A 57671-nucleotide genomic window follows, 5' to 3' on the forward strand; every position below is an offset into this window, starting at 1 on the left:
TCGTACGGGACGAGCACTTCTCTCTGTCCGACTTCTGGGAGGAGCGGGCCGCCCAGTTCGCCCGGTCGATCCTGCGCACCGAGGTGGTGGTGCGCCTGACGGACGCCGGCGCCCGGCGGCTGCCGTACGTGACGGATCAGGCGGCGGCGCGCGAGGCGCTGGCGGCGGCAGGGCCGCCGGATGGGGAGGGCCGGGTCACGGTCACGCTCCCCGTCGAGTCGGCGGAGGTGGCTTTCAGCCAGCTCCTGGCGCTGGGGCCGGAGCTGGAGGTGCTGGAGCCGGTAGACCTGCGCGCGAGGTTCGCCGATGCGGCCGACCGTATGCGCGGGCTCTATCGCTGACTCAGCCGCTGTCGGCCGTCAGCGGTAGTCGGCGGCGGCGGGGCCGGCCGTCAGCGGTAGTCGCTCGCCGGGGCGTCCTTGCCGCCGAGCGTGACCTCCGTGATGTACGCCCAGGCGTCCGGGCGGCTGCCGTCGGCGTCCGTGAAGCCGTACTCCCGCGCGAGCTGTCCGCTGGAGAGCGACTGGCCGTTCCAGCGGGCCCGGTCGGGGTCGGAGGCGACGGCCGCCACGGCCCGGCCGACATAGACCGGCGACTCGGCGATCACGAATTCGGGGACCTTGGCGATGGCGTCGCGCCAGTTCTCCTCCGTGACGCCGAAGTTGTCGAGCATCTCCTCGGAGCGCAGGAAGCCGGGGGTGACGCAGACCGCCGTGCAGCCCACGTCCTTGAGGTCCTCGGACAGGGCGAAGGCCATCCGGATCGGCGCGTTCTTCGCGAGGTCGTAGTAGAAGTTCTCGCGGAACCTGCGGTTGTACTCGGCTGTCCCGTCCGTCATTTCGACGACAAGACCGCCCCTGTTCCGGATCAGCAGCGGCAGCGCGTAGCTGCTGGTGATGACGTGGGTCTTCACCCCGAGCTCCAGCATCCGCAGTCCGTGCTTCAGCTCCGTGTCCCACATTTTCTTGCCGAATTCGAGCAGATGGTCACCGCCCCAGATGTCGTTGACCAGAATGTCCAGCCGCCCCCGCTCCCGGTCGATCCGCTCGATGAGCGCCTTGACCTGGTCTTCTTCCAGATGGTCGGTCGGTACGGCGATGCCCTCGCCGCCCGCGGCCTTGACCAGTTCGGCCGTCTCCTCGATGGTCTCGGTCGTCCGCCCGACCTCGCTGACCTTCTCGCGGGTGGTGCGCCCGGTCACGTACACCGTCGCGCCCGCCGCCCCCAGCTGCACGGCAATCGCCCGCCCCGCACCCCGGGTCGCCCCGGCGACCAGTGCGATCCGGCCCTGCAGTGGTGCGTTCTGCTCGGTCATGCGTTCTCCTCCGGTTGCCGCTGGTCATGTCGTACGTTCGACACTGACACCCAATCCAGACACCTGCTGTCGTGAATTGCCGACGGTCTGCCGTGAGCCGTGGGTAACGAGACAGCCGCATCCGGTGCGCTCCGCGTGCGCGGGCCTGCGCAAACCACGATGCTTGACCCGTGATGGACGAGACGGAGTTCTGGGAGATCATCGACAGCACCCGCGAGGCCGCCGAGGGCGACCCCGAGGAGCATGCCGACCTGCTGGTGGAGGCGCTGGTCCGGCGCGATCCCGATTCCGTGCTCGACTTCGCCAGGCACTTCGAGGCCCGCTACAACCGGGCGTATCGCTGGGACCTTTGGGGCGCGGCGGCCGTACTGCTCGACGGTGCCAGCGACGACGTCTTCGACTACTTCCGCTGCTGGCTGATCGGCCAGGGCCGGGAGGTTTTCGAGGGCGCGCTGCACGACCCGGACAACCTGGCCGACCTCCTCGACGAGTTCGACGAGGAGGTCGACGGGGACGGCGAGGAGCTGGGGTACGCGGCGGACGAGGCGTACGAGCAGCTCACCGGCGCGGTCGCACCGGACCTGGGTGTCCCGGCGCAGACGCCGGAGCCGGAGGGCACGCCGTTCGACTTCGAGGACGACGGGGCGCTGGCGGACCGTTTCCCCCGGCTGTGGGAGCGCTTCGGGCAGGGGTGACCCGAGCGGCGCCCGGAAGAGCTCATCGGCGCGACACGGCTGCCGGCTCCGGGTCGCCGACCCGGCCGGGTTCGAGCGCGAGCAGAGCCACGTCGTCGTGCACATCGCCCGCCTTGCCCGCGAAGCGGACCAGGTCCGCCCGCACGGCCTCGTTGAGGGCCATCAGGTCTTCGGACGGTACGGACGCGGCCAGTTCCGGCAGCCGCAGGGCGAGCGGGTAGAAGGCGCCCGAGCTGTCGCGCGCCTCGGTCACTCCGTCCGTATGCGCCAGGATCCGGTCCCCCGGCTCCAGCGGTACGGTGACCACTTGGACCAGGCCGGGCCCGGTCAGGCCGAGTCCCAGCGGCGGCGCGGGCGCCACCGGAATCTCGCGTGCGCTTCCGTCGCGCAGCAGCAGCGGCGCGGGATGGCCGCAGCTGACCACCCGTACGACATCCTCGTCCGCCGGGAACTCCAGCACGACGGCGGTGGCGAAGAGCTCCGCGTGCTCCACAGGGGCCGAGTCGACGACCAGCCGTCTGTCCATCCGCGCCACCACGGCCGCCAGGTCCGCCTTGTCCAGTACGGCTTCGCGGAAGGCACCGAGGAGCGCGGCGACCGTGGAGACCGCAGCCAGGCCGTGCCCCTGCACGTCGGCGGTCAGCGCCCGTACGCCGTGAGGCCCTTCGCGTACGTCGTACAGGTCCCCGCCCACCAGCGTCCCGGCCTGCGCGGACCGGTAGAGCCCCGCGCAGCGCACCCGGCCCACGGCGGTGGGCAGCGGCGGGAGTACGGCGAACTGGGCGGCCTCCGCCACCGTGCGGACGGTCACCAGCTGTTTCTCCCGGCGGGTGCGGACCCACGAGATGATCACGCTGAGCGTTACCACGACGAAGACAGCGAGGAGGTCGGTGGCCTCTACGTCCCAGATCCGGCGGCCGTACGGGACGGACAGCGCGACCATGATGAGCCCGCCGAGCAGCGCGACGCTCACCGGGCCGTACGCGAGGGCCGAGACGGGGGTGAGGGCGACCACGAAGAAGCCCAGCTGGATGGTCTCGGGCGTGATGATCTGGGCCAGGGTGAGCAGCGCGAGGATCAACGCGGGCAGGAATTTGAGCCAGCGCGGCTGCGGCGTCCCGCGCAGCCGGCCGGCGGCTACCTCGGCGCCCCTGGCCCGGACGGAGCTCATCGGTCCGCGGGCCCGCGGCGGCCGGAGTGGGTCGCTGACATGGGCGGCATCCGTGCTCCTTCTTACCTGCCCACTATGGCTCAGGGAGCCAGCGACCGCCCCATGAACACATCGTCGACGTACTCCCCCTGGAGGAAGAACTCTCCGGGCAGTACGCCCTCGACGACGAAGCCCTCGGCTGCGTAGAGCGCGCGGGCGGGCGCGTTGTGGCCGAGCACCCGCAGGGTGATGCGCAAAGCGCCCAGCCGCCGCGCCCGGTCGCACGCCGCGCGCAGCAGCGCACGGGCGACGCCGTGCCCGCGCGCCTGCTCCGCCACGGCCAGGCCCTGGATCTGCTGGACGTGTGCGTTGGAGACGAGCGGGGTGGGCGCGACCAGCCGGATGTAGCCGACGACGCGGCCGTCGAACTCGGCCACCAGGATGTCCTCGGGCCCGTGATTGTCGTCGAAGAACGGGCTGTACGGCGGCTCGGGCTTCGACTGCACGGCGTGCAGCGGCGACCAGGTCTCCCGGTCGAGCTCGGCGAGGTCCTTCTCGTCCTCCGTGGTGGCGGGACGTATGACGGGACGTACGACAGAGGGCATGTGGGGCTCCGGCATGACTGTCACTCTGCCACGGGGCGCTCCCGGTACCGGATGAGGGGCAGGATGGTCCCCATGCGGATTGCCGTCACCGGCTCGACCGGTCTCATCGGTTCAGCGCTCGTGCGCTCCCTGCGCGCGGACGGACACGAGGTGGTGTGCCTGGTCAGGCGCCCCGCGCGGACGGCGGAGGAGGTGACGTGGGATCCGAAGCGGCAGTACGTCGACGCCGACGGGCTCGCGGGGTGCGAGGCCGTCGTCCACCTTGCCGGGGCGGGCGTCGGTGACCACCGCTGGACCGAGACGTACAAGAAGGAGATCCGGGACAGCAGGGTCCTGGGGACCGCCGCGATCGCCGAGGCCGTCGCCTCGCTGGACGTACCGCCGAGGGTCTTCGTGAGCGCTTCCGCGATCGGTCTGTACGGGGACACCGGGGAGCGGGCGGTGGACGAGGACGCGCCGCCCGGCGAGGGTTTCCTGCCCTCTGTATGTGTGGAGTGGGAGGAGGCCGCCGCTCCCGCGGAAGAGGCGGGCGTACGGACGGTTCTGGCCCGTACAGGACTGGTGATCGCGCGCGAGGGAGGGGCCTGGGGGAAGCTCTTCCCCGTCTTCAGGGCGGGGCTCGGCGGACGGCTGGGGTCGGGCCGCCAGTACTGGAGCTTCATCGCGCTGCACGACCACATCGCGGCCCTGCGCCACCTGATCGACACGGAGCCGCTCTCGGGCCCGGTGAATCTCACGGCGCCGCAGCCGGTCACCAACAGGGAGGTGACCGAGGCGATGGGACGGGTGCTGAGGCGGCCCACCCTCTTCGCCGTCCCGGCGCCCGCGCTGCGGCTCGTGCTGGGCGAGTTCTCCTCGGACGTGCTGGGCAGCCAGCGGGTGGTGCCGCGGCGGCTGGAGGAGTCGGGGTTCTCGTTCGCCTTCCCAGGGATCGACGAGGCGTTGCGGGCTGCGGTACTGCGTTGAACAGCTGAGGATCCGCTGCGGTTGCTCCGCCGAGGTTGATCCACTGAGCCGGTTTTGACTGTTTCCGATCGCTTTCTGTCCGACGCCCGACCATTGCACTCCGTTTGTGCTCCGGTTGTGCTCCGATGCCCCGGTCGGTGCGCGACTGTGCTCGGCCGTTTCCGCTCCTACGCTGCAACTCGAACTCGGGTATTCCGTGGACCTGTTGAGGGCATGAGACCCCCAGCATCCGCGCCGACCTCGGGGAGGGGCCGTGCTCAGCACCGCACACCATGCGGACGTCGTCATTGTGGGGGCCGGGGTCGCGGGACTCTCGGCCGCCCATCAGCTGACCAGCGCCGGCGTAACAGTCAGCGTCCTGGAGGCAGCCCCTTACGTGGGCGGGCGGATGGCCACCGAGGAGGTCGACGGATTCCGTCTCGACCGCATCGGCCAGGTCCTCAGCACCTCGTATCCGGAACTGCTCCGTACGCCGGGTCTCGAAGGGATCGAGCTGCGCACGTTCTCGCCCGGCGTCCTCGTCCACAGCGAGGGCCGCCACTACCGGGCGGGAGGGGTGCGGGGCACCCGGTGGGGTTCCCCCCACGCCCTCCGGGGCGTAGGGGGAGCGCTCGGCGCCGCCCGCGCCCTGACGAGCACACCCCGCCCGCCGTTCGGCGGCGCGCTCGACCAGGCCCGCCTCGGTGCGGCGCTCGGACGGTTGGCGGCCACGCCGGTGGGCCGGCTGATGGCCCGGCCCGAACGGCCCGCACACGAAGCCCTGTCCGGGCGCGGGCTGCCGGCCCGTACGGTCAACGGCTTCCTGCGCCCGCTTCTCTCGGCACTGCTCTGCGACCCGGAGCTCACCACGTCGAGCCGGTGCGCCGATCTCGCGCTGCGCGGTTTCGCACGCGGCAGACTGTGCGTGCCTGCGGGCGGCGCGTCCGCGCTGCCCGAACTGCTGGCCGCCGCCCTGCCGCCGGGGACAGTACGTACGGGCGTACGCGTCACGGCCGCTTCGACCACATCGGTCACCACCGAGGAGCACGGTGAACTCACCTGCCGTTCCCTCTTACTGGCGACCGGTGCCCGCGCCGCGGCCACTCTGCTGCCGGGGCTGCGGGTGCCGTCCTTCCACCCCGTGACGGTCTTTCACCATGCCGCGTCGACGCCTCCGTTGACGGACCCTGCCCTGCTGCTCGACGCCGACCGCAGCGGCCCCGTCTCGCACACCGCCGTCCTCAGCGAGGTCGACCCCTCGCGGGCGCCGCGCGGCCGGGCCCTGATCTCGTCGACGGTACTGGGCACTCCCCCGCCGGATCCCGACCCTGCGGTACGTGCCCACCTGGCCAGGCTGTACGGCACCTCTACGGAGGGCTGGGAACTCCTCGCGGTCCACCACGACAGGGAGGCGGTCCCCGCGATGCCGGCCCCGCACGACCTGCGCCGACCAGTACGGCTCCTTTCGGGGCTGTACGTATGCGGCGACCACCGCGAAACAAGCACGGTCCAGGGCGCGCTGCACTCGGGCCGCCGAGCGGCGCAGGAGATCCTGCTGGACTTCGGCATCCGGCCGGGTTACGCGGCGGGGGAGCTACGGGAGGCGGCCTGAACCTGGCCGGGTTCTGCGGGGCCTTGTTTCCCCACCCCGCCCCTTCCCGAACTCCTCATTCGCCGGAGGGGCTGGAAAATCCAGCCCCTCCGGCGATTGAGGAGCGGGGTCTGGGGCGGGGTGGGGAAAGAAAAGCCCGTCACCCCAGCGCCGCAACCCGGTCCCGATACGTCCGCACCGCCGCCGCATCCCGATAAGGTTCGAGCCGCTTCTCGAAGTCCCGTACGTACTCCACCGCCCGAGCCGACCGCATCTCCGTAGCCTGCTGCGCCGCCTCCGCCCCCAGCGAGCACGCCTGGTCCAGCTCCCCCAGGCCGAGCCGCGCGGACGCCAGCACCACCCGGCAGAACAGCCGGCTCCGCGCATAGCCCGGCCCCCGCAGCTGCAGCGACCGTTCCGCGTGCTGCGCCGCCGCCCGGTACTGCTGGAGGTCCCGGTGGCAGTGGCCGAACTCGTCCGCCATCTGCGCCTCGTCGAAGAAGCGCGCCCAGTACGGCACTTCGTCCCCCGGCCGCGCCGTCTCCATCGCGCGCTCCGCCCGTACGAGCGAGGCCGTGCACGCCCGCACCTCTCCCAGCACCCCGTGCCCGCGCGCCTCGACCGAGTGCAGCATCGCCTGTACGACGGCCGGCGCCGAACTCCCCACGCCCTGCTGAGCGACCCGCGCCAGCTGCACCGCCTCACGCCCGTGCCCGAGGTAGACGGCCTGCCTGCTCATGGTGACCAGTACGTACGAGCCGTACGACCGGTCGCCCGCCGCCTGAGCCAGCCGCAGCGCCTGTACGAAGTACCGCTGGGCCAGGCCGTGCGCCGCGATGTCGTACGACGTCCAGCCCGCGAGGCGGGTCAGGTCGGCGGCGGCCGCGAACAGCCGGCGCCCCGTCGCCTCCCCGTACGTACCGCGCAGCATCGGCTCCGTCTCGTGCTCCAGATACCGCACGAGGGCCTGCCTCGCGTGCCCCCCGCCGTACGCCTGGTCCAGCGTCCTGAACAGCTCGCCGACCGAGCGCAGCGCCGCGATGTCCCCCATCGTGACGCGCTGCCCGGGCCCACGGTCGGTCTGCCGCTGGCGGGGCACAGCGAGGCGGCCCTGGGCGGGCACGCGCGCTCCGTTCACCGCCGGATCACCGCGCGCCACCCTGTCGTCGGCGCGGCCGATCAGCCAGTCGCGGCTCGGGACGACGAGCCCGGCCGGGGTGAAGGCGATCTTGCGCAGCTCGGCGTGGCTGCCGGAGTCCTTGCGCCAGAGACCGCTGACGATGTCGACGGCTTCCTCGGGGGTGGACGCGAACTCCAGGCCCGCGTAGACGGGCGCACAGGCGTCCAGTCCGAGGTCCTGGGCGGTCAGCCGCCGCCCGAGCCGCCGGGTGAAGACCTCGGCGATCAGGGCGGGCGTGGTACCGCGCGGTTGCTGTCCGCGCAGCCAGCGGGTCACCGAGGTCTTGTCGTAGCGAAGATCCAGGCCGTGCTCCAGGCCAAGCTGGTCCACCCGTCGGGCAAGGCCTGCGTTGGAGAATCCCGCTTCCGCGATGAGCGCGGCGAGCTGGCGGTTGGGCGTGCGCTGCGGAGGTCGATCCGTCATCAGCTGTGCGGTCTCCTGCCTTCTGGGCTCCGGGAGCAGCCCTCATGGAACGGCGCGAATTTAGCCGCCCGCCCCGCTCGCTCTGTCGCCTTCGCCCCGCATTCATCCGATCGTGTGAGGATCCGGGCGAACGCTGACGAAAATGACCTGCCCGGTGACCAGTGGCGCCCCGGTCGTACAGTGGCTGAGGCGCCCAAATGTGCAGGGTGCCGGTTCTAGGGAGGCGTTGCCGTGAGTGAGCTGCGGTTTGTCCGACTGGGGTTCGGCGAGGAAGCCGTCGAGTACCAGGAGGCATGGCAGAAGCAGCGCGATGTGCACGCGGCACGGTTCGTGGACGAGGTCCCGGACACCTGCCTGCTCCTCGAGCACCCGCCCGTCTATACGGCGGGGCGGCGCACCCAGGACAACGAGCGCCCGCTGGACGGCACGCCCGTGGTGGACGTGGACCGCGGTGGCAAGATCACCTGGCACGGCCCGGGTCAGCTCGTCGGCTACCCGATCATGAAGCTGCCGCGTCCGGTGGACGTCGTGGCGCACGTACGCCGCCTCGAAGACGCCCTGATCCGTACCTGCGCGGAATTCGGCGTGGAGACGACCCGGATCGAGGGCCGCAGCGGTGTCTGGGTGCTCGGCGATCCGGTGGATCAGCGTCCGCCGCTCGGCGGCCTGTCCCTCGACTTCGATCCGCGACTGCACGACGACGAGTTCGACGCGCGTCTGAACGGTCCCGAGTACGCTCCGTCCAACGCCGGCCAGCGCCGCGAGGACCGCAAGCTCGCCGCCATCGGCATCCGCGTCGCCAAGGGCGTCACGATGCACGGCTTCTCGCTGAACGTGAACCCGGACAACACCTGGTTCGACCGGATCGTGCCGTGCGGCATCCGCGACGCGGGCGTCGCCTCGCTCTCGGGCGAGCTGGGGCGCGAGGTGCCGGTCGCCGAGGTGCTGCCCGTCGTGGAGAAGCACTTGCGCGACGTACTGGAGAACGCGGCTCTGGCGCCTCGCGTCGTGGAGCAGGCGTCCGCCTAGGGGTATGCGCGGGAATGCGCCCCTCTGGCCAGAGGTTGTTGTCACAGCCAGCGCAAAGCGCTGTCCGCCAGGGGTGGTGGTCGGGCGACGGGCGGGCGTAACACCGTACAAATATCGGGCGTACCCTGGTGTTCGCCGAAGAATCGAAGTCGTAGGGAGCCGGACGTGTCCGCAGTCGCACCCGACGGACGCAAGATGCTGCGCCTGGAGGTCCGGAACAGCCAGACCCCCATCGAGCGCAAGCCCGAGTGGATCAAGACCCGGGCGAAGATGGGCCCCGAGTACACCAAGATGCAGGCCCTGGTGAAGGGCGAAGGATTGCATACGGTGTGCCAGGAGGCCGGCTGTCCGAACATCTACGAATGCTGGGAGGACCGCGAGGCCACCTTCCTCATCGGCGGTGACCAGTGCACCCGGCGTTGTGACTTCTGCCAGATCGACACCGGCAAGCCTGCCGCGCTCGACCTGGACGAGCCGCGCCGCGTGGGTGAGTCCGTCGTCACGATGGACCTGAACTACGCCACCATCACCGGCGTCGCGCGCGACGACCTGGAGGACGGCGGCGCCTGGCTGTACGCGGAGACCGTGCGCCAGATCCACGGCATGACGTCGGAGCGCGCGGACGGCCGTACCAAGGTCGAGCTGCTGATCCCCGACTTCAACGCGGTCCCCGAGCAGCTGGCCGAGGTCTTCTCGTCCCGCCCCGAGGTGCTCGCCCACAACGTCGAGACGGTGCCGCGCATCTTCAAGCGCATCCGCCCCGGCTTCCGGTACGAGCGCTCCCTCGAAGTGATCACGCGGGCCCGCGAGGCCGGTCTGGTGACCAAGTCGAACCTCATCCTGGGCATGGGCGAGGAGCGCGAAGAGGTCAGCCAGGCGCTGCAGGATCTGTACGACGCGGGTTGCGAGCTCATCACGATTACGCAGTACCTGCGCCCCTCCCCGCGCCACCACCCCGTCGAGCGCTGGGTGAAGCCGCACGAGTTCGTGGAGCTGAAGGAGGAGGCCGAGGAGATCGGCTACTCCGGTGTGATGTCCGGGCCGCTGGTCCGTTCCTCGTACCGCGCGGGCCGGCTCTTCGGTCAGGCGATGGAGCGACGCGCCGAGAAGGCCACCACCCAGGCCGTGTGAGCGCAGGCTGGGTGAGTGCAGGCTGTGTGAATCGGCGCACAAGCAACTACCCGCTAGTAATGGCAAGTTGATGCGGCCCGTAGGGTCCCCGCAGGTCAGGGGACCCTACGGGCCGCGTCAGTGTTTCGGCCGTACGCGTCAAGGATTCATGGGCGTTTGACCGCCCGGTCACGCACTGGTAACACCAGTCAGTGACCCTAGGTTTACGCAGAGCTCCACTCCGCTCCACCCTGAACCGCCCGCTCCACCCCCAGCACGGACCCAGCACGCGCTCGTTCCCGAGTCTTCCGCTCCGAGGAGGGACCTCCCCATGCAGGCCGCGACCGACGTACGCGCCACCGCCATCCCGTCCGTCACCGACGCGCTGCGCGCCGTCGAGTCTCTGCTGATGCGCGGCGGCCAGCGCACCGCCCGCCGGAACGCCTGGACGTCGGTCCTCGAAGACCGGCGCAGGGCGAAGGACCGGGTCGAGGCTCAGCACGTACTGGAGGCCGTGGCGAGCCGTACTTCCACGGCCACGTAAACTTCGGAACATGGCGAGGAAGGCAAAACAAGACAGCGCTGAGGCTGCTGCGAACCCCGGGCGACTCAAGCAGATCGCCCTGACCTACAAGATGACCCGCAAGGCTGACCCGAAGGTCGGTCTTGTCGTCGCGGGCGTGGGAATCGTCACCTTCGGTGTCCTCCTCGCGATCGGCTTCTTGATCGATCACCCGGTCTATCTGGGCATCCTGGGCTTCCTGCTGGCCTTCCTCGCGATGGCGATCGTCTTCGGACGCCGCGCCGAGCGAGCTGCCTTCGGGCAGATGGAAGGACAGCCGGGCGCTGCGGCCTCCGTGCTGCAGAACGTCGGCCGGGGCTGGACGACGACTCCGGCCGTGGCCATGAACCGCAACCAGGACGTCGTGCACCGGGCGGTCGGCAAGGCCGGCATCGTCCTGGTGGGCGAGGGCAACCCGAACCGGCTCAAGACTCTGCTAGCGGCGGAGAAGAAGAAGATGGCGCGCATCGTGGTGGACGTACCCGTCCACGACATCGTCATCGGCAACGAAGAGGGTCAGGTGCCGCTGAAGAGGCTGCGCACCACGATGCTCAAGCTGCCGCGCGTCCTCACGGGCCCGCAGGTCACGTCGGCCAACGACCGCCTGCGCGCGATGGGCGACCTCATGTCCAACATGCCGCTGCCGAAGGGTCCCATTCCCGGGCGTGGCACGCGGGGACCACGACAGCGGTAATACGCGCTTGATCTGTTGATCTGCACGGAAAAGCGGCCCGGACCACATGGTCCGGGCCGCTTTTCCGTTACGTAACCTCAGGTCCGCACCTGCACGGCGCGCGCCAGCCTGTCGTGCAGCCCGCGGCCGTCGCGGTCCCAGACCAGCGCCGGGATCGCGAGGCAGAGCAGCACGCTCCGCACGATGACCCGGAAGACGCCGAGGCGGGCACCGTCCTCGGCGACGACGCGGAGGCCGAAGAGCCGCTTGCCCGGGGTGAAGCCGACCGTTCCGACGGTGAGCACGCTCAGTACGAGCAGAACGCCGAGCGCCCAGTTGCCGGACGCCTGCCAGTCACGGCCGGCGAGGAGCCCGTATGCGATCAGCATGCACAGTGACCAGTCGATGAAAAGGGCGCCGAAGCGGCGGCCCAGCGGGGCGACGGCCCCGGGGCCCTCCTCGGGGAGACCGAGCCGCTCACCGCGGTAGCCGGTGACGGCACCCATCTGTTTGGCGGCCTCGCCCGGCCCGGACAGCCACGATCCGATTGCTTGCCTGTTGTCCACGCGACCACGGTACTGTGCCCGGTTTCGTACCCTGGAAGTCGGGGCCCTTCGGAGCCGCCCTGGTTAACTTGCGCGAAACAAATGGGTCACGCTTGAGAAATCCGGCCTGCCTATGGTCGGGTCCAGCGTGTGCCACCGCACTGGCCGCACGAAGAGCTGCAACCCCGCCCCTCCCGGGTGGGAGTAGGAGGAGTTGGATGTTCCAGAACGCCGACGACGCGAAGAAGTTCCTCGCCGACGAAGACGTCAAGTTCGTCGACGTCCGGTTCTGCGACCTGCCCGGAGTGATGCAGCACTTCACGATTCCGGCCGCGGCGTTCGACCCGAACGAGGAGCTGGCCTTCGACGGATCGTCGATCCGCGGCTTCCAGGCCATCCACGAGTCCGACATGGCACTCCGTGCGGACCTGTCGACGGCACGCGTAGACCCGTTCCGCAAGGACAAGACGGTCAACATCAACTTCTTCATCCACGACCCGATCACGGGCGAGCAGTACAGCCGTGACCCGCGGAACGTGGCGAAGAAGGCCGAGGCGTACCTCACGTCCACCGGCATCGCCGACACGGCGTACTTCGGCCCCGAGGCCGAGTTCTACGTGTTCGACAACGTCCGTTTCCAGACCTCCGCGAACGAGTCCTTCTACCACATCGACTCCGAGGCAGGCGCCTGGAACACCGGTGCGGTCGAGAACAACCGTGGCTACAAGGTCCGCTACAAGGGTGGCTACTTCCCGACCCCGCCGGTCGACCACTTCGCCGACCTGCGTGCCGAGATCTCCCTGGAGCTGGACAAGAACGGCCTCCAGGTCGAGCGCCAGCACCACGAGGTCGGCACGGCCGGCCAGGCCGAGATCAACTACAAGTTCAACACCCTCCTCGCCGCCGCCGACGACCTGATGCTCTTCAAGTACGTCGTGAAGAACGTCGCCTGGCGCAACGGCAAGACCGCGACCTTCATGCCGAAGCCGATCTTCGGTGACAACGGCTCGGGCATGCACGTCCACCAGTCGCTGTGGGCGAACGGCGACCCGCTGTTCTACGACGAGACCGGCTACGCGGGCCTCTCGGACACCGCGCGCTACTACATCGGCGGCATCCTCAAGCACGCCCCGTCGCTGCTCGCCTTCACCAACCCGACGGTGAACTCGTACCACCGCCTGGTGCCCGGCTTCGAGGCCCCGGTCAACATGGTCTACTCGCAGCGCAACCGCTCGGCTGCCATGCGTATCCCGATCACGGGCTCGAACCCGAAGGCCAAGCGCGTCGAGTTCCGCGCCCCGGACCCGTCCTCGAACCCGTACCTCGCGTTCTCGGCGCTGCTGATGGCGGGCCTCGACGGCGTGAAGAACAAGATCGAGCCGGCCGAGCCGATCGACAAGGACCTCTACGAGCTGGCTCCCGAGGAGCACGCGAACGTCCAGCAGGTCCCGACGTCGCTCCCGGCCGTCCTGGACGCACTCGAGGCGGACCACGACTACCTTCTGGCCGGCGGCGTCTTCACGCCCGACCTGATCGAGACGTGGATCGACTACAAGCGCACGAACGAGATCGCCCCGATCCAGCTGCGCCCGCACCCGCACGAGTTCGAGCTGTACTTCGACATCTAAAGATCACGGTCGGTCTGTAGTCACTGGTTGAGGGCCGTTGCCCCGCATCTTGCGGGGCAACGGCCCTCAGCTGTACCCGGTCGCAACCGTTCCGTCGGATGGCGCAGAGACGTTCGCCACCGCTCGCTGGCGTCCCCACATCGATCTAGCGTCAGGGAGACGGGCTGTCTTCGAACGTGGATCGAGGAACTGAGATGGCAATTCTGGTGGTCAACCAGGGCGCGGACTGGACCAAGGAGCTCTACCAGGCGACCTTCGACCGGGCGATCCCGGACCGTGCGTATCCGCCCAGCGGTCTCATCGCTCACTTCGCAGCGCCCGGCGAGGCGGGCGGTTGGCAGGTCATTGACGTATGGGAGTCGGAAGACGCGTTCCGGCGGTTTCTGGAGGGGACGGTCAAACCTGCCGCGCAGGCGCTCGGGGCGCCGCCTTTCGAGTCCAAGGTGGTTGAGGTTTACAACTCACTGATGCCGTAGGCAGGGGCGATGAGCGGGTCAGGCCAGAAGTTCTCGTAGTTCGCTCACCGCCTCCCGGAGCCGGTCGGCGAAGGTGTGCATCTGAGGGGCGACCGGCTGAGGGGTGCTCAGGTAGATGTTGAAGCGTTCGGGGAGCAGGACGTAGGCGACGCCGATGCAGCGGCTGCTTGTCGAGCCGAAGCCGAAGTACTGGATGTTGGCGGACGGGGCCGAGCTGGTGCTCAGGTAGTCGTCGCGCATCTTCAGCCAGCCCGGCGTCCGGTACAGGGGTGGTTGTTCGGTTACGCCCAGAGCCTGGCCCCGGCGTCGTTGGATCAGTTCCAGTTCCCAGAGGTGCTGTTCCGGGGCCTCGCCCAGCTGGCATTCCTTGGCGCGCTTCACGTGTGCCTCGGCGGCGGCCCGGAAGGCGGTTCGGCGGGTGTCGGGGTTCGTTGTCGGGTCGTTCATCGCTGATACGAACGCCTGCGCCTCGGGGGTGACCACGCGCATCGCCTCCGTCCGTCCGCGCCGCCACTGGCGCGTGGCGATCGACTCGTACGTGGCGCCCAGGTGGCCCTTGGCGCGCTGGTGGGCCAGTTGGTAGGCGAGTTGTACGAATGCGTCCGGTGAGACGCGCAGGGCTTTTGCGGTGTTGGCGCCGAAGTCGTCGAAGGAGACAGTCCTGGTCGCCGTGTTGTTTCCGTAGTCCGCAAACGCTTCGGCGGCGGAGCGGATCTTGGCTCGCAGGGCCTCGTCCAGTTCGAACGTGATCGGTTCCGGATTCGGGCCGCCCTGGGGGCGGGCGCCCGACTGCTCCGAGTGGTCCTCGGCTGAGGTGCCCAGCAGGGCGTCGACGAAGCTGAGGATGGTGGTTCCGTCGAGCTCGCAGTGTTCGACGTTGATTCCGGCGCGGCCGTCGGCGAAGACGATCAGGGACACGGCCTTGTCGAACCAGCGGTTGCCCCGGTCTCCGTACAGCAGCTCGTCGCACGTCTCCTGGGTGTCCGCGGGTGCGAAGTCTTCCAGGCAGACGCAGAACAGTGCGGTTTCGACGGCGTCCAGCGCCTCCGCGTTGCCGGGGTGGCAGGCGAGCAGGGAATGCCGGGCCGCCGCCCATTCGGCTCGGGCCATGGTGGTGAGGTGGCCGACCTGGTCCCCCGCTGTGTCCGCACCGGTCTTCATTACGGCGCGGAGCCCTGCCTCCAGGTCCTCCAGGCTGTGCGGGACCCCGTCCGGGCCGTATACATCCAGCCGGAACATGGCGCCCCGGAAGAAGACCACGATGTGCCGCGCTGTGGACGGGCCCGGCCAATCGTCCGAGTAAGGGCTGCGGACCGTGTCCTGTTCCTGGCCCGGAATGCGGGTGGTGGAGAAGAGGAACTTGTTCTGTTCCATCGACTGGGGGCGGCCGCGCTGCATCACCGGCGGGACGACTTCACGGTCGAGCTGCCCCTTGTAGTGGACGGCTCCGGCGATCAGGCCCGCCGCCCTCTCCACCTGCGGCTGCCCGGAGTCCTTGAACAGGAAGAAGAAGTTGGCGTTGAGCGCGATCCGGTCCCTGCGGCCCAGGTAGCGATACGGCCAGAAGGTGTCGAGCCAGCTGTGTACGCCGTCGGTGGCGTCGTACTCCCCCAGCGCCGCTTGCAGCGCGCGGCCGGGGCCGTCGGGGCTGAGGAAGGCGGCGGCCTCCGCCTCGGTCGCCGCCCGCTCGTCGGCCGTCAGCAGCGGCGCGCACCAGGCGAGGAACCTCTCGCAGCTCGCCTCCAGGGTGGGCAGCGGGACGCGCGGCAGGCTGTCCTCCAGGGCGAAGGTGGTGGGGGCCGCTGCCGTTCCCTGACTGGTGTTCACGTTCAATTCCGCTCTCGATTCGTGGCTCGGGGACCTGTCGTTTCCTCGTCGGCGGGCCGGGAGAGGTAGAGCTGTGCGTAGAGCCAGCCTTCCGCTTCCAGGCCCTGCGCATCCACCCCGGCGGCCGACATTCTGTCCAGTACGAGCGCCTGCTCGTCCGGTGAGGCGAACCGCCGCTGTTTGAAGACCTCGTCGACACGGACCGTGCGGTACCCAAGTCCGGTCAGGGCGCGCTCGACGGAGTCGAAGGGGAACATCCGCAGCACGAAGTGCGCCATCCAGGGCCGGCGGCCGCCCTGCGCCCGGACGACGCGGGTGAGTGTCCGCTCGGTGACGTAGCCGAGGCAGCCCGTCGAGATCACCAGGTCCGTCCCGGCGAACTGGGCGCGCTGGGCGGGGGTGGGCTCGTGCTCCTCCAGGTCGGCGTGCACCGCGTCGTCGAGGAATCCGGCGTCGAGGGCGTACGACAGCGCGCTGGAGGATGTGTCCAGGCCGACGAAGCGGATGCGGTGCGCGGGGCGGCGCGTCGTGGCCAGTTCGCGGTCGCGGGCCAGCAGTGCCTCGCGGCTCCCGGTGCCGGCGTAGCGCGCGTACAGCTCGTCCATGGTGGCGTCGTACTTCAGGAGGGCGGCGTTTATGCCGTACGAGCAGCCGATGTCGAGGACTTTCGGCTCGGCGACCTGCCGGGACTCGCGGTACTGCTTGATGAGCTTCTCGAAGTAGGGCTTGGCCTGCTGCGGTACGCAGTATTCGAGCGGGCGGAGCGCGTTGAAATAGGTGCGTGGATCGGGCTGAGTGTAGATGTGGTCGAGCGAGACTTTTCCGGTCGCGTCGAAACGCACAGGGCTTACTCCTCCGTGGATCGCGTGGCTCGCGGTGATCGCGGTGGTCTCGTGATCGTTGCGGTGGTCGCGGTTAATCCAGCAGTCGGTCGCTCCGGACGGCGCGGCCCTCGGCCGTCAGGTGCTCGGGCAGTACGCGGCCGAAGAGCTGCCGGGTCCGTGCCACGCTTCCGATGACGCCGGGGCGCTCGCTGTAGGCGAATATCGCGGAGTGGCGCGCGATCTCGCCGCGCACGGGGCTCACCCGGTGCAGGGAGTACCGGCCTTTGAACAACTGCAGGTCACCGGGTTGCAGCGGGAGGCGCCGGGTCAGCCGCTCGCCCCGGCCGTCCAGTACGTCGCGGACGTCGTCGAAGCGCTCGTCGTGCGCGGACCTGATGTTGGGGCAGTACTCGAAGTCGCCGCCGGACCGGGCCTGCTGGGTGAGCATGCTGACGGTGAACTCGTTGGTGTCGAAGTGCCAGGGATGCTCCATGCCCGGCGCGACGACGTTGAGGACGAGACCGGACAGCGGGTCCGCCAGCTCGTGCAGCTCGGGGAGTCCGAAGCAGCGGGCGACGAAACGCTGGAACACCTCGTGTGCGTACAGCCGGCTGATGAGGGAATCCGCGGGGATACGGTCGCGGGCCACAAATGCGTTGCCCCGCTGGAAGGTTCTCCGGCCGGGGTGGTTCTCCGGCAGAGCCGAGTCGACCGCGATGTTGTAGACGTTGACCGTTTCTACGTCAAAGTGCGCACGGGGGGCGATGGCGGAGCACTCCTGCCGCAGGGCGTCGCGGACCGACGGGCGGACGAAGTCCGGCAGTACGGTGCAGCCGAGGGTCGAGAGTTCGCGCCGGGCGCGGGAGACGACGGCCTGTCCTTCGGCGCTTTCGAGTTCCGACAGGGGGTACTGAGCCGTGTCGACCACCTGGTCGAGGGGAACGGCTTGCAGAGTGCTCATTCGATCCTTTCCACGTACGGGCAGACCGTGCCGAGCCGGGCCCTCACCGTCGGCTCTTCATCAACTCGACTGAGTAGTAACACAGTTGAAGCTCCCACAGCGGGCTACGGGTTGTCTGTGACCCGTCCCACTGAGCGGCGTCCGCGACGTGGTGGATGTGGGGGGCCGGGAGGCGTGAAAGCCCACGCCTCCCGGCCCCGAACGGCAGCGTCAGCGGCCGTAGCGGATCAGAGCGCGCACCATCCGGCAGGTCGTGTCCGACGGCTGGTGTGCGCCGATGAGCTCCGCGGTGCTGCGTATCTTGCGGTTGTTCGCCTGCTCGGGCAGGTACACCCCCGTGTCCAGCAGGGCGATGGCCAGACGCATGGCCTTGAGGCGGCGGTTGTGGGTCTCGTACCAGACGCGCGGCCGTCCGGCCGGGAGCGGACGCTTTGCCAGGGTTTGTGGAGCGATCGAGAACAGTGCGGCTGCGGCCATGGGCATCCTCCTGAGGCGGTCGGGAACCCTCTCTGACTGCCTCAATTTTACTGTCCACCACTGACAATCGGACCTGGCCAGGCGGTGTTTGCGGAGTGCCTGGCGGTACGGTTGGGGCCATGGAGATCTGGATCAATCCCGCGTGTTCCAAGTGCCGCGGTGCGCTGCACCTGCTCGACGAGGAGGGCGCCGAGTACACGGTGCGCCGCTACCTCGAGGACGTACCGACGGAGGACGAGATCCGTGCGGTGCTGGAGCGGCTCGGACTTGAGCCGTGGGACATCACGCGTACGCAGGAAGCGGTGGCGAAGGAGCTCGGGGTGAAGGAGTGGGCGCGGGACGCCGGTTCCCGTGACCGGTGGATCGCGGCGCTCTCCGCGCACCCGAAGCTGATCCAGCGGCCGATCATCACGGCGGAGGACGGTACGGCCGTGGTGGCGCGTACGGATGAGGCGGTACGGGACGCGATGTCCCGGTCTTGAACCGGTCGCCACATATGGGCTGTTGATCACCGGGCGTGCCGGGGGTGGGGGGACGCTGTTACCCTCCGCGCCCATGACTCTTGGTGATCATGGTGCACACGGTGGCATGTACCCGCCCTCTCCCCCGCCCCCGCCGGCCCCGAAGACGGGGCACCGTATATGGCTCATAGCCGGCGGCACCGCCGCCCTGACCGTCGCCGTGGTGGCGGGCGCGGCGCTGTACGCCGGGCAGGGATCGCCGCCCGGCTCCGGTGCGGATGCGGCGGCCGGTCCGGCGGCGTCGGCATCGGCGGCCGGGCCCGCGTCCGCGCCCGCCGCCGTACCTTCGGTCAGCGCCGCGCTGCCCAGCGACGCACCTTCATCGCTGCCGTCGCTGCTCGCCCGGCCCGTCGTCCGCCCCGCCCAGGCCTTCCCGGAGAAGACCGTCCGCCTCGCCGACGGCACCGTCTACCACCGGGTCGAGGTGCGCACCACGACCGAATGCGACCGGGCCATGTCCCAGCAGCTCGCCGGAGTCGTCGCGCAGGGCTCGGGCTGTCTCCAGCTGGCGTCGGCCCTGTTCACCGATGCCGAGCGACGCTCACAGGTGACGGTCGGCGTGCTCAGCCTCAAGCGGGCCGAGGACGCGGCATCGGTCTTCGGGATGGTCTCGATGGACCCGGTCACCTACCAGGTCGTCTCGCTCGATCCGCCGCCCGAGGCCGGTCTGCCGACCGTTCCGCCCGGCTCGGCCGGGGTGTTCAGGCGGCTGATGACGGTCCGGTCGGTGGTCTTCGCCAACGGCCAATGGTCGGACGGCTCGGAGTCCCGGGAGGCGGCAATCACCAAGCAGACGGAGCAGCTCCTCTCGTACGTCAACGAGAACGTCGCGACGTACGAGCAGGGGAAGGGGTAGGGGACCGGGACCGGGACCGGGAAGGCTGAGCCGGTCAGGAGACGCGCTCGTCCTCGCCCGCGACCTTGGCGGTGGCGAGCGCGATCCGGTTCCAGGTGTTGGTGACTCCTCCCCGTCCTGAAGGGCGGGGCTTCTCGCTATGCCTGGTTGGCGTCGCGACGGACCAGCCCGGCCCGTAGAACATTGAGTGCTCCGACGGTGTCAGCGTGTGCCCGGTGGCCGCACGAGACGCAGTGGAACTTCTCCTGTGTGGGCCGGTTCTCCCTCGCGGTGTGCCCACACTCGGGGCACCCGCGGGAAGTGTTGCGGGGGTCCACGGCCATCACTTCCCGCCCGGCGCTCTCAGCCTTTGCGTTCAGGATCGCGAGGAACACCCCCCCCCAACCGGCATCAGCGATCGAACGGTTAAGACCCGCCTTTGCCGCAGCCCCGTTGGGCAGAAACACACCCGGCGTCTCGGGGTCGGGCTTCGGCTTGGGGGCTTTGCTCATGTTGCGGATCTTGAGGTCTTCGTGCGCGATGAAGTCGTGCTCACGCACCAGGCCGAGCGCGGTCTTGTGTGCATGGTCGAGCCGTTGACGTCGCACCTTGCCGTGCAGGGCCGCGACCTTCTCCACGGCCCGCTGGTGGTTGCGGGTGCGATTCTTGGCCTTGCAGCGCGGGAATCGGCTCAGGGCCTGCTGTGCGGCCTCCAGTTTCGCGGCGGCCTTGCGGGCGTGGCGCGGGTTGGGGACGTGGACGCCGTTGGAGTCGGTGAGGAACGAGGCAATGCCGAGGTCGATGCCGACCACGGAGCCGGTCGCGGGCAACGGCTCGGGCCGGGGCTGCTCGACGGTGAGAACGACGAACCACTTACGGCCCTCGCGCTTGACGCTGACGGTCTTGACCTTGCCGACCACCGGCCGGTGCTGATTGACCTTCACATGCCCGACGCCCTGCAGGCGGACGCGGGTGACCGGGTCGTGCGGGGTGGAGTCCCAGCGGCAGCCGTCACCGTCCTTGGGAAAGTCCACCGTGTCGAACCAGTTCACGCCACGAAAGCGCGGATAACCGGGCGTGTCCCCAGCCTTGATCCGCCGGAAGAACCCGGCGAACGCCTTGTCCAACCGGCGCAGCGTCGCCTGCTGCGAGCTGAACGACCACCGGCCCTGACGCTCCGGATCGAAGGCCCGGATGTCCTTGAGCTGCCCGGACTGCTGCCCGTACTTGACGCTCGTCTTCGAGGGGTGCCGGTAGGCGTCGCGGCGTTCCTGCAACGCCCCGTTGTAGAGCGAGCAGTGATCGCGCAGCATCTCACCGAGCGCGATGGTCTGGCCCACGGTGGGCCGCATGAGGAACTTGTACGCACGTATCACCCAGCCCACCCCCTCCGGTCGAGTCCGCTGACCACACTAATCTTGGCAGATTTCACCACGCTGGGAACCAGATCCCGATATCCGCCGGGAAATCATGTCATCCACAACCTGCACGCCCACTTGGTGTTCGTCACCAAGTACCGGCGCGGTGTCTTCAACGACGACATGCTGACGCGCTGCGAGGAGATCATGCGGGACGTCTGCCAGTCCTTCGAAGCGGAGCTGCGCGAGTTCAACGGCGAAGAGGACCACGTCCACCTGCTCGTGCACTAGCCGCCGAAGGTCCAGCTCTCCAAGCTGGTCAACTCCCTCAAGGGCGTGTCCTACCGCTACCTCCGCCAGGAGTTCACCAGCCGCACCAACCGGGCGATCACGCACGACCGGTTATGGTCCCCGTCCTACTTCGCCGGGTCCTGCGCCGGAGCACCCCTGAGCATCGTCAGGGAGTACATCGAAAACCAGAAGCACCCAGCATGACCGTCACAACGGAGACGCGAACCCCGACGCTCACGCCTCCACCCCAAGTGCCGCATTCCCGCCCGGCCTACATGTGCAGGCAGTAGGCGTACTGGTTGAGGTGCGAGGAGCGGATCTGCACCAGGTCGACCAGCGTCGGGTCGAGGCCTTCGCGGTGCGGCGGCGCCGAGGCCGATCACGGCCTTGAACGCCTTGGGAGCGGCTTTGGCGAAGTTGACCGCGCTGTGCCGGGCCTTGCCGCCTGCCTGATACGGAAGTTGTTGGTTGGGCGGTTGAGTCGAAGCGGCTTGCTACTCGTACGTAACGGCACACGGAAACCCAGCCGGCCGTGGCGCACACGGCCGAGGACAGGAGTCACACGTGTCGCGCAAGAAGACCCTCAGCCGCAAGAAGAAGCTCGCCCTGCTGGTCACTGCCGTCGCACTGGCCGGAGGTACCGCCGTGGTGATGACCGGCACCAGCCAGGCCTCGGTGGCCTGCGACGGGCTGGACACCGCGCTGAGCAACAACGAGCAGTTCATCGCCGGGCAGCGGGCCAATCCGGATGCGCAGTCGGAGGCGCGGATCGCCAATCGGGAGGCCGTGATCGAGGAGATCAAGCGCAAGCAGGCGGCGTCGGGGTGCGAGGTCGGGGGCGGCGCGGGCGAGGCGGATGCGGGGGCCGGTGCGGAGGCCGGTGCGGGCGAGGACGGCGGCGCGGGCGAGGACGCGGGGTCCGGTGCGGGCGCGGATGCGGGGGTCGGTGGTGACGCCGGTGCGGAGGCCGGTGCGGGTGGTGAGGCCGGTGCGGGCGAGGAGGCAGGAGGAGAAGCCGCTCAGCCGCCGGCTCAGGAACCTGGGGACGCCGCCCCTGCCTCGCCACCCGCCGAGGGTGGGAACGGCGGCGAAGGCGAAGTCGTCTGCGCCGGGTCCACCGTGACGCTCTCGGGCGAAGGCGGGGCCCCCTCCGCGTCCAGCAACGAGTTCCCTGTGGGCACCAAGCTCAAGGTCACCAACCTCGACAACGCCAAGTCGACGACCGTCGAGGTCACCTCGGCTTCGGGCAGCTGCGCGCTGCTCAACAACGCGGCGTTCGAGCAGGTACGGGAGCCCGGCAAGTTCCTGATCCGCAAGGCGCGGATCGAGCGCGTGGGGTAGACGCATTACTGCGTCCAGGGGGACCCCCACGGGCTGAAGATGCCGCAGGAGGAGGCCTGGGGCAGAGCTCCCACCCTGGGCGCCCTCACCGGCCCAGCCGCAGTTCCGCCTCCGCGAGGATCTCCGTGACGCGCAGTCCGAACGTCGCGTCGCACGGATGCGGTTCTCCGGTTCGTACGGTGTCCAGCAACGCGTCGACAGCCGCCCTGAACGACCCGGTTCCGCCGCCCCACGAGGGGAGCCGGGTCTCGCCCTGAGTGCCCCAGAGTTCGACGGTGGCGCCCGCCGCCTCCGCCGGGGCACTCAGGCTCAGCGTCACCGTGCTGGACGCCCCCGAGGTGTGGCGCAGTGCGAGGTGGACGGTGTCGCCGGGGCCGTCCGCCGCGCTCACCGACGTAACGTCGCCGAGCACCGGCAGCAGTACGGACAGGGCGTGCGGACCCACGTCCCACAGGGCGCCCCCTTCTCGCCGCGCCACGGCGACGCCTGTGCCGAGAAGTCCGATGCGCGGGCGCGGCCTGTTCAGGGATGCGGTCATGGCCGCCAGTGTGCCGGGCGGGTCAGGGCGCGCGCAGGGCGTCGACGGCAAGGCGGGCGGCAGTGCCGATGACGGCGTCGGCCGCGGGGAGCGTGGCTGCGGTGCAGATTTTGGACTTGATGGGGCGCAGCCTGTTCTGATCACGGCATGGACTCACGTATCCGGGGCGCCGCCCTCGCACTCTTACTTGCGGCCACAGCCGCTCTCACCGGCTGTTCCTCCTCCCCCGCCGAGCCTCCGGGCCCCAGTGCCCCGGCTCCCTCCGCTCCGGCCCCCTCCGCCACAGCCGCTGACAGTCGCGCGTACCTGAAGGTGGACGGCACCAAGCGCGACTATCTGCTGCACCGCCCCGGCAAAAGCGCCGAGGCCGGTCACGCCCGCAAGCCGCTCGTGATCGCCTTCCACGGCCGTACCCACAGGGCCGAGGACATGCGAAAGCTCAGCGCTCTCAACAAGGCCGCCGACCGCCACGGCCTCCTCGTCGCCTACCCCCAGGGCCTCAACAACGGCTGGGGCGACGGCAAAGCACCCACAGCGCGCCGCCCCGACCCCGACACGGACGTGCGCTTCACCGAGGCCCTCGTCAAGAAGCTGATCCGGAGCGAGCACGCCGACCCGAAGCGCGTGTACGTCGTCGGATTCTCCAACGGTGGCTCCATGGCCCTGCGCATGGCCGCCCAGCGGCCCCGGCTCGTCACCGCCGTCGCCACCGTCGCGGGCCAGCTCCCCACCAAGGCCGCCGCGGTCCGGCCCACCGGTCCGGTGCGCGCCCTCCTCATCTACGGGGACAAGGACCCCGTACGCCCGATCACCGGGATGCCGAACCCCGCCCCGCCCACCGGAGGCAGCGAGCCGCCGACGCCGACGATGTCGGCCAGGGCGAGCGCCGAGGCCTTCGCCGCCGCCGGCGGGGCCGGTGCCCCGGCCACCGAGAAAGAGAAGGGTTACTCCCGCACCGTGTGGGCCGCCCCGCCGGCCGACGCCGAGGTGCAGCTGCTCGTCGTACACGGCGGTGGCCACAGCTGGCCGGGCTCCGCATGGAGCCCCAGCACCTCCTTCGGCCCCACGAGCAAGGCTCTGGACGCCACCGGCACCATGGTCGGCTTTCTGACCGGCACGCGCTCGTGATGCGCAGGAAACCTGAGTAACACGGGGTTCACATATGAGCAACGGACGGGAAATCACGCCTTGCAAGGCTGCCCCCACAAGCCCGCCGCGCCCGCAGAACCCCGCAAAGGATGGCGTCCGTGACCTTCAAGGCCGAGTACATCTGGATCGACGGCACCGAGCCGACCGCCAAGCTTCGTTCCAAGACGAAGATTCTGCCGGGCTCTGCCGCAGGCGTCGACGAGCTGCCCATCTGGGGCTTCGACGGATCCAGCACGAACCAGGCCGAGGGTCACGCGTCCGACCGCGTACTCCAGCCGGTCTTCTCCTGCCCGGACCCGATCCGCGGCGGTGACAGTACTGGTGACGTACTCGTCATGTGCGAGGTCCTCAACATCGACATGACGCCGCACGAGTCCAACACGCGTGCGCTGCTGCGTCCGGTCGCCGAGCAGTTCGCCGCCCAGGAGCCGATCTTCGGCATCGAGCAGGAGTACACCTTCTTCGACGGCACCCGTCCGCTCGGCTTCCCGGTCAACGGCTTCCCGGCCGCGCAGGGCGGCTACTACTGCGGCGTCGGCTCCGACGAGATCTTCGGCCGCGACATCGTCGAGAAGCACCTCGACCACTGCCTCACCGCCGGCCTGGGCATCTCCGGCATCAACGCCGAGGTCATGCCCGGTCAGTGGGAGTTCCAGGTCGGCCCGCTGGCGCCGCTGGAGGTCGCCGACCAGCTGTGGATCGCCCGCTGGCTGCTCTACCGCACCGCCGAGGACTTCAACGTCTCCGCGACCCTCGACCCCAAGCCGGTCAAGGGCGACTGGAACGGCGCGGGCGCGCACACCAACTTCTCGACGAAGGCGATGCGCGAGGGCTACGACGCGATCATCACCGCGTGCGAGTCGCTGGGCGAGGGCTCGAAGCCGATGGACCACGTCAAGAACTACGGCGCGGGCATCGACGACCGTCTGACCGGTCTGCACGAGACCGCCCCGTGGAACGAGTACAGCTACGGCGTCTCGGACCGCGGCGCTTCGGTCCGTATCCCGTGGCAGGTCGGCCAGGACCAGAAGGGCTACATCGAGGACCGCCGTCCGAACGCGAACGTCGACCCGTACGTCGTGACGCGGCTGATCGTCGACACGTGCTGCACCGCGATGGAGAAGGCCGGCCAGGTCTGATCCGCCGAGCTTGACGAAGGGGGCGCCCGCCGGTCCGGTGGGCGCCCCCTTTCGCGTACCAGGGTGCGGGACGGGTCTGCTGCCGACGGCGTGCATCTGGTTCAATAGGGCTCATGGGCAGCTTCCGGGACACCGCGACAGGTCGTAGCGACCTCCAGCCGTTCTGGCCTTCCCGTCAGCACCACGACTTCGACCGGGTGTGTTGTCGCGCGACGAACGCGCGGGCCCTCTAAAGCCGTTCACACCGGTCTTCGGCCAGCGCGCACGACGTAGTACGTCCCTCGACGACTCCTCCGCGCGAAAGAGCTGACCTCTCATGGCGAACACCCGTACCTTCACCGCTGCCGTCCCCCAGCCTCCGTCCGTCGTCGGCCGTCATCGGCTGCGCGCCGTCGACCGGGACGAGGTGGTCCGTAACAGCAGGCCGTTCGATGTGGCGGACTTCCTGCCGCCGGGCGCCACTTGGCTGCCCGCGCCCCAGCACACGCTGCCCACGCTGCCGGGTCAGCCGCCGATGATCGGCTACCTCGTGCTCGTACCGGCCGATCAGCAGCCTGCTGTTCTCACTGGCGAAAAGCCCGCGGAGTCCGGGGACTTCGGGCCGGTGCGGATCGACGGTGTCCAGCGCACCGCCGCCGTCGACGGGCGGACGCTGGACCTGACGTATCTCGAATTCGAGCTGCTCGCGCACCTGGTGGCGCATCCCAACCGGGTGCACACACGCGACCAGTTGGTGACCACCGTGTGGGGTTACGGGCATGTGGGCGACGGCCGGACCGTAGACGTCCACATCGCCAGGCTGCGGCGCAAGCTGGGGGCCGAACACCGCGCCACGATCCAGACGGTGCGGCGGGTGGGTTACAAGTACACCGTTCCCGCGAACTGAGTACGAGCCATCACGCGCGCTACCGCACCGGCTCCGTCGCCTCGCGCTGGTGCGGTATCGCCATCGGCGCCTCGCCCTGCTGCACTGTCACGGTCCGCTTCGGGGCGGGAACCCTGATGCCCTCGGCCCGGTATCGCTGGTGCAGGCGCTTGATGAACTCGTGCTTGATCCGGTACTGGTCGCTGAACTCGCCGACGCCGAGGATCACCGTGAAGCTGATCCTGGAATCGCCGAACGTGTGGAAGCGGACGGCCGGTTCATGGTCGGGGACCGCGCCGGTGATGTCCGTCATCACGCTCTCCACGACCTCGGTCGTGACCCGCTCGACGTGTTCGAGGTCGCTGTCGTAGCCGACTCCCACCTGGACCATGATCGACAGCTGCTGTTCCGGCTGGCTGAAGTTGGTCATGTTGGTGCCGGCGAGCTGTGCGTTGGGGATGATCACCAGGTTGTTCGACAGGTTGCGCACCACGGTGTTGCGCCAGTTGATGTCGACGACGTAGCCCTCTTCGCCGCTGCTGAGGCGGATGTAGTCGCCGGGCTGCACCGTCTTCGCGGCGAGGATGTGCACGCCCGCGAACAGATTGGCCAGCGTGTCCTGCAGCGCGAGAGCGACCGCCAGACCGCCTACGCCCAGCGCCGTGAGCAGCGGCGCGATGGAAACGCCGAGGGTCTGGAGTACGACGAGGAAGCCCATGGCAAGCACCACGACGCGCGTGATGTTGACGAATATGGTGGCGGAACCGGCCACTCCCGACCTGGACGTCGCCAGGGACTGCACCAGACCGGCGATCACCCGGGCCGCCGTGAGGGTCCCGGCGATGATGAGCAGGGCCGTCAGCGCCGTGTTGACATTGCGTCCGGTCGTGGGGGTCAGTGGAAGCGCTGCCGCGGCCGCCGCGGCGCCGGCTGCCACCGCTGCCCAGGGGACCAGGGTCCGCAGGGCGTCGACGATGACGTCGTCTCCGCCCCACCGCGTCCTGCTGGCCCGTTCTCCCAGCCACTTCAGGGTCGCGCGCAGGAGCAGGCCTGCCGCGATGCCGACGGCCACCGCGATTCCGGCGACGATCACGTCGTGCAGTGTGAGGGCCCGGTACATGTAGGTGTCTCCCGTGGTCCGATAGGTGCGCGGTCGTGGCGCGGGCGTACGGGCGAGGTCCTGCACGGACGAGGTCCGACGCCGTCCGACGCCGTCGTCATCCTGCCGCATGCGGCCGGCCGGGTCGCAGGTGCCCCCACCTGGGCCGTTCCCTCAAGTTCGGCTCGCACGGGCGCGGTTCGGCGCCCACCGGCGCCCAGCGGTCCGGCCTGCCGCATGCGCGGGGCGGGGAGGCCGCCCGTAACCGGACAGCCTCCCCGCCCCTGCCTCAGGCCGTCGTCCGCGTGCGGGCGCGCGTCACCATGCCCAGCACCGCGTCCACCACCAGGAACACCAGCAGGCTGATGCCCAGCAGCGGTACGAACCAGCCGACCAGGGCCGTGACCGCCGCCAGCGGCAGCAGTGCCGTGACCGGCACCTTGCGCCAGGCGCCGCGCGGCATCGGCCGGCCGACGCTCAGCCTGCGCTCCTTCGTCGGCCTGCGCAGCCACCACATGCGGTAGCCCCAGACGATCAGCATGATCAGGGCGAACGCGAGGGCCGCCAGGGCCAGCTGGTTGGCGAGGCCCAGGAAGAGTCCGGTGTGGGCGTCGATCCCGAACCGGGTCAGCTTGGCGAGCAGCGGGTAGTCGGCGAAGCGCAGTTCGTCCATGACCTTGCCGTCGGCCGGGTCGACGGCGACCGAGTCGAGGTGGACCGGGAACTGCTTGTCGGTCTCCTTGACGACGTAACCGCTGCCGTCGGCCGGCAGGATCACCGAGAGCTCGCCCCCGATGCCGGCGGCGCGGGCGGACGCCAGCGCCTTGTCGATGCCGACATCCATCCCGGTCATGGCCTCGCCGGGACCGGCGTCGCCGTGCCCTGCGTGTTCGCCGCCACCGTCTCCGGCGCCCTCGGACAGCGCAGCCGAGACCACCGGGGTCGCGCCGCCGAGCTGGTCCTGAACGGCGCCGATGTTCTCGCCCGCGTACCGGGACCAGGTCAGGCCGGTCGCCGAGAGCAGTACGAGCCCGAGCACCGCCCACATGCCGATCGTGCCGTGCCAGGACATCGTCCTGCGCCGGCCGGCGGTCCCGCGCCGCGAGGGCACAAGCAGGCCGCGGACCCCGCCGCGCTGCGAACGCCTGCGCCCGACCCACAGCGCCACGCCGCCGAGCGCGACCACCCACAGCCAGCTGGCGGCCAGTTCGCTGTAGTAGCGGCCGAGGTCACCGAGGTGGAGGTCGCGGTGGAGTTCGTCGAGCCAGGTACGCAGCGGCAGGGCGCCACCGCTGAGGCTGGTCAGCTCGCCCCGTACCTCCGCGGTGTACGGATTGACGAAGACGGCGAGCGGCTTGCCCTCCTCGACCTCGGGCGTCGTCATCAGCACCCGGGTCGTGGCGCCGTCCTGCGCCGAAGGCCAGACGGCGGTCACGGTGCCCTCGGGGTGGGCCTCGCGGGCGGCGGCGAGCTGCTCGCCGAGCGGTACGGAGCGGTCGCCGACCGGGACTTCCAGCTCATGGCTGTAGATGAACTTCTCGGCCTGGAAGGAGAGCGAGTAGAGCAGCCCGCTGACGGCGGCGATCAGCAGGAGAGGGGCTATCAGCACGCCCGCGTAGAAGTGGATGCGCAGGACGAGGGGGCGCAGGGCGCCCCAGGTGCTTCGGCGCTCGGCGGCTGCCGGAGCGTCGGCGTCCGTTCCTTGTGCGGGCTGTACGGGGTCGTCAATGGCCATGGCTGTCCTCGGAGTTGTCGACTGGTGACATGGGGGCATAGAGCCCGGGGCATGGGAATCGGCCCCCTGGTCACTCGGTCAGACAGAGGAAAGCGTGGGGGCCGTGGCGCGGGGTACGGATCCCCACGGCGGCCCGCGCCGCGACAGCGTGTGCGCGAGTACGACGCCCAGCACCGGGCGGTGGGCCGTGCGAGGCCCGCGCGGCCGTGCGCGGTGCGGCGGTTCGGGGACGCGTACGACGGCGAACAGCAGCCGCAGCGGAGTGAAGGCGAGCGCGCCGATGGCGTGCGCGAGCTTGAAGAAGGCCGCTTCGCCGCGCGCGAGCCACAGTCCGCAGAGGAGCGCGGCGGCGAGGTGGGCGCCGGTCATCGCAAGCGACGAGCCCTGGGCCTGGATCTGGGCCTCGACCTGCGCCTGGACCTGGCCGGCGCCGGCCGCCATCGCCATGGTCTCCGGGTCCATCGGCGGCATGTGGGCGACGGGCATCCGGTGGTGGCCGCCGTCCGCGCCCTGCGCCGTACCGAAGATCAGGTGCAGTGCGCCCTGTACGGCGAGGAGTCCGCCGCCGACGGCGAAGATCCCGCGCCGCCGACGGCCCGCGCTCCAGGCGAGGCCGCCCGTTACCGCGAAAGCCGCCAGCAGTCCCGAGACCGGAACTTCATGACCAGACATGAACGAATGCCCCACAGCGGACACAATGACGCAGACCGCCGCGAAGAGTGCGGCTCGCAGTGCGCGCATCGGCGACCGGGCGTCCGTCATGGTCCGCTCATGTTGCCATCCCGGCGGTCCCGGTGGGGTCATAGGTGCAGCACACAGCTGGGTGGCAGCGGTCGCGGGGTGCCGTACGGGGGTGGTGCTGGGTACACCCCGGGACCGGGGGCCGGGCCCAATGCCTCCGCCGGGTCCACCGGCAAGACTGTGGGACATGCCCGGCGGACGGGCCGCCGATGAGAGGGTTGACCACCATGATCGCGACGAAGATACGCAGCGCATTCCTGGCAGCGGTACGAGGACTGGCCCTCTCGGTCGTTACGCTCGCCGGCTCGATCACGCTGTTCGTGTTCACGGTCGTCTCGCTCTCGCTCATCGTGATCGGCATCGGCCTCTTCACCACCCCCGTCGTGCTGACCGGGCTCCGTGCGTACGCCAATCAGCGGCGGCTGTTGGCGGCCAAGTGGTCGGACGTGCGCATCCCCGTCCCGTACCGGCCGATGCCAGCCGACCTGCACTCCGGCATCACCGGCCAGGTCGAGCGGTGCATGCTGATGCTGAAGGACCCGGCGACCTGGCGGGACGTCCTGTGGCTGCTGAGCGACATGACGGCGGGCTTCGTCACGGCGGTGGTGCCCGCCGCGCTGTTCCTGTATCCGGTCGAGAGCGTCGTACTGGCCGCGGGCCTGTGGCGGGCGTTCACCGACGACGCGTACTGGTACGGCTTCGTCCCCGTGGACAGCCAGGCGACGGCCCTCCTCGCGCTCGCCCTGGGCTGCGCGACCTTCGCCGTGTCCCTGCGCCTCACGCCCGCCCTGATGCGCGTCCACTTCCTCCTCACCAAGTCGCTGCTCGCCCCGACCAGCGAGATGACGCTGGCGCAGCGCATCGACCACCTCACCGAGACGCGGCACGACGCCGTCGACACCTCCGCCGCCGAACTGCGCCGCATCGAGCGGGACCTGCACGACGGTGCGCAGGCCAGGCTGGTCGCCATGGGCATGAACCTCGGCACGATCGAGGCGCTCGTCGAGAAGGACCCGGCCCAGGCCAAGAAGCTCCTCGCGATGGCCCGCGAGTCCTCCGCGGAAGCCCTGACCGAGCTGCGCGACCTGGTGCGCGGCATCCACCCGCCGGTCCTCGCCGAGCGCGGACTGGGCGACGCCGTACGGGCGTTGGCGCTGCGTCTGCCCATCGAGACCGAGGTGACGGTGGATCTGCCGGGCCGCGCGGAGGCCCCGGTCGAGTCGGCGGCGTACTTCGCGGTCAGCGAGGTCCTGACGAACGCGGTCAAGCACTCCGGCGCCGACCGTATCTTCGCCGACATGCACCATGCGGACGGCATGCTGCGGATCGCCGTGACCGACAACGGGCAGGGCGGGGCGGCCGTCGGGGCGGGGTCGGGGCTGAGCGGCATCGAACGCCGGCTCGGTACATTCGACGGCATCCTGGCCGTCAGCAGTCCCGCGGGCGGCCCCACCATGGTGACCATGGAGATCCCTTGCGAGTTGTTCTAGCCGAAGATCTCTTCCTGCTCCGCGACGGCCTGGTGCGCATGCTCGAAGCCTTCGACTTCGAGATCCTGGCCGCCGTGGAGACCGGGCCCGAACTCACCAGGGCCCTGGCCGAGCTGGAGCCGGACGTCGCGGTCGTCGACGTCCGGCTTCCGCCGTCCCACACCGACGAGGGCCTCCAGTGCGCCCTCGAGGCCCGCCGCGCCCGACCCGGACTGCCGGTGCTCGTACTGTCCCAGCACGTGGAGCAGCTGTACGCCCGCGAGCTGCTGGCCGACGGCAACGGCGGCATCGGCTACCTGCTCAAGGACCGGGTCTTCGACGCGGAACAGTTCATCGACGCCGTACGCAGGGTGGCGGCCGGCGGCACCGCGATGGACCCGCAGGTGATCTCCCAGCTCCTCTCCCGCCGCTCCCAGGACAAGCCGATGGGCGGGCTGACGCCGCGTGAGCGGGAGGTCATGGAGCTGATGGCGCAGGGCAGGTCGAACGCGGCCATCGCGGGCCAGCTCTTCGTCACGGAGCGGGCGGTGGCCAAGCACACGTCGAACATCTTCGGCAAGCTCGGCCTGCCGGTGTCGGACGACGACAACCGCCGGGTGCTTGCCGTACTGGCGTACCTGGACCAGGGCCAGAACGGCGTTTAGGGGGTGTCCGGTCCATTTCCGGCGACGCCGCGGAGATCGACCGGGACACCCCCTAAACGCCGGAATTCAGGAGCCGAACCAGCCTACCGCGTCCAGCCGGAAGCCGCCGCCCGGCACCATCGCGCGCAGGTCGGCCTCCAGCGCACCGACCCGCTGCTCGCCGAGTGTCTCGACCCAGCGGGCGCGCAGCCGGTCGAAGATGGCGGCCGATCGCGTCAGTACGTCGACTCCGCGCGGCGTGAGTCTGACCAGCTTGCGCCGCCCGTCCTCGGGGTCGTCGGCCCGTTCGACGTATCCGAGCCGCTCCAGGCGCTCGACGGTCTTGCCCGCGGCCTGTTTGGAGACGCCGAGCCGCCGGCCCAGTTCACCGGCGGTCGCACCGCCGGGCCCTACGGCCTGGAGGGCGAAGCCGTGCGCGGGGCGGACGTCCGGGTGGCCCTGCTCGGCCAGTTCGGCGTGCAACTCGTCGATGAACGAACGGAATCCGGCGAACAGCAGGAGCGGAAGTTCGTAGCCCTCAGCCATTGCGCAACTCGACAACTTCGTTTACGTTTTCGTCAATCACGTTGTCGAGTTTACCTCAGGAGAGCCCGCCGCATGTCAGAGACCCAGCCGTTCCCGTTCCCCGACCACACCGTCGACACCGCCCCCGCCGCCGCACGCCGCTCCATGGAGGCGACGACGAAGCGGCTGGGCTACTTGCCCGCCCCGGTCGCCCGCCTGGCCACCTCCCCGCACCTGCTCGACGGCTTCCTCAGGCTCAGCGCGATGTTCGAGTCGACCACCCTGGACCCGCTCTCCCGCGAGACCGTCATCCTCACGATCGCCACACGCAACGGCTGCGAGGTCTGCGTGGCCATGCACACGGCGAAGCTGACCTCGCTGGGCGCCGACGCCGCCCTGATCGAGGAACTGCGAGGACGGCAGCCGCTCAGCGATGAACGGCTGGAAGCGGTACGGCAGTTCACGCTGGAGGTGCTCGCCACCACGGGAGCCGTCGGCGACGGGCCCATGAAGTCCTTCCTGGCTCAGGGCTACACCGCACAGAACGCCCTCGAGGTGGTCATGGGCATCGGCGTCTACACGATGTCGACCCTTGCCAACCGGATGACCGGCGCTCCTCTGGACGAACGGCTGGCGCCGTTCGCCTGGGACGAGCCCACGGCCTGACGGTCTTGTACGTCGGGTTCCGTCCCCCTTTGCGAATGTAGATTTCTACAAAACCAGAAGGCGTTTGAACGCGCCGCGAACCACGTCCGTATGGGACGGAGCGCTTCTCCCCTGCCGGGACCCCCCTTACCTTCACCCGGCAACGAAGCAGAGGAGTTCCATGCGACGCGCATCACGAAAACGATCCACGCTGGCGAGCCGGGCGATTGCCGCATCGGCCGCTCTGATCCTGGGCGGGGGTGGACTGGTCGCCGTCAATGTCTATGCATCTGCGGGAGAAGGCTGGTCCGGACCCGACAGCGGTCAGACCGGTCAGATCGAGAACACCGGCCAGCAGATGTCGACCATTGACTGTCCGGAGGTGGCGAACGACCTGACCGAGGTACCCGATTCGGTGCGCCAGGAAGTCGACCAGGAGCTGGCGGCTCTCGACTCGCAAATCACGGACGCGTACAAGCAGTTCGCCGATTCCTGGAAGCAGATCGCCCAGGATCCGAACTATGCGGAAAACGCCATTCTCCAACCGCTGGAGGACAAGCGGCTGGCGTCCACCGACCGTATAGCCACCGCCATTGACCGCGAGGGCGAGCGCCCCCAGGGCCTCGAAAGCCTCTCGGCCTGCACACTCCGCGCCGACGACAACGGAGGGGCCGGCGAGGACGGGCAGGTTGACGGAGGCCAGGACGGCGACGGTCAGGTCGATGGCGGCCAGGAGGACGGGAACCAGGGTGACGGCGATCAGAACGACGGCCAGGATGGCGGCCAGGATGGTGACCAGGGCGACGGTCAGGGCGATGGCCAAGGCGACGGCCAGGGTGACGGCCAGAACAACGGCAACGGCGGGCAGGCCGGCAACGGCCCGGCCGCCGACGACTTCGTCGACATCCAGTCCGTCCAGCCGAACGTCCAGCAGCCTCGCAACCAGGGTGGCGCTTCTCGCGGTACCTTCACCACCGATTGCGGGCGGAACGAGAACGGAAAGTTCAATCCGGACAATGTCATCGTCGCCCCGGGTGTGAGCAATGGCGCGCACCATATGCACGACTACGTCGGCAACCAGGCCAATGACGCATTCGCAAGCGACGACGACCTCGCCCGCGGCAACACGACCTGCCGGAATCAGGGCGACAAGTCGACGTACTACTGGCCCGTCCTGCGCCTGCAGAACGGCCAGAACGAAAATGACGCCAACGCGGACGGCGGCGGCAAGGACAGCAACGTAGGAGAGATCCAGACTCCGTCGGAGGTCTCACTGAAATTCGTCGGAAGCCCCGTCAGCAAGGTCACGGCCATGCCGCGCTTCCTGCGGATCATCACCGGCGATGCCAAGGCATTCACCAATGGTGACGCCAACGCCAACGCTTCCTGGAGCTGCACCGGATTCGAGGACCGCCAGCTCAAGGACAAATATCCGATCTGCCCCGAGGGCAGCCAGGTGGTCCGTACATTCAATTTCCAGAGCTGCTGGGACGGGCAGAACACCGACAGCGCCAATCACCGCACCCATGTGGCGTTCGCTGACGAAAACGGCAGCTGCCCGAACGGATTCCGCGCCATTCCCCAGCTGGTCCAGCGGATCGTGTACGACGTTCCTCCGGGGCCGGGATTCGCCGTCGACTCGTTCCCCGAGCAGCTCCACAAGGCGGGCACCGACCACGGCGACTTCATCAACGTCTTCAACAGCCGGCTGATGCAGAAGGTGGTGTCCTGCGTGAACGACGGCCGTCAGTGCACCTAGCCACAGCCACCGACGGTCCGGCCGCCGCCCCCTAGCAGGCGGCGGCCGGACCCCCAGAACCTGCGCGGTCAGCTCCCGTGGTGACCGGAGTGCTCCTCCTCGTTCCCCCCACTGCCACCCTCCCCAGAGTGGTGCGAGGAAGTCTCCACGGTCCCGCCGAGCTGGCCGCGCAGCGCTGTGACCACCTTCTTGTCGCCCACGGCGACCCACTTCCTGCCGACCAGGTACGCACCGCCGTAGTCCTTGGCCTCGTTGATCCATTCGCGCTGACCGCGGTCGGTCGCGAAGGTGGCCAGCACATACCGGCCGTCACCGGTCTTGCAGTTCGCCTGACGCAGCTCTTCCGCGTCCGTCTGGATGTTCGGCTCGCACTCCACCTTCTTCGCGAGCTGCTCCAGGCTGCCCTTCGCCGTCTCCGGCACGGGCTTCTTGTCATCGCTGTTTCCACCGGCGCCGCATCCCGCGACGAGCAGGGCCAGAACGGCTGTGGCGGATGCGGCAGTTGCTGTACGTCGGCCTTGGTAGCGCATGGGGACATCGTGCCGTGTACGGCCATGCGGTGGGGCGTGAACCAACACATCGCGCGCCCCATTGCTGCACCCCCGCGCCGTCATTAACGTGCGATCCGTACTCCCCTGTCGCCCCGTCAGGACTGCACTGAGTCCGCTACCGAGCCGTACTGAGCCGCTGCTGAGCCCCCCACGAGCCTCACCGAGGAGCGCCGATGACCGAGCACCCGTCGCGCCGTACGCTGCTGAGCACCGCTGGAGCCATCGGCGTAGGCGCCGCGATCGGGGGACAGGCACCGGCCATGGCAGCACAGAACCCCGGCATCAGCCGCGACAGCCGCAACGGCGCCGAAGCCCCTGACGCCACAGCCCCCGCCCGCGCCGCCCTGGAGCGCCTGCTCCCCCGCCACGCCGACCAGTTCCGCCTCAGCGCCCTCGAGAGCGGCAGCGGGGCCGAGCGATTCCGGGTCGACGGCGCCACAGGCCGTATCGATGTCGCGGGCACCAGCCCCGCCGCCACGCTCACCGGCGTCCACTGGTACCTCAAGTACGTCTGCGGGGCGCACATCTCCTGGTCCGGCACCCAGCTCGACCTCCCGCAGCGGCTGCCCGCGCCCCGCGCGCCCCTGGAGCGCTCGGCCACCGTCCCGCACCGCTTCGCGTTCAACGACACGCACGACGGCTACACCGCGCCGTACGCCGACTGGGCCCGCTGGGAGCGGCTGATCGACGTACTCGCGCTGCACGGCTGCAACGAGGTGCTGGTCACCACCGGCCAGGAGGCCGTCTACCACCGGCTCCTGAAGGACTTCGGCTACAGCGACACCGAGGCCCGCACCTGGCTGCCCGCCCCCTCCCACCAGCCCTGGTGGCTCCTGCAGAACATGAGCGCGTACGGCGGCCCGCTCTCCCCCGAGCTCATCGCCACACGCGCCGCCCTGGGCCGCCGCATCACCGACCGTATGCGCGAGCTCGGCATGGCGCCCGTCCTCCCCGGCTACTTCGGCACCGTCCCCGACGGCTTCGCCGCCCGCAACCCCGGCGCCCGCACCGTCCCGCAGGGCACCTGGTCGGGCCTGAAGCGCCCCGACTGGCTCGACCCGCGCACCCCGTCCTTCCGCAAGGTCGCCGCCGCCTTCTACCGCCACCAGTACGAACTTTTCGGCCCCGTACAGCACTTCAAGATGGACCTCCTCCACGAGGGTGGCAGCGCGGGCGACGTGCCCGTCACGGAGGCCGCCCGCGCCGTCGAGACCGCCCTCCAGACGGCCCGGCCCGGCGCCACCTGGATGATCCTCGGCTGGCAGACCAATCCCCGCCGCGAGCTGCTCGCCGCGCTCGACAAGAAGCGCCTGCTCGTCGTGGACGGGCTGTCCGACCTCGACCGGGTCACCGACCGGGAGAAGGACTGGGGCGGCGCCCCGTACGCCTTCGGCACCATTCCCAATTTCGGCGGCCGTACGACGCTCGGCGCCAAGACCCAGACGTGGACCGAGCGTTTTACCGTCTGGCGCGACCGCCCCGGCTCCGCCCTGGCCGGCACCGCCTACATGCCGGAGGCCGCCGAGCGCGACCCGGCCGCGTTCGAGCTGTTCTCCGAGCTGGCGTGGCGGCGCGAGGCGGTGGACCGGGAGGAGTGGTTCCAGGGGTACGCCGACCTGCGCTACGGCGGCCGCGACGCCGAGGCCCGCGCCGCGTTCGCCGCGCTGCGCGACACGGCGTACCGCATCACCAACCGCGACGGCCGCCCGCACGACTCGGTCTTCGCTTCCCGCCCCAGCGTGTCCGCCACCTCGGGCACCTACTACGCGACGCACGCTCCCTCCTACGACCCGGCGGCCTTCGACAAGGCCTTCGGCGCGCTCATCGGCGTACGCGCACCACTGCGCGGGAGCGACGCCTACCGCTACGACCTGACCGACCTGGGCCGCCAGGCACTCGCCAACCGCTCCTGGCACCTGCTGCCGCAGCTGAAGGCGGCGTACGGGCGGAAGGACGTGAAGACCTTCCGCGCCCTCTCCTCCCTCTGGCTGAAGCTGATGCGGCTGAGCGAGGACATGACGGGCTCTCACCAGGCGTTCATGCTCGGTCCGTGGATCGAGGACGCGAAGCGCCTGGCGCCGACCGAGGCCGAGGCGGAGCAGCTGGAGCGGACGGCCCGTGTCCTGGTCACGACGTGGGCCGACCGGCCCAGTGCGGACGGCGGCCGCCTCGCCAACTACGCCAACCGCGACTGGCAGGGCCTCATCGGCGACTTCCATCTGCCGCAGTGGCAGGCGTATCTGGAGGAGCTGGAGGACGCGCTCGTCGCGAAGCGTGCGCCGAAGCCCTTCGACTGGTACGCCGTCGAGGAGCCGTGGACGCGCGAGCGCAAGGCGTATCCGCTGCGTCCGCCGAACGACGCGTACCGTACCGCCCGCCGCGTCCAGGACGTCCTCGCCCGCGCGCCCTACCAGGGCGCGGTCACCGTCACCGCCGAGCCGGCCGTCCTCGCGCCCGGCGGCTCCGCCCTGGTCACCGCCGCCTTCCGCAACGTCAACGGGCTGCGCGCCACGGGCCGCGTCGACTTCGCCCTGACCGGCGCGGCGGCCGAGCCGGACGGCCCGACGTTCCTGCCGTCCGTCGAAGCGGCGGGCACGGGCGCGGTCGCCTGGCAGGCCAAAGCCCCTGCGGGGCCGCTGCCCCGCCCGCTCGTGCCGATGCCGTACGAACTGAGCACGACGTACGGCCCCCAGGGCGAGGCCCCCGTAACCGCCGTCCAGGAGGGCGTCCTGTACGTCGCCGGGCCGCTGGGCGCGGGCTGGCGCACGTACACCAACAACGCGGCGGTCTTCGGGGAGCTGGACGGCCGGTACGCGATCAATGGGGCGGGCCAGGACCTGTGGAAGACGACCGCCGAATTCGGGGCGCTGTACCGGGAGGGGGCGCTGCGGGAGGGGAGCGGTGGCTCGGTGACCGTGCGGGTGGATGCGCAGGAGGGGACGGGGGCGTGGGCGCGCGCGGGGATCGCGGTCCGCAACAGCTTGTCGACGCAACCCGGCTCCCCCGGCTCCCTGGGGTTCCTCAACCTCGCCGTCACGCCGGAGAACGGTGTGGTGCTGTCGTACGACACGAACGGCGACGGCACGGTGGACGCCTACGAGCGCATCGCCGGCATCAAGGCACCGGTGCTGCTGCGGCTGTCGCGCGCGGGCGATACGTACACCGGCGCGTGCTCCACGGACGGCGGGACAACGTGGCGCACGGTCGCGACGGTGGGCGTGGCGGGCGCTACGGCGGTGCAGGACGCGGGGATGTTCATGAGCGCGTCGCACGGAGGGAGTGGGGTGCGGGGGACGGTGGAGTTCAGTGGGTGGCTGGTCGGGTGAGAGGGGTGGTGGTGGGGGGGACCCGGGCCCGCCTGGGTCCACGTCCACCCCGAGGTGACCATCCGACCATTCGCTCGTTTTGCTGAACGTGCGCCCACAGGATGTCATCAACCGCCCTGGCCCAGACCCCATCGATGTCGAGCAGGCCGAAGCCGCGCTCGTCGAGCACTACCCGCGGCTCGTCCGCCTGGCGTACCTGGTACTGCCGCCGCACCTCGGCCGCAACCGCCGTGTACTGACCGCTCATTCGCTCGTGCAGCGCTCGCTGCCGCGCAGCCGTACGCCGGGGGTCTCCGCAGGCATTCCGCTGCCGCGCCGCACGGAGGGCGCATCGGACGGTCCGGGGTACGCGTACGTGCGCCAGCGGGTGCTGCGCCAGGCGCTGGATGCCGGGCTTCCGTTGCGCCGCAGGGCCTGGCCCAAGCGGGCCCAGCTGCCGCCGCTGCTGCCGCAGGTGTGGGGGCTGCGGCTGTTCCCGCGCTCCGGCGGAGCCGATGAACTCTCCCTGGACCAGCGGCTTTCCGCTCTGTCCGGGCCTGCCCGTGCGGCGTACGTACTGCGCGGTCTGGAGCGGATGCAGGACGCGGAGGTGGCGCAGGTCCTCTCCGCCGCCGGGACCGTCGACCCGCACGCGGCGCTCGCCGAGGCGGACACCGTGGAAGCACCCGGCAGCGCCGCGAACGGGGCGAAAGCGGCGGCCGCCAACATCGCCGCGCTCCTCAAGTCCGCCGAGTTCGACCCCTGCTCCCTCCAGGCCAGGCCGACCGACCTCATGCGGCGCAGGCAGCACGCGAAGGCCGCGCTCGCAGCGACGGCGGCCGTGCTGGTGTGCGGGGCGCTGGTCGGGCTGCCGGGCGACGGCTGGGGCGCCGATGGGGCGGCCGCGCCTTCGTACGCCCGTAACCCGGCCGCCGAGCGGGCTCTCGACCCGGCGAAGACCGTCCGGGTGGCGCCCGACGTCTGGAAACAGTCGTCCCGTACCGACTTCTCCGTCTGGCCCACCCGGGGCAACCTCGCCGACGACGAGGCCCTGTTGCGCCGCGCCCTCGCCGTCTGGTCCAGGCCCGGCCCCAGCGTGCAGTCCTCAGCCACCCCCGCCACCCCCGCGGGCCCGCCGATGGGCCCGCCCCAGCTGCTCTTCGCGGGCGACGTCGACCAGGCGAGAGTGGTGCTGCTGTACGACGGTCTGCGCGTCGTCCGCTACGCCGAGCCGCAGGACGGCACGGCCGGCGCTGCGCTCGACTTCGCGCGCGTCGACGGCGCGGACGCGGCTGCGGCGAGCGCCTTGGTGGTCGGCCGCACCGTCGGCAATGTCCGCTATCTGACGGCTCCCTGGGTGCGCAAGGCGTCCGTACGGGACCTGCTCGACCCGGCCGGGGAGCCGTTGCCGCTGGCCCGTACACGGGACGGCGTGACGGACCCGCTGAACAGTCCCGCGCAGGCGAGCGACTGCGACTCCTGGGACGCAGTCGAACTGCGCGACGACGGGGGCACACGACTGATGACCGACCTCGGCGAGCTGGCCCCGGCCCGGCTGACGTCGGGCCCGCCGTCCGCGCCGCGCGATGTCACCGGCGCGAGCGAGCGGGCGCGCTGGGCGCGTACGGCCTGCCTGCTGCCGACCGTGCGCTCGCACGGCGTACGCAGCGTGAACTCCTGGTCCTTCGCCAAGCAGACCCTCCCCGAGGGCAACGGCACCGCCGACTGGCTGTGCACGCGCGCGGAGACGTGGCGGGGCACCGGCAGCCGGGTGTTCGCACAGTTCCAGGCGCCGTCCGCGCAGAAGGGGGCACCGGGGGCGGTGGCCGCGCGCGCGGAGCACTCGCCGGCGTGCGGGGTCCGGGATCCGCGGGTGCTCGCGGGCGTGCTGTGGAAGTCGCGGGGCGGCAATTGGTACGTCCTGGCCGCGGGCAGCAAACAGTTCACGTCGGTCACGGCCTCGGGCGGCGTCGAAGGCACCGCCGAGGGCAACCTGCTCGCAGTGCGGGCGAAGGAGGGGGCGCAGGCGGAGCTGGACGGGCGTGTGGAGGGCGGTGCGCGGGTGGGGGCGCTGCGGTAGGGGGTGCGGATGCGGGTGGGGTGCGGGTGGGGAAAGAACTCCCTGCACGCACCTATGCCGAGGTCGTACCCGTCAGTACATTGACGCCATGTCTAATACGCAGCAGGGGCCGGCCCCCGTCGCGTCCGAGCGGACGCCCCTCAAGGCCCGCAAGGTCTCCTTCGAGTGGGACGACACCCCTCTCCACTGGATCCCCGGCGACCCGTTCGCCACGCACACCATCAACGTGCTGCACCTGCTGCTCCCCGCGGGCGAACGCTGGTTCGTGCACGTCTACAAGCAGGTCCTGCCGTACATCCACGACGACGACCTCCGCGCCGACGTCATCGGCTTCATCGGCCAGGAGGCCATGCACTCCCAGGCCCACGACGACGTACTGCCGCACCTCAAGAAGCTCGGCCTCGACCCCACGCCGTACACCGCCCAGGTCGACTGGCTCTTCGAGAAGCTCCTCGGCGACCGCACCCTGCCGCCCGGCAAGGCACGCAAGTGGTGGCTGATGGAGCGGGTCGCGATCATCGCGGCGATCGAGCACTACACCGCGTTCCTCGGCGACTGGGTCCTCAACGCCGAGGCCCTCGACCGGCGCGGCGCCGACCCGACGATGCTCAATCTGCTGCGCTGGCACGGCGCGGAGGAGGTCGAGCACCGGTCGGTCGCCTTCGAGCTGTTCATGCACGTCGACGGCAGCTACCGGCGGCGGGTCAGGACCTGGGCGACCGCGTTCACCGCCCTGGTGTTCCTCTGGCAGCGCGGCTCGCGGTTCTTCATGGAGAACGACCCGACGCTCCTCGAAGGCAAGGCCACCCTGAAGGACCTCGTACAGCGCGGGCGGCAGGGCGTACTGCCTGCCACCGGTGACATCGTCCGCTCCGTCCCGCGCTATCTCAGCCGCACGTACCACCCGTCCCAGGAGGGCAGCACGGCCCAGGCCGTTGCCTACCTGGCCGGTTCCCCCGCCGCGGCCGCCGCCGAGAACCGCACGACCGGAGGTTCCTGACATGCCCCGCGTACGTACGCTCGTCCTCGCCACGGGAGCCGCCCTCCTGGCCCAGCGGGCCATGCGCCGCCGGATCAGGCGCTCCCCGCTGTGGCCGCTGCCGGCGCTGGAGAACCCCGTCTCCGGAACCCGGACTCGCGCGCAATCCCTTCGCCTTCTCGTCACCGGGCGCACCGAACCGGCCGTCGGCGTCGTGGAATTGCATCTGGAAGCCCTGGACACGGCCGACCTCCCCGCCTGGGAACCCGGCGCGCACGTCGACCTGGTCCTCCCGTCCGGCCACATACGCCAGTACTCGCTGTGCGGCGACCCGGCCGACCGGAGTACGTACACCCTCGCCACCCGCCTCATCGAGGACGGCAGGGGCGGTTCACGCGAGGTCCACGAGCAGCTCCACGAGGGCTCGGAGGTCGAGATCCGCGGCCCCCGCAACCGCTTCCCCCTGAACCTGACCGATGCCCAGGCCCCTGCCTACGTGTTTGTCGCCGGCGGCATCGGCATCACCCCGATCCTCCCGATGCTCCGCGCCGCCGACGCCGCGGGCGTCGACTGGAAGCTCCTCTACGGCGGCCGTACCCGCGCCTCGATGCCCTATGTCGAAGCCGTCGAGAAGCTGGCCGCCCCCGAGCGCGTGACGATCGTCGCCGAGGACGAGGACGGGCTGCCCGACCTGTCCGCGCTCCTCGCCGGCACCCCCGAGGGCACCGCCGTCTACTGCTGCGGCCCCGAGCCCCTGATGGCCGCCGTCACCGAAATCCTCCCCGCCGGCCGCACCCTCCACCTGGAACGCTTCGCCCCCGCCACCCTTTCGGGCGGCACCGGCTCCTTCGAGGTGGAACTCCGCCGCACGGGCCGCACAGTGACCGTCCCGCCCGACGGTACGGTCCTGGCGGCCGTCCGCCCGGAGGTCCCCAACGTCTCGTACTCCTGCGAGCAGGGTTTCTGCGGTACGTGTCAACAGCGCGTACTGGAGGGCGAGATCGACCACCGCGACGAACTCCTGACCGACTCCGAGCGCGACGACTCCATGCTGATCTGCGTCTCCCGCGCGCGCGGCAACCGTCTCGTCCTCGATCTGTAACTGGCGTCCTGCGCGAGGCCCGTTACGCTGCTCGTATGACGACCGGGGTACGCCGAAGGATGGGCGTCGAGGAACGCAGGCAGCAGCTGATCGGTGTCGCGCTGGAGCTGTTCAGCCACCGCTCGCCCGACGAGGTGTCGATCGACGAGATCGCGGCCGCCGCGGGCATCTCGCGGCCGCTCGTCTACCACTACTTCCCGGGCAAGCAGAGCCTGTACGAGGCCGCTCTGCGGCGGGCGGCCGACGAGCTGGCGGGCCGGTTCGTCGAGCCGCGCGAAGGGCCGCTCGGGGCGAGGCTGCTGCGGGTCATGGGCCGGTACTTCGACTTCGTCGACGAGCACGGCCCCGGCTTCTCGGCGCTGATGCGGGGCGGGCCCGCCGTGGGTTCGTCGAATGCGAACGCGATGATCGACGAGGTACGGCAGGCAGCGTACGAGCAGATCCTCGCGCACCTCGACGTCGACGCCGTCGCGCCCCCGCCCCGGCTGGCGATGGTCGTGCGGTCGTGGGTCTCGCTGGCCGAGTCGACAGCGCTGATCTGGCTCGACGGACGGGTGATCCCGCGCGCCGAGCTGGAGTTGCAACTGGTGCACGACTTTGCGGCGCTGGCGGCGGTGAGTGCGGCGTACGACGACGAGATGGCGGGGATTCTGCTGCGCATCGTCGCGGCGGAGCCGGACGACGGGCCGTTCGGGGAGCTGATCGCGCGGCTGGTGGCGTTGGGGCCGGGGCTGGAGAGGGTGCCGAGTCAGCGGCCGCCGACGCCTTAGCCGATGGTTCTACGGTGATCGGTATGACTGCTGCACACGTGTCTTTCCGTATCGCTGACCACGATGACCTCACCGCTCTCGTCGGGCTCTACGACGGGGCTGCCCACTGGATGCGCCGCAACGGCATCGAGCAATGGCAGCCGGGGGGCAAGGACGAGGAGCACTTCGGCCTGCGGATGAAGGAGGGCGAGGTCTGGCTCGCCGAGGCGGGCGGAGGGCGCGTCGTCGGGGCGTACGAACTGTGGTGGGACGACGAGCCCGCGTGGGGCGTGCAGCCGCCGGTCGCCGGTTACGTGCACCGGCTGATGACCGACCGCACGGCCGCGCCGGCGGGACTCGGACGCGTCATGCTGGTGCAGGCCGAGCGGCGGATAGCGGAGGCGGGGCGGGAGCTGGCTCGGCTGGACTGCCTTACGTCCAATGCGCGGTTGCGTAGGTACTACGAGGGCGTCGGGTATCAGGTTGTGGGCGAGGAGCCGTGCAAGGCGGATGCGGCGGGTGGGGGTTCGTACGGCGTGACGTTGCTTGAGCGGCGGTTGTAGCGGGGGGCTCCGCCCCAGACCCCCGCTCCTCAAACGCCGGAGAGGCTGGTACTTCGGCCCGTCCGGCGTTTGAGGCCCGCGGCGGAGCCGCAAATGTCACAGCGGGAAGTGGCGGGTAGGGGAACCGCGCCGCAGGCGACCGCAGCGCCTACTCCTGGGTGAAGACCGCCACCGTCCGCCCCGGCACCGTGAACGTGCCCGTGTCCCCGGCGTACGAGGACTTCTTGACCGTCGGGTCGGAGCCGTTCGCCTGGAGTGCGTGCAGGGCATAGTCCTTGCCCGCCAAGGCGGTGACCTTCTGGGTCTGCCGGTCGGGGGTCGCGTTGAAGACCACGACCAGCTTGTCGAGCCGCATGGTGATGACGCCCGGCGTCTCGTCCTTGCCCGAGAGCGGGAAGGCCAGGCGGCTCTGGACGGCGTCCGCCGTCGACTGGCTGAACGCCCCCTCCGTGGTCCGGATCCTCAGGAGGTCCTGGTACGCGCCCGACGCGCCGTCGATCTCCGCGCAGCCAGGCGTGAGCGTCGGAGCCGTCAACAAGGGCTTCGCGTATGACCACTTGGACTTGTTGTCCGCCGCCGGCGGCAGGCCCCGGCCGAAGCCGTTGCCGTCCCGGCAGTCCCAGTGGATCGCGTTGAACCAGTCGCCGCTGTCGTACGAATTGCGGTCCAGCGACTTCGAACGCAGCAGGTCGCTCCCCGACTGGGAGAGCGCCGGGCCCTGGGAAAGCGCCGCCGTCGCCATCGCCAGTACCTGCATGCGCGCACGGTCCGCCACCGCCGTGCCGCGCGGGAGTTTGAAGGCGAGTGCGTCGTAGAGGGTTTCGTTGTCGTGGGCGTCGGCGTACGCGAGGGCGTCGCCGGGGGCCGTCGCGTAACCGGCGGGGGCGCCGTTGTAGTCGACCTCGGAGCCCTTGACCGTACGGCCGCTGGTGTCCGTGAAGGTGTACGCCGCGAGGTTGCCGGACAGGCCCACCTTGATCAGGTCCTGGTAGTGCAGCAGGCGGGACTTCTGCTCGGCCACCGTTCCGTTGGCGGGAGAGGTGTTCGGGTCCGTGTAGAGACCGGACGCGAAGCCCTGCACGCCCGGGTCCTCGTCGAACGGCCCGCCGCCGCGCACCGCGTCCCGCGCCCGGTCGGAGAAGGTCGCAATGCCCGTGCCCGCCATGTTCTTCTGCGTGGCCTGCTCGAAGCGCGCGTCGTCGGCGATCTCGCCGAAGTTCCAGCCCTCGCCGTACAGAATGATCTTCTTGCCGTCCACACCGTCGCGCGCGACCGTCAGTTCGTCGAGTGCCTTGCGGACGGCGAGGATGTTGGCCTTGGGGTGGTGGCCCATGAGGTCGAAGCGGAAGCCGTCGACCTTGTATTCGCGGGCCCAGGTCACGATCGAGTCGACCACCATCTTGCCCATCATGGCGTTCTCCGGCGCCGTGTTCGCACAGCAGGTGGAGGTGGCCACGCTGCCGTCGGCGAGCAGCCGCTGGTAGTAGCCGGGGACGATCTTGTCGAGTACGGACTTGTCGGCCTGGCCCGAGGCGACCGTGTGGTTGTAGACGACGTCCATGACCGTGCGCAGGCCGGAGTTGTTCAGGCCCTGGACCATCTGCCGGAACTCGACCGTGCGCCGCGTCCCGTCCGGGTCACTGGCGTACGAACCCTCGGGCACGGTGTAGTGCAGCGGGTCGTAGCCCCAGTTGTACGCGTCCTTCGCCGCCGCCTTCGCCACGCACGCCTGCTGCTCGTCGGAGTCGGGTGCGTAGACGGAGAGGTCGCAGGCGGGGCGCTGCTGGTCGGACTTCTTCTCGGGGATCGTGCCGATGTCGAAGACGGGGAGGAGGTGGACGTACGACGTGCCGGAACCGGCCAGCTTGTCGAGGTGCTTCATGCCCTTCGAGCCGCGGTCGGTGAAGGCCAGGTACTCACCCGGGTGCTTGGCGGTGCTGTCCGCGACGGAGAAGTCTCGGACGTGCAGCTCCTGGATCTGCGCGTCGCGCAGCGGGGTCGCGGCCGGCTTCTTGAGCGTCGACCAGCCCTTGGGGGCCAGCTTCGGGTCGGTGAGGTCGACGACGAGGCTGCGCGCCGAGTCGGCGGTGAGTGCGGTCGAGTAGGGGTCGGTGACCTTGTTGGTGACGACCTTCTGGATGCTGGGCGCCCAGACCTTCACGGCGTAGCGGTACGGCTTGCCCGCCCAGCTCCTGCTGCCGGTGACGGACCAGACGCCGGTCGCCGCGTTCCGCTTCATCCCGACGGTCTTGCCGTCGAGTTCCAGGGCCACGGACTGGGCCGTGGGTGCCCAGACGGAGAGAGTGGGCCTGCCCTTGCGGTCGAAGACCGGGCCCAGGGCCGTCTTGGTCGCCTTCGAGCCGTACAGGTCGTCCAGTACGCCCGGCAGCTGGACGCCGGTGGCCGCGAGCAGTGCGCCGTTCGCCGCGCGCTGGGTGGCGATGATCTGGCCGCGCAGGGATGCGCGGACCCGGTCGCGGTCGCGCGGGTCGACGGTGAAGGCCGGGTAGTCCTTGAGGTGCGGGTACTTGGCCTTCTGCGCGTCGGTGAGGGTGGACGGGCCGAGGCGCAGCCACCGGCCCTCGTCCGAGAGCGCGCCGTCGACGACCGAGATGCCGCCTTCGGGTGCGTACACGAGCTGCTGACTGGTGGCCTCGGTGGCCTTGACCTTCCAGACGACCGTGTCGGCGTCGATCCACTGGGCCTCGGCCTTGGTCGGATCGAGCGTGGCCGCGCCGCCGGTCTGCGGCAGCAGGTACTTGGGCTGCCCGGCGAGCATCCACACCTCGTGGCCGTAGGTGGCGAGGTCGAGGGACTGGTCGCTCGGGAGGTCCTTCTCGTCGCCCTTGTGCAGGATGTAGCTGAGCGAGGTGGCGCCGGAGGCGAGCGGGACCTCGAAAGTCGCGCCGTACGCGTCCTTCTTCACCGGCATCAGCGGCTTCGACCAGTCGGTCGGGTCCTTGGCGCCGGTCCAGGTGTGCAGGCCCCATCCGTCGTAGTCGCCGTCGGCCCGCTGGTAGTGCAGGACGGCCTTGGTCTTGTCCTGGGGCGGGTAGGCGCCTTCGGGAGCCTTGGCCGCCTGTCCTTCCTTGCCCTGCTCGATCCAGACCTCGCCGGTCTTGCCGAGGTCGACGGTGCGCTGCGGGCCGTCGGCCGTGCCGTTCTTCTCGACGGTGTACGGGAAGGAGCCCGCGCCCTCGGCGAGTTTGATCCATGCGAAGGCGCCGTAGGCGTCGCGGCCGGTGAAGGCGGCTTCCTTGTCGCCGCCGGACTTGAGCTGCCAGCCGTCGTAGTCGCCGTCGGCGCGCTTGTAGTGGACGACGGCGTAGTCGCGCTCGACGGCGGTCGGCCTGTCGGGCGCGGGGGCCCGGCCCGCCGTCGTCGAGGCGACGGCGCTAGCGGTGCGCCCGGCACTGTCCACCACAACTGCCTTGTACCGCAAGGCGGTTCCGGCCGCTACGCCGCCGTCCAGATGCTGGGTGACCTTGTACGGGGCGTGGTCGGCGGAGCCGAGGGTCCGCCACTTGCCATTGCCGGTCTGGGCGGCGAAGACGACACGGTTGAGCTGCCCGCCGTCGGTGTCCGCGCTGATCTCGACGGTGCCGGTGGCGCCGGTGGCAGGGGCCTTGAGGGTGATGGCCGGCTTGGCGGCGGGGGCGGGGAGGGGCTCGGTGGCCTGGAGTACGACGCTGGAAAGCGCGGGCACGGTGACCTTGATCTTGCGGTCGGCGTCGCTGCGTACCGTGTCGGAATCGCCGTACAGGGTACGGAAGCCGGTGTTCGCCGAGCCTGTCGTCAGCTCTACGGTCTTCGGCTCGGGACCGTTGTTCACGGCGACGACGTACTCGGTCCTGCCCTTGGCGTCCGTACGGGAGAAGGCGTACACAGAGCCTTCGGCGTGCAGCTGCTGCTGTACGCCGTCCCTGAGGGCGGGGTGGTCCTTCGTGAGCTCGGACAGCTTCGCGATGGACCGGTAGATGGGGTGCTCCGTGTCGTACGCGTCGGAGGCGTGCGTACGGTCCGTGCCGAGCTGGTCGTCGTCCAGATAGTCCGCGGTCTTCGACGCGAAGAGCGTCTGGCGGGCGTCCTTGTCGCCGCCCGCGCCCGTGAAGCCCTGCTCGTCGCCGTAGTAGACGACCGGGTTGCCGCGCGAGAAGAACATCAGCTCATTGGCGAGGCGCGCGCGCTTCAGCAGCTCGGCGTCTTCGGCCTTCGGGTTGTCCTGCTTGAGGAAGGTCCCGATGCGGCCCATGTCGTGGTTTCCGGTGAAGGAGACCTGCTCGTAGGCGTTGGCCTTGTCGGTGGTGTAGCGGTAGTCGTCGCCGAAGACCTTGGCGAGCCTGCTCGCCGCCGCGCCCTGGGAGGCGTACGCGCGGGTCGCGTCCTGGAGCGGGAAGTCGAGGGTCGAGTCGAGGCGGCCGCGCGTGACGTAGGGCGAAGTGACCTGCGGGTCGGCGGAGTAGACCTCGCCGAACATGAAGAAGTCGTCGCGACCGTGCTTGGCGGCGTACGCATCGAGGGCGGTCGCCCATTCGGTCCAGAAGTCCAGGTCCACGTGCTTCACGGTGTCGATGCGGAAACCGTCGATGTCGAAGTCACGGACCCACTTCTGGTAGATCTCCGCCATGCCGTCGACGACTTCGGGGCGCTCGGTCCACAGGTCGTCGAGCCCGGCGAAGTCGCCGTACTCGGAGCTTTCGCCCGCGAAGGTGGAGTCGCCGCGGTTGTGGTACATCGTGGGGTCGTTGAGCCAGGCCGGGACCTTCTTCTCGGCCTCGGTCTGTCGTTTCGGCGTGTACGGGAAGGTGTCGGCGTCGACCTCGGAGATGCCCTCGCGGTCGTCGAAGGGCCTGCCGGACTTGTCGAGGTAGGGGTACGCGCCCTTGGGGCGGTAGCCGTACTTCTTCTCGGCGTAGTCGACGGTGTCGGCGGTGTGGTTCGTGATGACGTCGAAGAAGACCTTCATGCCCTTGGCGTGGGCCTTGTCGATCAGCTTTTCCAGGTCCGCGTTGGTGCCGAAGTGGGGGTCGACCTGGGTGAAGTCGGTGATCCAGTAGCCGTGGTAGGCGGCTGAGGCGTCCTTGCCGGTGCCCTGTACCGGTTTGTTCTTGAAGATCGGTGCCATCCAGATGGAGGTGGTACCGAGGTTCTTGATGTAGTCGAGCTTTTCGGTGAGGCCCTTGAGGTCGCCTCCCTGGTAGAAGCCCTTGTCGGAGGGGTCGTAGCCCGTCTCCAGGCGTGAGCCGGTGAGGCCGCCGCGGTCGTTGGCGGTGTCGCCGTTCGCGAACCGGTCGGGCAGTACGAAGTAGAACTGCTCCCGGGTCAGGTCGTGCCGCGCGGGCGTGGCGGCGAGAGCTCTGTCCGACGGCGGGGCCGGCGGCTTCGCGGCGGCGGATGCCGTTGCGGCTGCGGGCGGCGCGGGTATGAGCGCTGCGAACAGGGCGGCCGCGATGGCTGCGCCGGCTCTGCTGGGCATTTGACGTGGTCTCCTTCGTCGGAGGGTTGCGTTGGTGTTGGAGTGGGTGGGGGAAAGCGCCGCAGGCAGCCCGCACCTGCGACGCCCCCGGGGATCAACCCGCGTTACATGTCCGCGCATTCACATGCAGCGCAACCGCCGTGTTCGCGCCGAGCGTGGCCGTGAACTGGCCGGAGCCGTTGACCGTCACCGCCCTGTTGTTCTGCACGTCGCAGTACGTGCCGGCCGCCAGCGACGTCTGGAACGTACGGGTCAGCGACGAGCCCTCGTGGTTGATCGCGACGTACGCCTTGTCGCCCCGCCCGAACGCGATCTGGTCGCCGCCGTTGTCCCACCAGTTCGTGACGCCCTGACCGCGCGCCACGTTCCGGAAGCCGACCATGCTCTTGATCTCGGGCCAGTTGTGCTGGCACTTCCACCCGTCGCTCCAGCACGCGTTCACCGTCCCGCCGTTGGGCGGCCCGGCGTCCTTGTCCGACCATTCGTAGCCGGAGTGGACGTCGGGCGAGCCGTAGGGCCAGGCCAGCATGAAGACGTTGGCCAGCGTGTAGTTCGCGCCGTCCTTGTAGTTGAGGGTGTCGCCGCCGCGCTCGGTGTCGTGGTTGTCCACGAAGACGGCGGACTTGCCGCTCTCCATGTAGCCCCAGCCCTCGCCGTAGTTCTTCAGATAGGCCAGGTTCTCCTGGTTGAAGACGCGCTTGAGGTCGCGGGCGTACCGGAACTCCTGCACATCGCCCGAGCCGAGGTACTCGCTCGGCGAGACCGCCTCCCCCGCGCCGTAGATCGCCTCCTGCTTCCAGTACACGCCCGGATTGCTCAGCCGGGACTTGATATTGGCGAGGTCGGCGGCCGGCATGTGCTTGGCCGCGTCGATGCGGAAGCCGTCGACGCCCAACGACAGAAGGTCGTTCAGGTACGTTGCGATCCGGCCGCGTACGTAGTCCTCGCCCGTGTCGAGGTCGGCGAGGCCGACCAGCTCGCAGTTCTGGACGTTGGCGCGGTCGCCGTAGTTGCTGCCTATCTGGCTGCGGCAGTCGTCCATGTCGGCGCCCGAGTAGGTGCCCGGGTAGTTGTACTTCTCGTACGACGAGCCGCCGGTACCCGTCCCGCCGGCCGACGCCATGTGGTTGATGACGCTGTCGGCGATGACCTTGACGCCCGCCCCGTGGCAGGCGTTGACCATGTTCGCGAACGCGGTGCGGTCACCGAGCCGTCCCGCGATCTTGTAGCTCACGGGCTGGTACGAGGTCCACCACTGGCTGCCCTGGATGTGCTCCTGGGGCGGGGAGACCTGGACGTAGCCGTAGCCGGCCGGTCCGAGTGTCCGGGTGCACTCCGTGGCGACCGAGTCGAACTTCCACTCGAAGAGGACGGCGGTGACGTCCTTCTCGCCCGGCGGTGCGGCCTGTGCGGTGCCGGTGGACGCCACGAGGACGGCTCCTCCGGCCGTGAGGGCGAGGGCGAGCGCGGCAGAGAATGGTCTGCGGGCCATATTTCCTCCTGCATGGGGGGAGGTGCGGGTGCGACGGTGCAGCCTCGCGCGGCAACGCGCCTTGCCCTCAAGGCTTGAATGTTCTTGCAGCAATAGTTGAAAACTTGCCGCGGGGCAGACCGTACGAGCCCTCACCAGCGGGGTCAACCCTTGCGACACACTCCGCTAACCTGCGGGAAATCTTGCGGATTGGCGGCAGATTTCTTCTTGCAATCTCTTTCGCAAGTACTTGCGGAGCTGTTACGTTCTTCCCGGCTCCGGCTCGGCCGGCCGGGGGTCCCGGCACGTCCGGGCCCCACGCGCCCGTCCGGTCGGGCCGGGTACGACAGGGGCTCCCCGGACCATCGATTCCCCGCGGCCCGACCTGGGCGGGTCCGGGGCTCCCCCTGCCGCCCCCGACCCGCCCCCGGCCTCTCGCAGAACTCCGGCCTCTCGCCGAAGCTCCCCGCTGCGTCCGCTACATCCGCTACGCGCGCGCCGGCGCGGTGGAGCCCCGTACCACCAGCTCCGGCTGGAAGACGTACTCCGTGCGCTGCACCGGATTGCCGCCGATCTCCTCCAGCAGCGCACCCACCGCGGCCGTCGCCATCGCCTGCACCGGCTGGCGCACCGTGGTCAGCGGCGGGTCGGTGAAGGCGATCAGCTGCGAGTCGTCGAAGCCCACCACCGAGACGTCGTCGGGCACTTCCAGCCCGCGCCCGCGCGCCGCGCGCACCACTCCGAGCGCCATCATGTCGCTGCCGCAGACAATGCCCGTGCACCCGCTGTCCAGCAGCGCGCCCGCCGCCACCTGGCCGCCCTCGACGCTGAACAGCGTGTGCTGGACGGCCAGTTCGGCCTCCTCGCGGGGCACCCGCAGCACGCTGCCGAGCGCGTCGACGAAGCCCTCCCGCTTGCGGCGGGAGGGGACGTACCGCTGCGGGCCGACCGCCAGGCCGATGCGCTCGTGGCCCAGGTCGGCGAGATGTCCGACCGCCATGCGCATCGCCGCGTGGTCGTCGGGCGACACGAAGGGCGCGCTGATCGCCTCGTTGTAGCCGTTGATCAGGACGTACGGGACCCCGCGCGCGGCCAGCGCGGCGTACCGCGCGGGGTCGGTCGACAGGTCGGCGTGCAGCCCGGACAGGAAGACGATGCCGCCCACGCCGCGCGCCACGAGCTGGTCGACCAGTTCGTCCTCCGTGGCGCCGCCCGGAAGCTGGGTGCACAGCACGGGCGTATAGCCGTGCCCGGCCAGCACCTGCTCGATGACCTGGGCGAACGCCGGAAAAATGGGGTTGGTCAGCTCGGGCGTCACCAGGCCTACCAGGCCCGCACTGCGCTGCCGCAGCCGTACGGGCCGCTCGTAGCCCAGCACGTCGAGCGCCACGAGCACCCGCTGACGCGTGGTGTCCGCGACGCCCGGCTTGCCGTTCAGCACCCGGCTCACGGTGGCCTCACTGACACAGGCGTGCTCCGCGATGTGCGCCAGCCGGGGCGCGGGGACGGTCACACCGTCCACCACACCGTGGTGTCCGCAGGCAGTTCGAAGTCGCCCTCGCCGACAGTCACTTCGGCGCTGGCGAGGAGGAGACGCCCGGGGGCCGGGATACGTACCTGGGTGCCCGTCGTGTTGACCGTGCAGACGAAACCCTCGCGCGCGAAGGCCACAACGCCGTCGGGGGCGTCCAGCCACGACACGTCCGTGCCCGCGCCCAGACCGGGGTGCTCGCGGCGCACGGCCAGCGCGGAGCGGTACAGCTCCAGGGTCGAGGCCGGGTCTCCGGTCTGCGTCTCGACGCTCAGCCCGGCCCAGGACTCCGGCTGCGGAAGCCAGCTTCCGCCCGCCCCGAAGCCGTACGACGGACCCTCGGCCGTCCACGGAATCGGGACACGGCAGCCGTCGCGGAAGCCGTCCTGGCCCTCCGCACGGAAGAAGGACGGGTCCTGGCGGGCCTCGTCGGGCAGGTCGGTGACGTCGGGCAGGCCGAGCTCCTCGCCCTGGTAGACGTACGCCGATCCGGGCAGCGCCAGCATCAGCAGCGACGCGGCGCGGGCGCGGCGCAGGCCGAGCTCGCGGTCGCCCGCCGTGCGCAACTGGGTGCCGAGCCCGGCCGGGTTGGCGAACCGGGTCGCGTGCCGCGTCACGTCGTGGTTGGACAGCACCCAGGTGGCGGGTGCGCCGACCGGGCGCATCGCGGCGAGGGAGACGTCGATGACCTCGCGCAGTGCGGCGGCGTCCCAGTCGGTGCCGAGGTACTGGAAGTTGAAGGCCTGGTGCAGCTCGTCGGGGCGTACGTAGTTGGCCGTACGCTCCACGGTCGGGGTCCACGCCTCGGCGACGCCTATGCGCTCGCCCGGGTACTCGTCGAGGATCTGCCGCCAGGAGCGGTAGATCTCGTGGACACCGTCCTGGTCGAAGAACGGCATGACGTCATTGCCGAGGAGCTTGAGCTGGTCGTGGCTGCCGAGGTCGGGCAGTCCTTCCGCCTTGACCAGGCCGTGTGCGACGTCGATACGGAAGCCGTCGACGCCCATGTCGAGCCAGAAGCGGAGGATGGAGCGGAACTCGTCGGCGACGGCCGGGTTCTCCCAGTTGAAGTCGGGCTGCTCGGGGGCGAAGAGGTGCAGGTACCAGTCGCCGGGCGTGCCGTCCGGGTCGGTCGTACGGGTCCAGGCGGGGCCGCCGAAGATGGACTCCCAGTCGTTCGGGGGGAGTTCGCCGTCCTCGCCCTTGCCGGGCCTGAAGTGGTAGCGGTCGCGCAGGGCGGAGCCGGGGCCCTCCTTCAGCGCGCGCTTGAACCACTCGTGCTGGTCGGAGGAGTGGTTGGGCACCAGGTCGACGATGATGCGCAGGCCCAGCTCGTGGGCGTCGCGGATCAGTGCGTCGGCGTCGAGGAGGGTGCCGAACATGGGGTCGATGGCCCGGTAGTCGGCGACGTCGTAACCGGCGTCGGCCTGCGGGGATGCGTAGAAGGGGCTGAGCCAGACGGCGTCGACGCCGAGCTCCTTGAGATACGGGAGCCGGCGGCGTACTCCTTCGAGATCGCCCATGCCGTCGCCGTTGCCGTCGGCGAAGCTGCGCGGATAGACCTGGTAGATCACCGCGTCCCGCCACCAGCCGGTGCACCGGTTTCCAATGGTGGGGGCACTGGTGGAGGCGGTGGGAGCAGCGAGGTGCTGGGTCATGTCGTCCCTGGAAGTCATGGGGTGGGAGCGGCGCCGGTGTGGGGTGCGGCCCGGCGCCGCCGACTGGCTGTACGCGGGTGGGAGGGCGTCAGCCCTTGGTGGCGCCCGCTGTCATTCCGGCCACCAGATGGCGCTGCACGAAGACGAAGACGACGGCGGCCGGGACGGCGATGAGCACGGAGGCCGCGGTCATCGGGCCCCACTGGGCGCCGTACTGGTTGACGAACTTCTGCAGACCGCCGGCGAGGGTCAGGTTCTCGTCGCCGACCATGAAGGCGGAGGCGTACGCCACTTCGCCCCAGGCGGTGATGAAGGAGTAGAACGCGGTCACGGCGAGGCCCGGCTTGGCGAGCGGCAGGATCAGCCGCCAGAAGGTGCCGAAGGGGTTGAGCCCGTCGACGCGGCCCGACTCGTCGATCTCCTGCGGGATGGTGTCGAAGAAGCCCTTCATCATCCAGGCGCAGAACGGCACCGCGATGGTGAGGTACGTGATGACCAGGCCCGCGGGCTGATTGAGCAGGCCCATCTTCGACATGATGTTGTAGATCGGCACGATGAGGACGGCGACCGGGAACATCTGGGTGATCAGCAGCGTCCACATCAGCGGCTTCATGCCGGGGAAGCGGAAGCGGCTGACGGCGTAGCCGGTGGTGGCCGAGACGAAGACGCCGAGGACCGTGGTGAGGCCTGCGACGAGCAGCGAGTTGCCGAACCAGGTGAGGAACGGGGTGTCGTTCAGCAGGTTCGTGTAGTTCGCGAGCGTCGTCTCTTTGAAGAACGCCGTCGTCGATGCGTGCTTGGCGGGCTTGAGCGAGGTCAGCAGGACCCACAGCACCGGGAAGACCGCGATCACGGACGTCACGATGAGCGTGGCGTGCAGGCCGAAGGAGGCGAGCGGCGAGCGCTCGCCGCGCGGGCGGACCCGGCCGGCGCGGCGCGAGGGCTTGCCTGCGGTGTTCTTCGCTGCGGTGTTCTGCACTGCGGTGGTGGTCACCAGACTTCTCCCTGCTTGCGGAGGGCTCGCCGGTAGACCGCGGCGAAGACCATCAGGAGGATCAGGATCAGTACGCCCCAGGTGGAGGACATCGCGAAGTCGCGGGGGCTGATCTCGAAGGAGAATTTGTACGCCTGGGTGACCAGGATCTGGGTGGCCTCGCCGGGTCCGCCGCGGGTGAGCAGGAAGATCACCGGGAACATGTTGAACGTCCAGATGGTGCTCAGCAGGACCACGGTGGAGCTGACCGAGCGCAGCCCGGGCATGGTGATGTGGCGGAACCGCTGCCAGGCGCTCGCCCCGTCCATCTCGGCGGCTTCGTACAGCTCACCGGGGATGGACTGGAGGCCGCCGAGGAGGGCGACCATCATGAACGGCACGCCGAGCCAGACGTTGACCACGATGACCGCGAACTTGGCCCAGGTCGGGTCGTTGAGCCACGGCACCGCGTCGATGCCGCCGCCCGCGAGGAGCTTGTTGAGCAGGCCGCGGTCCTCGTTGTAGAGGAAGCGCCAGGCGAAGACCGACACGAAGCCGGGCACGGCCCAGGGCAGGATCAGCATCATGCGGTACGCGGAGCGTCCCGCGATCCTGCGATTGAGCATGTTGGCCAGGGTCAGGCCGAGTACGAAGGTGACGGAAACGCAGGAGACCGTCCACACCAGGGTCCAGCCGAGGGTCGACAGGAACTGGTTGCCGGTGAGGGCGTCGGTGTAGTTGTCCAGCCCCACGAACTTGTAGGTCGCGGGCAGGTGATTGACCCCGATGGACCGCTCGACGTTGCGCTCGTTGGCGTCGGTCATCGACAGATAGATTCCGCGACCGAGCGGATAGCCGATGATCACGCCGATCACGATCACCACGGGGGCGATCATGGTCCAGGCGTACCAGTGGACCGAGACGGCCCGGCGGAACCTGCCGGGCGGTTTTCCAGCGCCGCGGCTCCGGCCGCGGGCGACATTGTCGCCCGCGGCCTTCGCCACCGACTGGCTGGTGTGGACAGCCATCAGCCGGCCTCCTGCCTTCCTGTCACTTCTTGCTTACTTCCAGCCCTTGAGGAGCTTCCGGTAGGAGTCGCCGGTGGCCTTGGCGCCCTTCTCCGGGGTGGTCTGGCCGGTGAGGACCTTGGTGTACTCGGTCTTCAGCGGCTCGAAGAGACTGCCGGTCTCCGGGATCCAGGGGCGCTCGACGGCCTTGTCGACGACGGGCTTGAAGAAGCCGACGATGTGGTTGCCGGACACGTCGGGCTGGGAGTACACGGAGGTGCGCGTCGGGAGCAGGTTGAGCTCCTTGGCGACCAGGGCCTGGCTCGTGGCGGAGGTCATGTACTCGCTGAAGGCGTACGAGGCGTCCAGGTTCTTGGAGCCCGCGTAGACCGCGAGGTTGTGGCCGCCCTGCGGGGCGCCCTGTCCGGCGGAGCCGGCCGGCACCGTGGTGATGCCCAGGTTGGCCTTGTCCTTGAATTCCTTGCCGGCGAAGGTGTCGGCGACGGCCCACGGGCCGTTGATCATCATGGCGGCCTTGCCGTCCTTGAAGGACGCCTGCATGTTCTCCCACCCGTCGGTGGCGTCGGTCTTGGCTGCACCGGAGTCGACGAGGTCCTTGACGACCTTGAGCGCCTTGACGCCGGGCTCCTGGTCGACCGTGACGGTCTTCTTCTTGGCGTCGACCAGGTCGCCGCCCTCGCCGTAGAGGAAGGACAGGAACCAGTACGCGTCGTCGCCGCGCAGGTAGAGGCCGGTCTTGCCGGTCTTGTCCTTGATCTTCTTCGAGACGGTCTTCAGCTCGTCGATGGTCTGGGGGACCTTGACGCCGGCCTCCTTGAAGATCTTCTCGTTGTAGAAGAGACCCATGGAGTCGATGACCTGGGGCACCGCGTACGTCTTGCCGTTGTACTTGGTGCTGGCCGCGGCCTGCCCGAGGAAGTCCTTCTCGTTCTTCAGGGCGGTGGTGCCGTCCAGCGGGGCGAGGTAGCCGAGGTCGGCGAACTGCGGGGTCCAGGCGACCTCGGCGCGGATCACGTCGGGGGCGCCGGAGCCGGACTGGGCGGCGTTCTTGAACTTGTTCTGGGCCTCACCGAACGGAACGTTGACGTACTTGACGTCGACGTCCGGGTGCTTCTTCTCGAAGCCCTCGGCCAGCTTCTTGAAGACCTTGTCCTCACTGCCGACGGTCGAGGTGTCCCACCAGGTGACTGTGCCGGACAGCTTGCCCGAGCTCTTCTTCTCACCGCTGTCACCACTGTCGCCACCGCAAGCCGTCGCCGCGAGCGCCAGGGTCGCGACCAGGGCGGTGGCCGCTATGCCACGTCGCATCTGAACTCCTTCAACTGCCGAACCGCTCCGTCGCGGCGCCGGGTCGTCGAGGAACGTAACAAGGATGAAAGAAGACCGAAAGACCTTGCGAAGATTTTCCGCAAGACCAGCCGATCGTTACATCGGCGTGTCCTCACGGTTGCCGTCCTACCCCTTGTCAGGCAGGCCACAGGCGCTCTCACGGCCTTGCCGGGGACCCTGCAAGCACTACCGCAAGGACTTGCAGG

Annotated in this window: 47 protein-coding genes and 4 pseudogenes (1 of these 51 only partly in view); 27 read left to right on the forward strand and 24 right to left on the reverse strand. The window is 69.8% G+C overall.

The features are described 5' to 3' along the window. Positions 1-341, forward strand: partial view of a YafY family protein gene (locus J7I98_RS02210; RefSeq protein ID WP_214915258.1) — the 3' end only. It extends 625 nt beyond the left edge of the window; the window shows 341 of its 966 coding nt (coding positions 626-966); the start codon falls outside the window, past its left edge; it ends in the stop codon at positions 339-341. 50 nt (positions 342-391) lie between these two features. Here J7I98_RS02210 and J7I98_RS02215 read toward each other — a convergent pair whose 3' ends face one another. Continuing rightward, positions 392-1315: an SDR family oxidoreductase gene (locus tag J7I98_RS02215; RefSeq protein WP_214915260.1), complete on the reverse strand. Its 924-nt coding sequence runs from the start codon at positions 1313-1315 to the stop codon at positions 392-394. A gap of 173 nt (positions 1316-1488) precedes the next feature. Between J7I98_RS02215 and J7I98_RS02220 the strand changes: the two genes are divergently transcribed. Next, positions 1489-2010, forward strand: a complete 522-nt coding sequence (locus J7I98_RS02220) for a DUF4240 domain-containing protein (RefSeq protein WP_214915731.1) — start codon at positions 1489-1491, stop codon at positions 2008-2010. 22 nt (positions 2011-2032) lie between these two features. On the opposite strand, the gene J7I98_RS02225 is transcribed toward J7I98_RS02220, so the two are convergent. Both J7I98_RS02225 and J7I98_RS02230 read right to left on the reverse strand, forming a co-directional pair. Next, complete coding sequence (locus J7I98_RS02225; RefSeq protein WP_214915261.1) at positions 2033-3181, reverse strand: PP2C family protein-serine/threonine phosphatase; 1149 nt, start codon at positions 3179-3181, stop codon at positions 2033-2035. 80 nt (positions 3182-3261) lie between these two features. Next, positions 3262-3780 carry a GNAT family N-acetyltransferase gene (locus J7I98_RS02230; RefSeq protein WP_214915262.1) on the reverse strand — a complete coding sequence of 173 codons (519 nt, stop codon included), beginning with the start codon at positions 3778-3780 and terminating at the stop codon, positions 3262-3264. A gap of 48 nt (positions 3781-3828) precedes the next feature. On the opposite strand from J7I98_RS02230, the gene J7I98_RS02235 reads away from it, so the two are divergent. Together J7I98_RS02235 and J7I98_RS02240 are read left to right on the forward strand one after the other, a co-directional pair. Further along, complete coding sequence (locus tag J7I98_RS02235) at positions 3829-4731, forward strand: TIGR01777 family oxidoreductase (protein ID WP_214915265.1); 903 nt, start codon at positions 3829-3831, stop codon at positions 4729-4731. Positions 4732-4984: 253 nt separating this feature from the next. After that, positions 4985-6322: an NAD(P)/FAD-dependent oxidoreductase gene (locus tag J7I98_RS02240; RefSeq protein ID WP_214915266.1), complete on the forward strand. Its 1338-nt coding sequence runs from the start codon at positions 4985-4987 to the stop codon at positions 6320-6322. Positions 6323-6461: 139 nt separating this feature from the next. On the opposite strand, the gene J7I98_RS02245 is transcribed toward J7I98_RS02240, so the two are convergent. Beyond that, a complete protein-coding gene (locus J7I98_RS02245) occupies positions 6462-7904 on the reverse strand; it encodes a regulator (protein ID WP_214915267.1) in 1443 nt (480 codons plus the stop codon). Between the two features lie 231 nt (positions 7905-8135). Between J7I98_RS02245 and lipB the strand changes: the two genes are divergently transcribed. The 4 genes from lipB to J7I98_RS02265 all read left to right on the forward strand — a co-directional run bounded on the left by lipB (position 8136) and on the right by J7I98_RS02265 (position 11299). Further along, on the forward strand, positions 8136-8933 hold the full coding sequence (gene lipB / locus J7I98_RS02250; RefSeq protein ID WP_214915269.1) for a lipoyl(octanoyl) transferase LipB: 798 nt from the start codon (positions 8136-8138) through the stop codon (positions 8931-8933). A 165-nt stretch (positions 8934-9098) separates the two neighbouring features. Beyond that, positions 9099-10064, forward strand: coding sequence for a lipoyl synthase (lipA, locus tag J7I98_RS02255; protein WP_214915272.1), 966 nt, complete (start codon positions 9099-9101; stop codon positions 10062-10064). A gap of 310 nt (positions 10065-10374) precedes the next feature. Beyond that, entirely contained in the window at positions 10375-10587 is a 213-nt protein-coding gene (locus J7I98_RS02260; protein ID WP_214915274.1) for a hypothetical protein, read from the forward strand. Between the two features lie 10 nt (positions 10588-10597). Continuing rightward, entirely contained in the window at positions 10598-11299 is a 702-nt protein-coding gene (locus J7I98_RS02265; RefSeq protein WP_214915277.1) for a DUF4191 domain-containing protein, read from the forward strand. 77 nt (positions 11300-11376) lie between these two features. On the opposite strand, the gene J7I98_RS02270 is transcribed toward J7I98_RS02265, so the two are convergent. After that, positions 11377-11844, reverse strand: coding sequence for an RDD family protein (locus tag J7I98_RS02270; protein WP_214915280.1), 468 nt, complete (start codon positions 11842-11844; stop codon positions 11377-11379). Positions 11845-12041: 197 nt separating this feature from the next. On the opposite strand from J7I98_RS02270, the gene glnA reads away from it, so the two are divergent. Together glnA and J7I98_RS02280 are read left to right on the forward strand one after the other, a co-directional pair. Then, on the forward strand, positions 12042-13451 hold the full coding sequence (gene glnA, locus J7I98_RS02275; RefSeq protein WP_214915284.1) for a type I glutamate--ammonia ligase: 1410 nt from the start codon (positions 12042-12044) through the stop codon (positions 13449-13451). 194 nt (positions 13452-13645) lie between these two features. Further along, positions 13646-13927, forward strand: a complete 282-nt coding sequence (locus J7I98_RS02280; RefSeq protein ID WP_214915293.1) for a hypothetical protein — start codon at positions 13646-13648, stop codon at positions 13925-13927. Between the two features lie 18 nt (positions 13928-13945). On the opposite strand, the gene J7I98_RS02285 is transcribed toward J7I98_RS02280, so the two are convergent. The 4 genes from J7I98_RS02285 to J7I98_RS02300 form a co-directional block, all read right to left on the reverse strand. Continuing rightward, positions 13946-15754 carry a choline/carnitine O-acyltransferase gene (locus J7I98_RS02285; protein ID WP_214915295.1) on the reverse strand — a complete coding sequence of 603 codons (1809 nt, stop codon included), beginning with the start codon at positions 15752-15754 and terminating at the stop codon, positions 13946-13948. Positions 15755-15756: 2 nt separating this feature from the next. After that, positions 15757-16596, reverse strand: coding sequence for a class I SAM-dependent methyltransferase (locus J7I98_RS02290; RefSeq protein ID WP_214915297.1), 840 nt, complete (start codon positions 16594-16596; stop codon positions 15757-15759). 73 nt (positions 16597-16669) lie between these two features. Continuing rightward, positions 16670-17539 carry an arpA protein gene (locus J7I98_RS02295; RefSeq protein WP_214915299.1) on the reverse strand — a complete coding sequence of 290 codons (870 nt, stop codon included), beginning with the start codon at positions 17537-17539 and terminating at the stop codon, positions 16670-16672. Between the two features lie 210 nt (positions 17540-17749). Continuing rightward, entirely contained in the window at positions 17750-18016 is a 267-nt protein-coding gene (locus J7I98_RS02300; protein WP_251019939.1) for a hypothetical protein, read from the reverse strand. A 119-nt stretch (positions 18017-18135) separates the two neighbouring features. Here J7I98_RS02300 and J7I98_RS02305 point away from each other — a divergent pair, with 119 nt between their 5' ends. Together J7I98_RS02305 and J7I98_RS02310 are read left to right on the forward strand one after the other, a co-directional pair. Further along, entirely contained in the window at positions 18136-18498 is a 363-nt protein-coding gene (locus J7I98_RS02305; protein WP_214915306.1) for an arsenate reductase family protein, read from the forward strand. 202 nt (positions 18499-18700) lie between these two features. After that, positions 18701-19393, forward strand: a complete 693-nt coding sequence (locus J7I98_RS02310) for a hypothetical protein (RefSeq protein WP_308377655.1) — start codon at positions 18701-18703, stop codon at positions 19391-19393. Positions 19394-19530: 137 nt separating this feature from the next. Here J7I98_RS02310 and J7I98_RS02315 read toward each other — a convergent pair whose 3' ends face one another. Further along, on the reverse strand, positions 19531-20748 hold the full coding sequence (locus J7I98_RS02315; RefSeq protein WP_214915312.1) for an RNA-guided endonuclease TnpB family protein: 1218 nt from the start codon (positions 20746-20748) through the stop codon (positions 19531-19533). 60 nt (positions 20749-20808) lie between these two features. On the opposite strand from J7I98_RS02315, the pseudogene tnpA reads away from it, so the two are divergent. Further along, positions 20809-21225: pseudogene (gene tnpA, locus J7I98_RS02320) on the forward strand (IS200/IS605 family transposase). 70 nt (positions 21226-21295) lie between these two features. Here the strand turns inward: tnpA and J7I98_RS42825 are convergent. Next, positions 21296-21537 (reverse strand): annotated as a pseudogene (locus J7I98_RS42825) (hypothetical protein); the annotation flags it as partial. 48 nt (positions 21538-21585) lie between these two features. On the opposite strand from J7I98_RS42825, the gene J7I98_RS02325 reads away from it, so the two are divergent. Further along, positions 21586-22362 (forward strand): septal ring lytic transglycosylase RlpA family protein, encoded by a 777-nt coding sequence (locus tag J7I98_RS02325; protein WP_214915315.1) that lies wholly within the window; start codon positions 21586-21588, stop codon positions 22360-22362. An 85-nt stretch (positions 22363-22447) separates the two neighbouring features. Here the strand turns inward: J7I98_RS02325 and J7I98_RS02330 are convergent. Then, positions 22448-22854, reverse strand: a pseudogene (locus tag J7I98_RS02330) (gfo/Idh/MocA family oxidoreductase); the annotation flags it as partial. Positions 22855-23047: 193 nt separating this feature from the next. Between J7I98_RS02330 and J7I98_RS02335 the strand changes: the two are divergent. From J7I98_RS02335 to J7I98_RS02345, 3 genes are all read left to right on the forward strand, one after another. Next, the gene (locus J7I98_RS02335; protein WP_214915320.1) at positions 23048-24028 is read left to right on the forward strand and encodes a PHB depolymerase family esterase; all 981 of its coding nucleotides are present in this window, start codon (positions 23048-23050) and stop codon (positions 24026-24028) included. Positions 24029-24147: 119 nt separating this feature from the next. Then, the gene (gene glnII, locus J7I98_RS02340; protein ID WP_214915322.1) at positions 24148-25188 is read left to right on the forward strand and encodes a glutamine synthetase; all 1041 of its coding nucleotides are present in this window, start codon (positions 24148-24150) and stop codon (positions 25186-25188) included. A 316-nt stretch (positions 25189-25504) separates the two neighbouring features. Then, a complete protein-coding gene (locus tag J7I98_RS02345) occupies positions 25505-26074 on the forward strand; it encodes a winged helix-turn-helix domain-containing protein (protein WP_214915331.1) in 570 nt (189 codons plus the stop codon). Positions 26075-26093: 19 nt separating this feature from the next. On the opposite strand, the gene J7I98_RS02350 is transcribed toward J7I98_RS02345, so the two are convergent. From J7I98_RS02350 to J7I98_RS02360, 3 genes are all read right to left on the reverse strand, one after another. Continuing rightward, positions 26094-27173: a mechanosensitive ion channel family protein gene (locus J7I98_RS02350; protein WP_214915744.1), complete on the reverse strand. Its 1080-nt coding sequence runs from the start codon at positions 27171-27173 to the stop codon at positions 26094-26096. A 268-nt stretch (positions 27174-27441) separates the two neighbouring features. Continuing rightward, positions 27442-28887 carry a PepSY domain-containing protein gene (locus J7I98_RS02355; protein WP_214915338.1) on the reverse strand — a complete coding sequence of 482 codons (1446 nt, stop codon included), beginning with the start codon at positions 28885-28887 and terminating at the stop codon, positions 27442-27444. Positions 28888-28965: 78 nt separating this feature from the next. Further along, positions 28966-29649, reverse strand: coding sequence for a hypothetical protein (locus J7I98_RS02360; protein ID WP_251019943.1), 684 nt, complete (start codon positions 29647-29649; stop codon positions 28966-28968). 206 nt (positions 29650-29855) lie between these two features. Here J7I98_RS02360 and J7I98_RS02365 point away from each other — a divergent pair, with 206 nt between their 5' ends. Continuing rightward, positions 29856-31118 carry a sensor domain-containing protein gene (locus tag J7I98_RS02365; RefSeq protein WP_214915340.1) on the forward strand — a complete coding sequence of 421 codons (1263 nt, stop codon included), beginning with the start codon at positions 29856-29858 and terminating at the stop codon, positions 31116-31118. Next, positions 31103-31762: a response regulator transcription factor gene (locus J7I98_RS02370; protein ID WP_214915342.1), complete on the forward strand. Its 660-nt coding sequence runs from the start codon at positions 31103-31105 to the stop codon at positions 31760-31762. Before J7I98_RS02365 ends, J7I98_RS02370 begins: the two co-directional genes overlap by 16 nt. 66 nt (positions 31763-31828) lie before the next feature. On the opposite strand, the gene J7I98_RS02375 is transcribed toward J7I98_RS02370, so the two are convergent. Then, positions 31829-32287 (reverse strand): MarR family winged helix-turn-helix transcriptional regulator, encoded by a 459-nt coding sequence (locus tag J7I98_RS02375; RefSeq protein WP_214915350.1) that lies wholly within the window; start codon positions 32285-32287, stop codon positions 31829-31831. Positions 32288-32359: 72 nt separating this feature from the next. Between J7I98_RS02375 and J7I98_RS02380 the strand changes: the two genes are divergently transcribed. Continuing rightward, entirely contained in the window at positions 32360-32932 is a 573-nt protein-coding gene (locus J7I98_RS02380; protein WP_251019944.1) for a carboxymuconolactone decarboxylase family protein, read from the forward strand. A gap of 160 nt (positions 32933-33092) precedes the next feature. Next, positions 33093-34670: a DUF1996 domain-containing protein gene (locus J7I98_RS02385; RefSeq protein ID WP_214915352.1), complete on the forward strand. Its 1578-nt coding sequence runs from the start codon at positions 33093-33095 to the stop codon at positions 34668-34670. 68 nt (positions 34671-34738) lie between these two features. Here J7I98_RS02385 and J7I98_RS02390 read toward each other — a convergent pair whose 3' ends face one another. Then, positions 34739-35200 carry a hypothetical protein gene (locus tag J7I98_RS02390; protein WP_214915355.1) on the reverse strand — a complete coding sequence of 154 codons (462 nt, stop codon included), beginning with the start codon at positions 35198-35200 and terminating at the stop codon, positions 34739-34741. 194 nt (positions 35201-35394) lie between these two features. Here J7I98_RS02390 and J7I98_RS02395 point away from each other — a divergent pair, with 194 nt between their 5' ends. From J7I98_RS02395 to J7I98_RS02420, 6 genes are all read left to right on the forward strand, one after another. Further along, the gene (locus tag J7I98_RS02395; protein ID WP_214915366.1) at positions 35395-38547 is read left to right on the forward strand and encodes an alpha-N-acetylglucosaminidase; all 3153 of its coding nucleotides are present in this window, start codon (positions 35395-35397) and stop codon (positions 38545-38547) included. Positions 38548-38635: 88 nt separating this feature from the next. Beyond that, positions 38636-40606: a hypothetical protein gene (locus J7I98_RS02400; protein WP_374225057.1), complete on the forward strand. Its 1971-nt coding sequence runs from the start codon at positions 38636-38638 to the stop codon at positions 40604-40606. Positions 40607-40694: 88 nt separating this feature from the next. Beyond that, entirely contained in the window at positions 40695-41606 is a 912-nt protein-coding gene (locus J7I98_RS02405; RefSeq protein ID WP_214915371.1) for a metal-dependent hydrolase, read from the forward strand. A 1-nt stretch (position 41607) separates the two neighbouring features. After that, positions 41608-42687: a PDR/VanB family oxidoreductase gene (locus tag J7I98_RS02410; protein WP_214915373.1), complete on the forward strand. Its 1080-nt coding sequence runs from the start codon at positions 41608-41610 to the stop codon at positions 42685-42687. A 35-nt stretch (positions 42688-42722) separates the two neighbouring features. Then, a complete protein-coding gene (locus J7I98_RS02415) occupies positions 42723-43457 on the forward strand; it encodes a TetR/AcrR family transcriptional regulator (RefSeq protein WP_214915375.1) in 735 nt (244 codons plus the stop codon). A 23-nt stretch (positions 43458-43480) separates the two neighbouring features. Then, positions 43481-43999, forward strand: a complete 519-nt coding sequence (locus J7I98_RS02420) for an N-acetyltransferase (RefSeq protein WP_214915383.1) — start codon at positions 43481-43483, stop codon at positions 43997-43999. Positions 44000-44147: 148 nt separating this feature from the next. Here the strand turns inward: J7I98_RS02420 and pulA are convergent, their stop codons facing one another. The 7 genes and pseudogenes from pulA to J7I98_RS02455 all read right to left on the reverse strand — a co-directional run bounded on the left by pulA (position 44148) and on the right by J7I98_RS02455 (position 57444). Further along, complete coding sequence (gene pulA, locus J7I98_RS02425) at positions 44148-49475, reverse strand: pullulanase-type alpha-1,6-glucosidase (protein ID WP_214915460.1); 5328 nt, start codon at positions 49473-49475, stop codon at positions 44148-44150. Positions 49476-49572: 97 nt separating this feature from the next. Further along, positions 49573-50967, reverse strand: a pseudogene (locus J7I98_RS02430) (alpha-amylase family protein); the annotation flags it as partial. 466 nt (positions 50968-51433) lie between these two features. Continuing rightward, positions 51434-52471, reverse strand: a complete 1038-nt coding sequence (locus J7I98_RS02435) for a LacI family DNA-binding transcriptional regulator (protein ID WP_214915467.1) — start codon at positions 52469-52471, stop codon at positions 51434-51436. After that, positions 52456-54135, reverse strand: a complete 1680-nt coding sequence (locus J7I98_RS02440) for a glycoside hydrolase family 13 protein (protein ID WP_214915761.1) — start codon at positions 54133-54135, stop codon at positions 52456-52458. Before J7I98_RS02440 ends, J7I98_RS02435 begins: the two co-directional genes overlap by 16 nt. 88 nt (positions 54136-54223) lie before the next feature. Further along, on the reverse strand, positions 54224-55114 hold the full coding sequence (locus tag J7I98_RS02445) for a carbohydrate ABC transporter permease (RefSeq protein WP_308377657.1): 891 nt from the start codon (positions 55112-55114) through the stop codon (positions 54224-54226). An 11-nt stretch (positions 55115-55125) separates the two neighbouring features. Next, entirely contained in the window at positions 55126-56136 is a 1011-nt protein-coding gene (locus J7I98_RS02450) for a carbohydrate ABC transporter permease (protein WP_214915472.1), read from the reverse strand. A gap of 33 nt (positions 56137-56169) precedes the next feature. Then, positions 56170-57444 (reverse strand): extracellular solute-binding protein, encoded by a 1275-nt coding sequence (locus J7I98_RS02455; protein WP_214915474.1) that lies wholly within the window; start codon positions 57442-57444, stop codon positions 56170-56172. Positions 57445-57671 lie beyond the last annotated feature (227 nt).

This window comes from Streptomyces sp. ISL-98 (assembly GCF_018614055.1).
GTDB classification, from domain to species: domain Bacteria; phylum Actinomycetota; class Actinomycetes; order Streptomycetales; family Streptomycetaceae; genus Streptomyces; species Streptomyces spiramyceticus.

Bases quoted from the DNA above. Each gene is read 5' to 3' on its own strand.
- J7I98_RS02215 (WP_214915260.1), bottom strand. From the start codon at position 1,315: ATGACCGAGCAGAACGCACCACTGCAGGGCCGGATCGCACTGGTCGCC.
- J7I98_RS02220 (WP_214915731.1), top strand. From the start codon at position 1,489: ATGGACGAGACGGAGTTCTGGGAGATCATCGACAGCACCCGCGAGGCC.
- J7I98_RS02225 (WP_214915261.1), bottom strand. From the start codon at position 3,181: ATGAGCTCCGTCCGGGCCAGGGGCGCCGAGGTAGCCGCCGGCCGGCTG.
- J7I98_RS02230 (WP_214915262.1), bottom strand. From the start codon at position 3,780: ATGCCGGAGCCCCACATGCCCTCTGTCGTACGTCCCGTCATACGTCCC.
- J7I98_RS02235 (WP_214915265.1), top strand. From the start codon at position 3,829: ATGGTCCCCATGCGGATTGCCGTCACCGGCTCGACCGGTCTCATCGGT.
- J7I98_RS02245 (WP_214915267.1), bottom strand. From the start codon at position 7,904: ATGACGGATCGACCTCCGCAGCGCACGCCCAACCGCCAGCTCGCCGCG.
- J7I98_RS02260 (WP_214915274.1), top strand. From the start codon at position 10,375: ATGCAGGCCGCGACCGACGTACGCGCCACCGCCATCCCGTCCGTCACC.
- J7I98_RS02265 (WP_214915277.1), top strand. From the start codon at position 10,598: ATGGCGAGGAAGGCAAAACAAGACAGCGCTGAGGCTGCTGCGAACCCC.
- glnA (WP_214915284.1), top strand. From the start codon at position 12,042: ATGTTCCAGAACGCCGACGACGCGAAGAAGTTCCTCGCCGACGAAGAC.
- J7I98_RS02280 (WP_214915293.1), top strand. From the start codon at position 13,646: ATGGCAATTCTGGTGGTCAACCAGGGCGCGGACTGGACCAAGGAGCTC.
- J7I98_RS02295 (WP_214915299.1), bottom strand. From the start codon at position 17,539: ATGAGCACTCTGCAAGCCGTTCCCCTCGACCAGGTGGTCGACACGGCT.
- J7I98_RS02300 (WP_251019939.1), bottom strand. From the start codon at position 18,016: ATGGCCGCAGCCGCACTGTTCTCGATCGCTCCACAAACCCTGGCAAAG.
- J7I98_RS02305 (WP_214915306.1), top strand. From the start codon at position 18,136: ATGGAGATCTGGATCAATCCCGCGTGTTCCAAGTGCCGCGGTGCGCTG.
- J7I98_RS02335 (WP_214915320.1), top strand. From the start codon at position 23,048: ATGGACTCACGTATCCGGGGCGCCGCCCTCGCACTCTTACTTGCGGCC.
- J7I98_RS02345 (WP_214915331.1), top strand. From the start codon at position 25,505: ATGGCGAACACCCGTACCTTCACCGCTGCCGTCCCCCAGCCTCCGTCC.
- J7I98_RS02350 (WP_214915744.1), bottom strand. From the start codon at position 27,173: ATGTACCGGGCCCTCACACTGCACGACGTGATCGTCGCCGGAATCGCG.
- J7I98_RS02355 (WP_214915338.1), bottom strand. From the start codon at position 28,887: ATGGCCATTGACGACCCCGTACAGCCCGCACAAGGAACGGACGCCGAC.
- J7I98_RS02360 (WP_251019943.1), bottom strand. From the start codon at position 29,649: ATGACGGACGCCCGGTCGCCGATGCGCGCACTGCGAGCCGCACTCTTC.
- J7I98_RS02365 (WP_214915340.1), top strand. From the start codon at position 29,856: ATGATCGCGACGAAGATACGCAGCGCATTCCTGGCAGCGGTACGAGGA.
- J7I98_RS02375 (WP_214915350.1), bottom strand. From the start codon at position 32,287: ATGGCTGAGGGCTACGAACTTCCGCTCCTGCTGTTCGCCGGATTCCGT.
- J7I98_RS02380 (WP_251019944.1), top strand. From the start codon at position 32,360: ATGTCAGAGACCCAGCCGTTCCCGTTCCCCGACCACACCGTCGACACC.
- J7I98_RS02385 (WP_214915352.1), top strand. From the start codon at position 33,093: ATGCGACGCGCATCACGAAAACGATCCACGCTGGCGAGCCGGGCGATT.
- J7I98_RS02390 (WP_214915355.1), bottom strand. From the start codon at position 35,200: ATGCGCTACCAAGGCCGACGTACAGCAACTGCCGCATCCGCCACAGCC.
- J7I98_RS02395 (WP_214915366.1), top strand. From the start codon at position 35,395: ATGACCGAGCACCCGTCGCGCCGTACGCTGCTGAGCACCGCTGGAGCC.
- J7I98_RS02405 (WP_214915371.1), top strand. From the start codon at position 40,695: ATGTCTAATACGCAGCAGGGGCCGGCCCCCGTCGCGTCCGAGCGGACG.
- J7I98_RS02410 (WP_214915373.1), top strand. From the start codon at position 41,608: ATGCCCCGCGTACGTACGCTCGTCCTCGCCACGGGAGCCGCCCTCCTG.
- J7I98_RS02415 (WP_214915375.1), top strand. From the start codon at position 42,723: ATGACGACCGGGGTACGCCGAAGGATGGGCGTCGAGGAACGCAGGCAG.
- J7I98_RS02420 (WP_214915383.1), top strand. From the start codon at position 43,481: ATGACTGCTGCACACGTGTCTTTCCGTATCGCTGACCACGATGACCTC.
- pulA (WP_214915460.1), bottom strand. From the start codon at position 49,475: ATGCCCAGCAGAGCCGGCGCAGCCATCGCGGCCGCCCTGTTCGCAGCG.
- J7I98_RS02440 (WP_214915761.1), bottom strand. From the start codon at position 54,135: ATGACCCAGCACCTCGCTGCTCCCACCGCCTCCACCAGTGCCCCCACC.
- J7I98_RS02450 (WP_214915472.1), bottom strand. From the start codon at position 56,136: ATGGCTGTCCACACCAGCCAGTCGGTGGCGAAGGCCGCGGGCGACAAT.
- J7I98_RS02455 (WP_214915474.1), bottom strand. From the start codon at position 57,444: ATGCGACGTGGCATAGCGGCCACCGCCCTGGTCGCGACCCTGGCGCTC.